Genomic DNA, 57,671 nt, shown 5'->3' with positions numbered 1-57,671 from the left:
TGGCGTTTGCAGTTACTTTTGTATCTTTACAACAACAACCCCAAGTATTAGCTTTTTCGCTCTTAGCTAATGCACCTAAAAATGATAGCGATCGCCAAACACTTGTAGCCAAATCAGAACAAATCCGTACAGGATTAGTTAACGCTTATTTAGCTTCTTACCGCTACCTTAGCAGCAAGCAAGAAAATAACCACATCAGTGCTATGTATCATCATGTCTTAGGATTAGATAAATCCGCTACTGATGGATTGCAAGCAACTTATAACTTTTTGATGTCACCATTTTTATATAATGGTTCTGACAAAGATTCTATCAAAGCAGAAAAACTTTACGCCGATTTTTTTGATACACCTCTACAAAAAGCAGAAAAAACAGCAGTAAGTCATGCAGTACAATCTACTTTTAACGAACAAGAAGTTAAAGCAGGTTTATTAAATATTAACGAACAAAAAGTTTTATTGACATCACAACAAGTCACAGTTAAAGAACATGGTGATTGGGCTGATGTAGAATTGTACGAAATTTATAAAAACCAAACACAAGAAGTTCAGGAAGTTTTTTACTCCTTTTCTTTGCCAGAAAGCGCTGTAATTACTGGCTTGTGGTTGGGAGATACTAATAAATTAGACCAACGTTTCCCTTTTGTTGTCTCTCCTCGCGGTGCTGCCCAGAAAGTTTATAATTCTCAAGTTAGACGTTCACGGCCAATAGATCCAGCTTTGTTGGAACAAGTAGGGCCGAGGCATTATCGCTTACGGGCTTTTCCTATTCCTCCTAAGAATGTACAACAAATACAAGGGCAACCATCACTCCCCACAGAAATGCACCTATGGTTAACTTACAAAGTGCTGGGACAAGACTTAGGTTGGGAAATGCCCGATTTAGGGGAAAGACGTAATATCTTCTGGACTAATCAAACTAAGCGTATCCGCAACGGTAAAGAAATCGGTTTGAAAGACGATGCTTGGTTAGAAAAATTCATCCCCGCAAGTGGAAAAATTCAGCCTGTATTACATGAAGTAAATTTAGAGTCTGGCTACAAAATATTAGCTAAACCTTTATCTAGTCAAGATTACACCTTACCCCAAAACCAGCGAGTTGCTGTAGTTCTCGATACATCTCGCAGTATGGGGAAACATATTAAAGAATTGCTACAAACATTATCATGGTTGAAAAAATACGGCTTTGCAGACAATGATTTGACAAACAACGATGCAGATTTGTATCTCAGTGTTTCTCCAGGTGCTGCACCTAAACGGTTAGATGATCTCCAGCAATTCCAACCGGAAAAAGTCGCCTTTTACGGTACAATTCAACCCCAAGAAATGCTGACACAGTTTAACAATTTGCGTGGAGATACAGCTTATGATGTCGTTTTGCTGTTGAGTGATGAAGGTAGTTATGAATTATCGAAGAACAATAAAAGCGTCCCCAATACGCCTGCACCTTTGTGGATGCTACATCTAGGTGAATTACCTGGGGCTTATAACGATGGCATCATTAAATTATTACAAGATAGTGGTGGTGGAGTTGCTGTTGATATTTCTGAGGTGCTACAACGAATTGCCACTAAATCAGTTTTAAGTGATGTTGTGAGTGTTATTAATGGTTATGCTTGGTATTTGCAAACATTAGACACAGCAATTGCAACTAGCAACCAACAAGATGATTTCTTGCCATTAGCAGCCAGACAATTAATTTTAGGGTTGAGTAAAAAAATTCAGTTAGACAACCTCAAAGGTTTAGATGCGATTCACGCTGTAGCTAAAAAGTACAAGATTGTCAGCCCTTATTCTTCGATGTTGGTATTAGTCAACGATGAACAAAGACAGTTACTTAAAGAAGCAGAAGCCCAAAGCGATCGCTTTGACCGTAAAGTTGAGAATGGTAAGGAAAATCTCTCTAAACCCGTTAATCCCTTGAAAGTTAGTGTACCTGAAGCATCAGGGGGATGGTTTTTAGGTGTGAGTGCGATCGCTCTATTCATCCTTGTGAAGCGTCGGCGTTAATTAATTACTCATGCTGTAGGGACACAGCAATGCTGTGCCCTTACGAAAGATATGTTTTTAACCTTTATGTATATTTGCTATTTCTTGTCAATGCGTAAGTCCTATAATTATATTTTCTAACTTTAGATATTTTTTTGAAAACATAAAATTATTGGCAGCTAAATCAACCAAAATTTGATACTTAATTTAACATTTATCATATTTCTAACTAGAAAAAATCACAACTTGGTCTAAAAATATTTCTTACAGCCATTCTGCAACAATATTTAATAATATTCCGACAGAGATTATAAATGATATTCATTTAGAAAATTAAGATTGAGTAAAGTAATTTACTAGTGATTTTATTTATGATAAATAAAAGTTACTAGTAACAGCTAAAACTAACTTATTAGCTGCCTAGGTAAACCTCTGAAATTACATCAATACTATTCGTTTTGAGCATTTTGAACTCAAAATTTGGTTTTGGGAACAGGTTAAAGGTTTTTTCTTTCCCTTTTCCCAAAACCAGACCAGTATTGGAAATTACATAGGCTTTAGAAAAAGGTAAACAATTAAAAAAGGACGCTTTCCATGAATCAAGTTCGGTCTCCCAAAGTTCGCGTTGCCCTGATTGGTTTGGTAGTAGCAAGCGTATTTCATGCTACTCCCGTGCTGGGAGCTATTCTAACTAGACAAGAATTTTCGGGTGATTTTGCCTTAGTCGATGCTACTAGCCCTCTATTGCAAAGCTTATTGCCAGAAGGGAGCGAATATTCAGGATTTGTGGTTTATTCAGAGGACGGGACTTTGAGTGATTGGGAGATGAACGTCAACGAACTAAACCTGAATTTGAACCTAGGCGCTACTTTAGATGTTAACTCCGGCCCAAATGTCAATTTTGAACTTTCTTCTGGGTCGAATTGGAATTTAGTGGTTGATTTTGGCATTGCTTTTGATGCTCCTAGATATACCTTAGAAAGAACATCAGGCTCGGAAATTACCTTGACGGGTCAAGTAGGACGAGCAGGAGTATACATTTATAACGATCCCGGTGCTAATATTACCCTGAGTTCTTCTAATAGATCGATACCCGAACCCGCTTCCCTGCTAGGTTTATTGTTTGGACTCGGTGGGATTGCCGTCTCTAGAAAAGCTAGTGGAACTAAAGCTTAAATTTAGCTGAAGAAACACAAACTTAAGAATCTTTATTTGGTCTTTATGATGGCGATCGCAAGCGAAAAACTGATCGCCCTTCCACCAAACAAATGCTACAGGCTTTTTGTAACCTCAGCTATCACAGAGAAAGGATAACAAAAATGCTTAGATGACTGGAATTGAAATAATTTTTAGTCTTCATATATATGCCTTACGATGTTACTATGTGCCCAGGGGAAAATTGCCCAATAAAACAAAATTGTTGCCGCTTTACAGATGAAATTCTCGGTCGTCAGGATTTCTTTGGAGAATTACCCTATAACTTTATTACTAATTCCTGTCAATATTTTATTAGTAACCACCCGAATGAAAATAAAATCCGTTTTAAGGCTTATGAAATCTGGCAACAAAGTGGGTATCCAGAGGATAAGTCTGTAGAACATTGGCTTCAGGCTGAAAACGATTTGATATAGTCAAAAATTTAAGTAGGTGGGTCTATAAGATAGTTCATCATTGCATTGGCGTAAGCCTTCCCGCAGAGTAACAAGTTAAGCAATCGCAAAGACTGAGATTGCCACGCTTCACTTCGTTCCGCTCGCAATGACATCTTATATTTAATTGCGTTTACTTACTAATAATTTCATCTAACTTTCCTTGCGAGTATAGACCTCGTACAGATAACGGCTCAAATCAGCACTACCGACTTTCGACCGTCCTCTACCGTGAATTGTTAGTTTGCTGGCAATTAGCCTTGCCTACAACCCTGATGTTTTCGGCTATGTGAACAAAGTTATTTTCAAAATCGTATTTATATAAGTGCTGCTATACCATAGGTAAATGCTGCAAATTACTCAAGTTGCATTCAGGCGTAGGCTGATTGGCGCGATCGCTCTGCCAATTATCCTGTTATTGTCCTTGTCAGGAGTTTCAATCTGGCAAATTAATCGTCTGCTTTCGGCTATGCACTGGGTTGAGCACACTGACCAAGTAATTGCCAGAGCAAATGGCTTACAAAAACTATTACTGGATCTAGAGACAGGAGTACGTGGATACCAGCTTACAAGTAAGCCACACTTTCTTGAACCTTATCAGCAAGCTAACTTTACCATTAATAATACTTTTGATGAGTTGGGTGATTTAGTTTCAGATAATCCCCAACAAAGTCAACGCTTAAGGCAAATCAAGGCAGAGCAAACAGGCTGGAATAAGTCTATTTCTCAAGCGATCGCCCGCAAACAAAAAGGTGAAACTGAATCCCTATCAGCAATTGAGCTTCGCAAACAGAGCATGGACGTGATGCGAAATCAAATTACTGATTTTATTGCTACTGAAGAGCAGCTACGGTATCGGCGCAACCAAACAGTCCAACAGACTACTGGGCGAGTCATCTTTACTAGCATAATTCTGTCGCTTGCTGCTGGTGGTGTCCTTGCCTTTTATATTCGGCGGCAAATTGCACATGTGTCTGACAATTATGAGAATGCTCTCAAAACTGCCCAAGTACAAACTGAAAATGTTCAGCTTTCTGCCCAAAGGCTTGCCGCTTTACATGACATAGACCGAGCAATTTTAGCAGCTGAGTCGATCAAATCTCTAGCCCGAACTGCGCTGACACAAATGCGTCAGTTAGTACCCTATGAGCAAGCATTTGTTGCCCTGTTTGATTTTCAGGCAGATACAGCTGAGATTGTGGCAGGCAGTAGCACTAAAGAATTGCAACCACTTGAAGGCACAAAGATGGCAGCATCAGACTTTGCGCCTGAGCAAATACAACAAGACTTTAATTATGTTAAAGACTTGACAAATGTTGAGCTTTACCCACCTGTTTTGGCACAGTTGCATTCGGCAGGAATGGGTTGTTGCTTGCGGATTCCGATGTTAGTTGAAGAAACGCTGTTAGGAGAACTCAACTTGGCGGCGACTCAGACAGCCGTTTTTGATGCTCAAGCACAAGATGTTGTGATTGAGGTGGCAGCTCAGTTAGCGATCGCTATTCAACAATCTCTGCTACGCGAACAACTTCAAAATTACGCTTTGGAACTAGAACAGCGTGTTGCCGAGCGCACTGCACAGTTGCAAGAAACAAATCAAGAGCTAGAAGCATTTACTTACACGATATCGCACGATTTACGGGCACCGTTACGTACTATGCAAGGCTTTGCTCAGGCATTGCAAGAAGATTACACAGACAAACTAGACTCGGTTGGACAAGAATACATCCAATATATTACAGAGGGTGCAGTCCAAATGGACACCCTAATTGCTGAACTTCTAGCATACAGCCGCCTCAGCCGTGCCCAAATTCAAATGCAAAAAGTTGATTTAACTAATGTTGTCGAAGAAGCTTTAAAACAACTCAGCAAAGAACTTCAGGAACAGCAAGCAGAAGTCACAGTCGCAAAACCCTTGCCGCCAGCGATGGCTCATCGCTCTACGCTTGTCCAGGTAGTAACCAATTTACTCAGCAATGCGATGAAATTTGTGCAGCCCGGAATAAAACCAAAACTACAAATCTACGCAGAGGATCAGCAAGATTCGATCCAATTATCGATTGTGGACAACGGCATCGGCATTGCGCCAGAACATCAAGAGCGCATTTTTCGGGTCTTTGAACGACTGCATGGCGTGGAAATCTATCCAGGTACTGGTATTGGTTTAGCAATTGTCCGCAAAGGGTTAGAGCGAATGAACGGTCGAGCCGGAGTAGAATCGCAATTAGGTACTGGTAGTCGTTTTTGGATTGCCCTGCCAAAAGCCGTTCTTCACAGCAACGATGCCAATGACGCAAGTACTCCGCATTCTGATAATTGATGACAATCCAGGCGATCGCGCTTTAGTAATCCGAGAACTGAGGCGAGAATTTCCGCAATTTCAACCTCAAGAAATTCGGGAAGCTTCTGGTTTTGCTAGTGCAGTAGCAGCAGGCGAATTCGATTTGGTCATTACCGATTACCAATTGGGCTGGAGTACCGGACTAGAAGTTTTACATACCATTAAGCAACAGTATCCAAACTGCCCAGTGATTATGTTTACTAACACAGGTAGCGAAGAAATTGCGGTAGAGGCAATGAAGTCTGGGCTAGATGATTATGTCCTCAAATTACCCAACCGCTACATTCGCATACCAGCTGCTGTGCGAGTTGCGCTAGAACGATTACAAATAAAACAACGAGCTACTTTACTTGAAATCCGTCTCCAAGGTTTGCTCAACCAATTAAAACTAGGTATATTTCGTACTTATCCAGATGGAAATTGTATTGAGTGTAACCCAGCGTTTCTGGAATTGTTGGGGCTGGATTCATTATCCCAAGCCTCAGCGATGAATTTATTGAACATCCACAAATACTACTCAATACTACAAGAACTGCCGCCACCTCAACAACAAGAGCAAGAGATTCAATTACAACGAGCAGATGGAAGATTTATCTGGGTAGGATTAAGCATAGCTCTGAATATTCTTGAGGGACAACAGGTAATAGATGGTTTAATTGAAGATATTACATCTCGTAAACAGGCTGAAATTGAAATTCAGCAACTCAACCAAACCTTGGAGGAGCGAGTCAGGAAGCGTACTGCTGAATTAGAAGTAGCAAATCGAGATTTAGCGCAGAAAAATCAGGAATTAGCAGAGGTTAATCAAGATTTAGAAGCATTTGCTTATTCAATTTCCCATGATCTGCGAGAACCATTACGTGCTATCCAAGCATTTGGTTCCATTCTCCTAGAGAACCAGGATAGGCAATCTAACCTAGAGAACCAAAAAAACTATTTGCAGCGCATTATTGCAAGTACACAGCAAGCAGACAAGCTTGTTCAAGACCTACTTGAATACAGTCGCCTCAGCCGGACTGAAATGCCATTACAAGCTATTAACTTATCTTTATTAATGATACAAATATTGAGACAGCTAGAACTAGAAATAACGCAGCAACAGGCAAGAGTTCAAGTTGAAGAGCCTTTAGCTGAAGTTACGGGAAACCCTACTATTTTGATTCAAGTAGTTACCAATTTGCTAACCAATGCGATTAAATTTGTTGCACCGGGAGTTCAACCTCAGTTACGGATATGGACTGAGAAACGTAATAAATTAGTTCGCTTTTGGGTGCAAGACAACGGCATTGGTATTAAGGAAACACATCAAAAACGCATTTTCAATGTTTTTGAGCGCCTACACAGTTATGAAGTTTATCCTGGTAGTGGTATCGGTTTAGCAATTGTCCGCAAAGGAGTCGAACGCATGGGTGGGGAAGTTGGTGTGGAATCCCAACCTGGACAGGGAAGCCGATTTTGGATAGATTTACCTATAGTTATAGATGTAAATCCCTAAAATCTTTCAATCGCCTTGATTACGGGCAAACATAAAGTTCTTTCTACACTCTTAAATATTTGATGCAAGATCCTTACCCTATGCCATCCCCTGAGGCGCACAGTAAAGGATGAAAAACTTTCTTTCCCCATGCCCCCTGCCTTTAAAGACAACAATTTCATGAGTAAAGAGCAAGACACTATTTTACTTGTAGAGGATAATCACAAAGATGTGCTTCTGCTGCAACGAGCGCTCCGCAAGGCTAACATTGTCAATCCAGTTCAGGTGGTAAATGATGGCGATGCAGCAGTGTTATATCTCTCTGGAGAGGAACCTTATGGCGATCGCACTCGTTATCCCTTGCCTGTACTAATCTTGCTCGATCTGAAACTACCCCGCAGATCCGGGGCTGAGGTTTTAATGTGGTTACGGCAGCAACCACAACTCAAGCGCTTACCTGTCGTAGTTCTCACCTCATCAAGGGAGTATGACGACATCAATCATATCTATGACATAGGTGTAAATGCTTACATAGTCAAGCCAGTTATTTTTAATGAATTAGTAGAAATTGTTATAACCCTTAATCTCCACTGGATTATTTTTAACGAAAGACCGCAATTTTGAACTGTTTGAACATTTTTTGGGCATTCTTGTCACTGTTCCCCTTACGTAAATGTAATGTAGTTAGATGTTACGCATTCTTCTAATTGATGATAATTTGAATGACCGCCTACTGGCGATTCATGTACTAAAGCAAGAGTTTTTTGACCTCCAGTTTCACGAAATTGTTCAAGCAAAAGACTTAGAACAAGCATTGGAGACAGGGCAGTTTGATTTAGTAATAACTGACTATCAATTACGCTGGAGCGATGGCTTAACCGTGATCCGGGCAATTAAAAACCGTTATCCTGATTGCCCAGTAGTAATGTTTACCAGTAGTGGAACCCAAGAAGTTGCTGTTGAGGCAATGAAATCAGGATTAGAAGATTACATCATCAAGTCTCCTAAGCACTATGTTCGGTTGCCCGCAGCAGTCCGCCGAGCAATAGAGCGGACTGAAGCTCAACGTAAAGTAGTCAGGCTAGAATCACGCCTTCAAACTTTGCTGAATAATTTAAATGTGGGAATTTATCGCTTAACGGCAGATGGCACTTTACTCGAAGGCAATCGGGCATTTCTGCGGCTGTTAGGTTTAAATTCTCTAATTGAAATTCCCGCGAATCATACCCTTGAGGCTTATTTCCAACCATTGGACTATGCCCAAGTTCTCAACCAATTAAAGCAAAATAGCGAAACCCACGATCGCGAGATTCAATTGCGACGAGCGAATGGTACTCTAATTTGGGTGCGAATTAGCACAACTTTGACCAAAGTAAATGGTATAACAACTGTTATTGACGGCTTAATAGAGGATATTAGCGAACGCAAACAAGCTGAGAAAGCTCTACACGAGAGTGAGGAACGCGCAAGGCTTGCTGTTAACGTCAGTCGCCTTGGGACTTGGCATTATGACCCCAGTACGAACCTCATTGAGTTGGACAAGCGGATGCGCGAGATTTGGGGCGAACCTGATGACACTGCGATTATCCCTCTGTCAATGGTGATAGAGCGCATCCACCCAGATGACCGGGAGCGTGTAGCAAACGCCGTCAGCAATGCGCTCGACCCGATGTCATTGGGTACTTATGAAATTGACTATCGGCTCGTGTGGAACGATGGAACTGAGCGGTGGATATTTGCTAATGGGCAGGTGCAATTTGAGGGAGAGGGGGTGTCTAAGCAAGCAGTGAGATTCCTCGGAACCGCACTCGACATCACCGAACGCAAACGAGCAGAAGAACGGCTGCATCTGCTGTATGAAACGACCAGCGATTTACTGGCCACGGAACATCCCATGCAGTTGATGAATAACTTATTTAACAAGCTCTCAGCCCAGCTAGAGTTACATTATTACTACAACTACATGGTTGAGGTAAAAGACAACCAGCAAATGCTGCATCTGAACAACTATGGGGGGATCTCTGAGGCAACGGCTCAGTCGTTCGAATGGATTGAATTTGGTGAATATCTTTGCGGACTGGTGGCACAAGAGCGACAGCAAATTGTCTTTGATCAAGCGCAAATCTCCAGCCATCCCAACGCGCAGCTTCTCAGCTCAATCGGCATCACGGCTTTTGCTGGACAACCGTTAATTGTGCAGGGACGGTTCCTGGGGACGCTCTCGTTTGCCAGCCGCACCCGCACCTGCTTTACTCCCGAAGAAATTGATCTGCTGCAATCCACCTGTGAGCAGATGGCGATCGCTATTGAGCGAGCAAACCTACTGGCTTCAATCCAGCAACAAGCTCAACAATTGCAACAAGCCAACCGGATTAAAGATGAGTTTCTGGCAGTGTTATCCCATGAGTTGCGATCGCCTCTTAATCCGATTTTGGGTTGGTCGAAACTGCTCCAAACCTCTAAGCTTGACGAAGCCAAAACCGCTTATGCCCTCAACGCGATCGAACGCAATGCCAAGTTACAGTCTGAACTGATTGAAGACTTGCTAGATGTCTCCCGAATTTTGCAAGGCAAACTTAGCCTGAATGTTTACCCAGTTAATTTAATCTCGATCATTCAAGCTGCAATGGAAACTGTGCAGCTGGCTGCTGAAAGCAAGTCGATTCAAATTCAGATGAGGCTTGAACCAAATGTAGGGCAAGTTTTGGGCGATGCGAACCGATTACAGCAAGTGATTTGGAATCTCCTCTCGAACGCGATTAAGTTCACTGACATCAGGGGACGAGTGGATATCCATCTGAAGCAAGTTAGCTCTTTTGCCGAAATCACTGTTATCGATACAGGTCAAGGAATTCACCCTGATTTTCTCCCCTATGTGTTTGAATACTTCCGCCAAGCAGATAGTGCTACAACCAGAAAGTTTGGTGGACTGGGGTTAGGGTTGGCGATCGTCCGTCACTTAGTCGAATTGCATGGCGGAACTGTTCAGGTAGAAAGTCCAGGTGAAGGTCAGGGGGCAACCTTTACTGTGAGACTTCCGCTTATGCCAACTCCACCCCAGAGGAACGCGGACAGTAAACCGTCTGAGCCATCCTTAAATTTACATGACATCAAAGTTTTGGTGGTAGATGATAATGCAGATACACGGGAGTTTATTGCTTTCATGCTAGAGATGTATGGGGCGAATGTAACAACTGTCACCTCAGCCGTGGAAGCTCTCGCCACTTTTACCCAGTATAGAGTAGACGTGCTACTCAGCGATATTGGGATGCCAGAAATGGATGGCTATATGCTGATGCGTCAACTAAGAGCCTTGCCGTGCCAACAGGGTGGGAAGATTCCAGCGATCGCCTTAACAGCCTACGCTGGAGAAATTAACTATCAAAAGGCTATAGAGGCAGGTTTTCAAGCCCATATTCCGAAGCCAATCGACCCAGCAAAGCTGGTTGAGACAATTGCCGACTTGGTTAGAAAGAGCCAGTAGTGATTTGGATTCTTCGGTTTAACGAATTCCTACTTATCGGCGCTCCACTTATGCAATGCCTTCTTTGCCGTTCATCAAAGTCAGGTAACTGCCCAGTACTTCACTAATTTGCTCTGCCAGTTTCAATGGACGGAAAGGCTTGGCAAAAATAGCAGCAACATCCAAATCAGTAAAACTCTCTCGATCCGATTGCTGAAATTTGGCTGTTAATAAAATTACTGGAATTTTTTTAGTGGCAGGGTTAGCTTTCAATTGTTGCAGAGTTGCACGCCCATCCATATCAGGCATCATCATATCTAGTAAAATGACATCTAGTTTATGGTTAACAGCTACGTTTAAGGCTTCTTGACCAGAACTAGCTGTCAAAACATTCCAGCCAGCACCCATTTCTAATCCCAACTTTGCGATCGCCCGCACATCTTCTTCATCATCAACAATCAAGATATTTTTGCTCATAATGACACTCTTGTACAATGTACGTGCTGATTTGCTTGATCGCTCTTGAGATATTCTAAAGCTAAATCGGGGAAAAGTAGGGGAAAATTAAACAGTTAGAAACCATTTATGAGAAAGCTGCCAAAGGTAACATTACATAAAACGTGCTACCTTCACCTAAAGTGCTTTGAACCCAGATTTTGCCATTATGTTGCTGGATGATATCTCGGCAAATAGCCAGTCCTAAACCTGTTCCTCCTTTGTTGCGGGAGTCGGATGCATCCACCTGCTGAAAGCGCTCGAAAATTATTTGTAATTTATCTTCAGGAATTCCTCGCCCTTGATCTTGGATAGTAATCAAAAGGTATTTGGGTAATAAAGGCTCATTTTCTTTAGACTCAACGCCTTTGGATTCTGAGAGAGTGGCACTTATATACACCGTGTCTCCTGGTTCAGAAAACTTGATAGCGTTGCTCAGTAAATTAGTCAGGGTTTGCAAAAGGCGATCGGGATCTGCCCAAAGTTCAACTTCTACAGGATTTATAATCAATTTAACTTGTAATTGATCTGCCATTGCTTGCATCGCTTCTGTGGCCATAGTTAGCAAGTCTGCGGCGTTGTACTTCATCTTCCGTGTGAAGATTTTGCCCGATTTCATCCGCTCTAAATCGAGAATATCGTTCACTAAACGAATTAGGCGTTCAGTATTAGTGGTGGCAATGCTTAGAACTTTTTGGCCTTGTTGATTTAGAGTTCCCAGTTGTTCTGAACCCAATAAATCTAATGCTCCCATTGTGGAAGTTAAAGGTGTACGCAATTCATGACTGACTAAAGAGATAAATTCGTTTTCTAGACGTTTGCGTTCGGTGATGTCATTGGCAATTAATAAAGCACACGGTACTCCAGCTAAGTCAATCAATTCGAGAGATATTAGTATGGTTTTAAGTTCTGCATACTTAGTTGAAAATTCAAATTCTAGATTGTACAGTGACCCACTTTCTGGCAGAAGTTGAATTGTTTGAGCGATCGCTACTGTATCCTTACCTAAATTAAGTTCAGCAACCGTATAACCAATCACTTCCTCTAGACAATAGCCGCTCATTTTCAAGAAACTGGGATTGACATCAATAAAACGAGCATCTGAGACTGTAGCGATCGCGATCGGATTGGGACTAGAGCGAAAAACTTTAGTAAACTTCTCTTCTGCTTTGGCGCGATCGTGAATTTCCTGCTGCAACCGCTCATTTTGAGCTTGGAGTTGTTGTTGCAGTTTCCAAATCGTCAAGTGATTTTCAATTCGTGCTAAAACCTCTTCGAGTTGAAAAGGCTTAGTTATATAGTCCACCCCACCAACTGCAAACGCTTTCACTTTATCCAGCACATCACCCAAAGCACTGATAAAAATTACTGGAATTTCGCGGGTGCGATCGCTTGCTTTCAGGTGTTGGCAGACTTCATAACCATTCATCTCCGGCATATTCACATCCAGTAAAATCAGGTCGGGGGGAACTGCATTTGCCCCCCGTAACCCCGTAGAACCTTTAGTTACACTCCGAACTTTGTATCCCTGTTCTGTCAACATGGCAGATAGGAGGTTCAAGTTCTCTGGTGTATCATCAATTACCAGTATATCTGCTTTGGGGAAGTTGAATGGCTCTTTAGGCATGGCAATATCGACTTTAGCCAGAATAGGCTACTAATTCTTTCTAGAGATTTTAACCTTAGTTCAATGTCTTAATAATCAGTTACAAAAAAATATTAATTACCCTTTTATCTCCCCTAGTTCTCCCCGATTAATTTCTAATGTTAAAAGCATCAAATCAAGTTTGTAGATTACACCTACCAAATAAGTGTCCCTACTAAGAACGGCTATATATAAACAGCACGCAGACTTCGCTTTCGCTAGTAAATAAACCTATTTCTAGAAAAATTATATGTACTCAAGAACAAACAACCAACTCTATTCCATACCAAAAGCTGTCCGCCTTTTCGCTTCTAGTGCCCTGAGTTTAGGTCTTACCGCCAGCCTTGTTTTTTACCCAAGCGCGAGTCAGGCGGGTAAAAACGACACTGGAGTGCCTGCCGAACTCCAAGGCGAGTGGCGGTATGGTCGAATCTCGTCTATCCAATACCAAGACAGCTATACAGGCCAATCAGCAGCCCCAAATGGTTCAAGCGATCAATTTCAACTCTCATCTAACGGTAATTACAAGCGAAATAGGCTGCTTCAAATCAACACGTACAACTGTGCATCTAACCTCTTCATAGAAGAAAAAGGCAAAGTTAAGATTGAGGCTCAACGCTTTACTTTCCAACCTAGCGACAGCACATCTAAAGGGCAAATCTGCAATAGCGGGCGCACCTACGAAAGCCGTAATACGGCAAAGGCTGAGACTTACGAGTGGTCAATTGAAACGAATGAGTATGGGCAGCAAGTTCTCGTACTTGCAACCCCCGATGGCAAGGGTCGATCTCATTATGGACGACCCCAGTAAGCTAATATAGCGGTTCCCATTCAGATGGGGTACAAGATTATATTGCAAGGTGTAGGGGCACGGCAGTGCCGTGCCCTTACGGGTGTACCTCACGTAAACGAGAACCGCTATAAGCATTCAAGTTGCATAGAACCCAATGGGCTTAGATTAAGCATTTTTTCTCTTTGCTGCTCTCCCTACCTCCCCTAGTTCTCCCCGATTGTTTCCTAATTTATAAAATATCAAACTGAGGTTATTCCATGATTCACCATATTTCAATTGCTGTTAGAAATCCTAGCCACGTTGCTCAAGTTCTGGCAGAAATCTTAAAAGCGCAAGCTGTTCCCTTTCCTCCTAACCCAGGAAGCTATATGGTTCTAACTTTTGATAAATACGGTACAGCTATTGAACTTTATCCTTTAGGCTCTCAAATTGAACCTGGGGAAGCTGATGAAGAATGTGTATTTGTTCGTACTGCAATTACCTCTATGTATACAGATATTCATGCAGCTATTTCTGTACCCATTAGCCAGGAAGAAATTGAAAAAATCGGTGTCCGTGAAGGTTGGCGTGTGGTGCGCTGTAACCGCGATTCTCTCTTTGATGTGATTGAGTTTTGGGTGGAAAACAGATTGATGATTGAATTGCTGACGCCAGAAATGGTATCTCAGTATTTAAAATTTGCCACTCAGCAAGAAAACCTGAACTATTTTTTGGCAGAACCAGCTTTAGCAACAAATTAATAAACTTTAAGCATTTAACTTGCATGGTTACAGTTCATAGAAATTAAATGCTTATTTTTTACTCTAATATTTGCTAAAAAAGTTCTATCATAAAAATTGCGATCGCTAATTAAATCTAACTTGATTAATTACAAGTTATTCTCTGTTAGCCCAATGATTTCATCGAAGCAGAAGCTGCGGACTAAATTTGCCAATTTTTCTGCCAAAGCAGAATGTGTTTGTGGAATTTGCTCAATTAATTGGAAAATCCTTTCAGCATCAACTTCAACGGCTGCTTGATTAAGTTCTGTTACCCATTGGACAGGCATAACGGTAATTGCAGAGCAAAGATCCAAGATGGAAAATTCAATATTTTCTAGGTGGTTGTCTGTTGCTTCTTCACGGCTTTCTTCTGCGTAAACATAACGCACCTGCAAATATTCAGCTATTTTTTCAAAAATCACCTGCTCCCGGAATGGCTTACGAACCAAGTCGTCGCAACCTGCGGCTAAGATACTTGCTTGTTGTTCTTCAAAAGCACTAGCAGTTAAGGCAATAATAACGGTGTGGAAATTTGCATTTGTACTTCTTTCCCTGGCTCTAATCTCTTTAGTTGCATCGTAACCGTTGATTACAGGCATCCGCATATCCATCCAAATTAGATGAGGTTGCCAGGTTTGCCAAATAGCGATCGCTTCTTGTCCATTATTCGCAGCCTTAATCTCAAAGCCAATACTACCAAGAAGTTGTACAATTAAATCGCGGTTTTCTTTGCGGTCATCCACTACCAGAACCCGGTAAGATGGTTGGTCTGCTGCCAGCTTGAGTACACGCCCCTTACTTAACTTTGGCAAAGCTTTCAAAGCTGCGGCTAAATTCACTTGGATGTCAAAACTAAAAGTAGATCCTTGCCCAACCCTACTCGTCAACTGAATATCGCCCCCCAGTAACCGCACAAATTGACGGCTGATAGTCAGCCCTAGTCCAGTTCCCTCCTTAGTTTGGATACCGCTTGTTGTCTGGACAAAAGGCTGAAACAGGTTATTCATTTCTTCTGGTGCTATTCCCCGTCCAGTGTCTTCGACTTCAAAGTGAAGGGATGGGGCATGGGGCATGGGGTATGAGGCAGGGATCAATAGTTCTTCCTCCCCTGCTCCCCCTGCTTCCCCTGCTCCTCTACTCTCACTTCCTGCTCCCTGCTTCCTGCTCCCTAAGCTCACTCGTAACGTTACTCCCCCTGTTTGAGTAAACTTGACGGCGTTACCTAAAAGGTTAATCAGGACTTGGCGGAGCTTACCTTCATCTGTTTGGATATAACGGGGGAGATTGGGAGCAATTTCAAATCTGAGGAACAATTGCTTTGTTTGTGCCCTTACCTGGAACATTTCTTGTAACGTTTGCAACAACAGATAAAGGTCGAAATCTTCAGCGTTGAAAATGATTTGTCCAGCCTCAATTTTGGACATTTCTAGGACATCGTTAATCAGATTGAGCAAGTGTTCGCCACTACGGTTAATGGTAGCCAAAGATTCACGTTGGTTTGAGTTAAGACTAGTGTCTCGTTCCATCAACTGAGAAAAACCCAGAATTGCATTCAAGGGCGTGCGGAGTTCGTGACTCATGTTAGCTAAGAAAGCACTTTTGGCGCGGTTGGCAGTTTCGGCGGCTTCTTTGGCAATTCTCAGCGCTTCTTCTGCTTGATGTCTGGCTCGACCGATCGCAATTATTTCACCTATCAGCTTTAATAGATTCACATCCTCTTGACTCCAGGTTTGACACAAGTGAATCATTGCTGTACCGACAAATCCGACTACTTTGCCAGAGTGAAGCATGGGTACAGCAACTACAGACTGAAACGACATCCCCTCAAATAGCTTTCTTTCTGCTGTATCAGGTGGCAATTCTGCCACACAAGGGATTTGTATATGGTTGCCACGCAGAATTGGAGCATAAAAATAGGGAAAACTTTCCACAGGCGATCCTTTGGCAAGAGTAATCAATGGCTCGACACCTTCGCCACACCATTCATGAATCAGGTCGAATCGGCTTTGATCTTCAGATAATTCAAAAATGCAGCTGTGTTCGGCACTAATAAACTCAGCGATCGCTCGCAGTGTAAAATTAATTGCTGTTTCTAAATTTTGGTCAATAAATTGGCGAGAAATGCTACTGAGTAAACTTTCTGCTTGAGTTCGACGTTGCAGGGCTGCTTCTGCTTGTTTGCGATCGCTAATATCACGAGCTACACCCACAATCTGAAAATTACCTTGGGCATCTTGTGTGCGGACTGCATTAGCAGTTAGCCAAACCCAGCCTTTAGTTCGATGTTTGGCGCGGTACTCAGTCCCCGAAATTCCCTCACCTGTTGCGAGGATACTTTGGGCTACTTCTAGACAGTTTTGCACATCGTCAGGATGAGTAAAGAATGCCAAGGAATTGCCCTCCATTTCGCTGGGGGCAAATCCGGTGGTATTCAAGATATTAGGGGAAATATAGTTAAATACCCCATCAGGATTGATGACAAACAGCATATCGTTGACCTTTTCAACGATAGTGCGAAACTTTAACTCACTTTGCTGTAGGGCTGCTTCTGCTTGTTTTCGTTCTAATTCAGCACCGGCACGGGCAGCAAAGATTTTAATAATCAGTTCTCGTCCGGGATCGGGCTTCATTGGTTTGACATCTATCACTGCTAGATGTCCGATAATTTCGCCGGCTGAACTGGTTAGAGGAACGCCAAAAAAACTCTCGGCATTCATCTTTACTAAATCTATATCTTTCGGGAAAGTAGCTTGCACTGCTTGAGGGTAGTGGCACATATTGCCTTGCAAGGTATGTTCACAAGGAGTTCCCTGCAATTCATACTCTAAGTTCTCGTTAATAGCCCCACTACACCAAAATGCCAAAGTGCGAACTCTAGTTTTTGGCTCATCACCAAACTCAGTGACTAGGGCATATTGAACTTGCAACACCTCGGCAAGGTAACGAACGCAGGAATTGAAAAATTCATCACCTGTTTTTGCTGCTGTGCCCTCAACAATTAAGTGTAAAGCCTGTTCTTGCTGTTTGCGAGCGCTAATATCTGTAAAGACAGAATCGAGACAAGATTCTTCGGCATTGAGACGGAGTGACAACAGTACCCAAACAAGCGAACCATCAAGCCGCCGCAGTGCTACTTCAAAATTACGAACTTCACCGTCCTTTTCTAACTCTGCTAACATTTGCACGCGATCGTCTGGATTAACATATAAGTCAGTTGTGAAATACTTGTCAATTAAGTCAGCAGCAGAGGTAAAGCCTAATATCTCAGCCCCACGTTGATTAGCATCGATAATCAATCCATCTTTTTGGCAGGTACGGAAAATCCCCACTTGGGAATTTTCAAAGATGTTACGGTATTTCATTTCACTACGACGCAAAGCTTCTTCTGCTTGCTTGCGTTCTGTAATGTCACGTCCCACGCCGATGATCGCAATTCCATCACTGGGAGTGTTGATTGTCGAAGTGTTAAAGTTGAACCATCGCCAGCTGCCGTCTCTGTGTCTTAATCGCACCTCAATATCAGTCAGCTTTTCTCCAGTCGCAGTCCTTTGTAAGGCTGACATACTAATTGTTGAATCTTCAGGCTCGACGAACTCCATCATAGAATGGCCTTCCACTTCTGCCAGGCTATATCCCAGAATTGGGGTAACATTAGGCGAATGATAGGTAAAGGTTCCGTTGGGGGTGAGGACAAATATCAGGTCATTGGCATTTTCGATGATAGTACGGAACTTTAACTCACTCTCCTGGAGGGCTTGTTGGGCGCGTTTGCGTTCTGTGGCATCAGTCCCGACTGAAAGTATTTCGATTAAGTTTCCTTGTGTATCTAAAATAGGTTTATTGGCCCAGACTATCCAGACGCGATCGCCATTTTGGCATAAGTTCTCATTTTCGTTGAATAGATAGTTTTCTGGATGCTGACAAATATCAACCATTAGTGTCTGTAAGTCGCGCCCAGAAGTTTCGGTTTCTGGAACAATTGTGCCGATGACATTACGTCCGATAATTTCATCTAAATCGAAACCAAAAAGTCTTTGACCATAATCATTTAAAAATATGATGTCGCCGTTACCGTCCCAACGCAGAATGACGCAGTTGGCTGTTTGCACCAAATCCCGATACTGGACTTCGCTTTGTCGCAAGGCTTCCTCAGTGCGTTTGCGAGCAGTAATATCGCGCACTATCGCCAAGAGGTGTGGCTTACCATTGTAAGTGCAAGTTGTTCCTTTAACTTCCACATCGATCAAAGTGCCATCTTTGCAGATATCAACTGCTGGCCCATAAAATTGCTCACCAGATCGGGTTTTTTCAAAAAACTCTAAAAAAACAGGATATGAGTCTGGGTGAATATAGGCAAATGGATGTAAAGTGATAAATTCTTCATAAGAGTAACCATGCATCTGACAGGCCGCAGGGTTAACTTCGGCGACTTTTTCAGTTTCTATATCAGTAATAAATAATCCATCATTGATAGCTTCAAAAATACTGCGGTATTGTAGCTCACTTTGTCGCAGTGCTTCTTCTGCCCTTTGGCGTTGGGTGATGTCGCGGAAACTCCACACTCTACCAATAATCTGTTCGCCGATACGCTGAGGACAGGAGTATCGCTCAAATATTCTGCCATCTTGCAGTTCTAAGCAGTCGTAACTAACTAGTTCCGGTTGTGAGTATAATTCTCGGACTCGTTGCAAAAACACATCCGGGTCTTTTAACTGGTTTGCCAGATATGCTAGCCGCTGAGGATGATCTGGTTCTGTTAAAAGTTCTGGTGGAATTGACCACATTTCTAAGAACTTTTGGTTGTAATTAGTGATATTACTTAAGCTATCGACTACTAAGATACCGTCTTGAATCGATTCAAAAATAGCGCTTAAAAGAGATAAAGAGTTTTCTAAAGCTACTTGAGTTTGTTTGCGTTCGCTCAAATCTCGCCCTAAAACCACCAGAGCTTTGCGTCTACCATCTTGGTGAAATAGGGGAGCTTTAATCATATCTACACTGCTCATTGTCCCATCAGGTCGGGGTATAACTTCTTCTACCCGATGCACACATCCCAGTTGCCAAGCTTGTTCATCTGTTTTGTCGCAGTTGAGCAAAGCATCGTGATAAAAATTGCTAAATTCTGCTAGTTCTGAGTCTTTTTTGCCTTGATAATCAACGCCTTGTAGCTGTAAAAATTCTAAGTTAGCCTGGTTTGATAGTAACCATTTTCCCTCGCCATCTTTTAAACAGATAATATCAGGTGTAGCGTTAATTAATGTCTGCAAACGCTCCTCAATCTCTTGCAAAGATTCTTGAGTTTGTTTTGCCAGAGTGATATCCCGAATCACCAGTATTGCACATTGATCATCACTCACTCCGGTACAGTTACCGGAGATGTCTAGTGTTAAAGTCTGCTCATACTGCTGGAACTGGTAATTTGCTGTTTCGTACTCACCATTGAGTATCCGCACATCAGGATAGCAGGGTAAAGCAACTGGTTGTCCTGCTTGTGCTAATGGTAGTAAGTCAGTTAACTTTGCGCCGCAGACAGTGTTATGGGGTCGATTCACCAAACGCTCAAAGCTAGGATTGCACCATTGAATGTGTCGATCTTCTCCTACCCAGACTACAGCATCAGCGATCGCACCTAATGTTACTTCCATCTTGGTGAGGGTAGCTTGCAATTGCTTTACCTGCTCCAATTGTTTAGCGCTCATCACCAACTCCTTAATATCTCCTAGATAAATCAATTTTGTATAGCGATTGTATCTTTAAGTTGATCATTAGCATATTTAACTACAGCAAAACTACATATTGGCTTTAAATATTACAGCAAATACGCATATATCAGCATTATAAAAAGGTAGAGAGCAAGGGTAGAAATACTAAATACCTAGTTTTCAATCCCCCAATTAATCCGTGCGGAAAAAATTTCCCGCTGTTGCAACTATCTCCCCTAGTTCTCCCCTATTTCTTTCTAAATTCAAATCAGAGAAGCAGAGAACACCGAGCAAAACAAGCGCAAATCTCTGCTGTGTCAATAAGTCAACAAAAACGGAGAACAAATCTATGTTACACCAAGTTAAAGAATTGCTTCAAAACGCACAACTACAACAGCAAATTAAAGCAGCAACTAACCAAGCAGAAGCCATCAAAGTGCTAGCGATCGCTAGTGCAGAGAAAGGTTATAACTTCACATCTGAAGCCATTTCTCAAATGCTGACAGAACTGACCTTTGTGGACTCCAATGAACTGAGTGAACAAGAATTACTCAGTGTTAGTGGTGGACTGATGGCTGATAGTGCGCCTAAGCTATGTCATACAGAAGGCTGTGGTGGCGGACACTGCTAAAAAAGGTATGTAGTTTCTCTTTCTCTTTGGTATTGTAGCCTCCAAAGTCAGGTTGTTTTTCTAAAAGAGCTTTTTAGATCCAACTGTTCCAATATTTTAATTTGGATAATTTCCATACTTGGTATTGAGGTTCAATGCAGAAAGAGATACTGCATAACAGATTCCCTCTTGACTTTTTTAATCAAGAAAAAGAGGGAATTTCATTGTTTTCATATTTCTAATCAATAAATTTGAAACTAATTTTTTGTATTTTTAACGATTACAGCAGTTTTCATGTATTTGAACTACACCTGTCGTAGGGGCGCAAGGTCTTGCGCCCCTACTGTATGGTCTATTTACCTGAAAATAGCTTACTACCCTTTTAACTTCCCATCATGAGAAATTCAGGTATGGTTCAACAAGTTGTTCGCTTATCCCCACAAAAAACATCAGACGATTTAAGAGCGATCGCTGCCAATGCTAGCTTTCTCTGGGAACGCCTTGATGAAAGCAGATTTGCAATTAATGGCGATCGAGTCAACGAACAAGAAATTAACCGTCGTAGACATCGCTGGTGCGAAGTTGCAGCAGAAGGTAAATGGGATACGTTACACAAACGCTTACAGTGGGAAGGGCTAAATCTCGATACTGTTAGTTCCAAATTGGGAACCATTGAGTTACTTGCCGATCAACCTTTGCCTAAGTGGGCAGAAACCTTGCAGCAAATCATCCAAACCGCTACAGGATTTAATTCTGCAACCGAAGTATTTTTACCAATCAATTCACAAAATCCGATTACCTTTGAAGATATCCTTTTGCCTGCTATCTTGGTAGCCAGACAGCAATTACTGACTCGCTGCGGCAGTCAATTCACCCAAGAGTGTCTTCCCTTATCGATTCTTTCCCAAGCTGCTTACACCTCTTTGGAACGTGGTCTACTGAAACGATTAGCAGGAATTTGCACAAAGACATTAGATTTTGAATTTTCTCAGGTGCGTCCTTTTGGTCAAAGCTTGCTCGGCTTACTAGGACTGGAGACAGAAAACAATAACACTCACTACACCAAGTTCGTCAATCAACTCTTGGAAGATGGAATGTTGACGTTCTTCCAAAAGTATCCAGTTCTCGGTCGGTTAGTGGCAACAGCAGTCAATTTTTGGGTTGAGTTCACTGCTGAATTTCTCGAACGTTTAGTTGCAGATAGGACAGATATTCAACGAACTTTTGATGAAAGAATTATCCCATTTTCTCAAAACAAAGTTGCCGAAATTCAAACATCCATTTCCGATGCACACAAACGCGGACGAACGGTGATTTTGCTCACCTTTGAGTCTGGACTTAAACTTGTTTATAAACCCAAAGATTTAGGATTAGAGGTTGTCTTTAACCAATTTTTGGATTGGTGCAATCAACACAGCGATCTTTTAGATTTTAAAGTCATTCAGGTGCTAGAGCGCAATGGTTATGGTTGGGTGGAACATGTTGAACAGTTGCCTTGTATGGATGAAGCAGCTGCGAAACGATTCTATCAGCGTTCTGGGATGTTGTTGTGTGTGCTTTACGCTTTGCGGGGAACAGATTGCCATTACGAAAACTTAATTGCCAATGGTGAGCATCTGGTGCTGATTGACATGGAAACGCTGCTGCACCATGAACCAAATCTCATTGAAGACTCACCGCTTACCCAAGATTTAGAAACAACCGCCACACGACAATTTTGGGATTCCGTACTCCGCACCGGACTTTTACCGCGTTGGGACTTTAGTGGCGATCGCAGTGTCGCTTATGATATTAGCGGGCTAGGCAGCACAGATCCCCGATTATCTCCCCGTAAAGTCCCGCGTTGGCAGAACATTAATACAGATAATATGCACCTGTTGTCTGAGCCTGTAACCTTGCCGATTGGGAAAAATGTGCCGTTCTTGGGTGAAGTTCCTCTGTCTCCAAACGATTATCAACTACAAATCACCACTGGGTTTGAGCAGATGTATCGCTTTTTGATGGCGCACAAAGATTTCTTAGTTTCACGCCAAAGTTTGCTATCTGCTATGCAAAATCAGCAGGTGCGCTTTATCTTCCGCAACACCCGCATTTATGGCATCATTCTCCAAAAAGCTTTAGCACCCGATTACCTCAAACACGGCGTAGATTACAGCATTCAACTCGATGTTCTCAGCCGTGCTTTTCTAGTTGCTCAAGATAAACCGAACGCTTTTCCCGTTTTGAGCGCGGAACTTCGAGCAATGGAACAATTAGATATTCCCTTCTTCACGGCTAGCGCGGTGGTTGATGAACTGAGTTTAAACGGTTCTTCTTCCATTCCCAACTACTTCAAGCAATCCAGTTACCAAGACCTGCTCAACCAGTTACAATCTCTAGATGAAACCGACTTAGCTCGACAAGTAGCGATTATTCAAGGCTCCTTCCATGCCAAGATTGCAACCACCTCCAGCCGCCAAGGTGGGCAATGGCAAGGCGAATCGTTACCGTTGCTGAGTTCAGAACAATTGATTGCCGAAGCCAAAGAAATCGCCACTCAACTGGAAACCAGAGCCATTTCTGACCCTGATGGCAGCGTTAACTGGATCGGCTTAGACTTTGTGCCTCGCGCCGAACGATATCAACTGCAAGTATTAAATAATTGTCTCTCTGACGGACGCTCTGGAGTTGCTTTGTTTTTAGCTGCACTAACTCAAGAAACTGGTGATTCCCGTTACCGTGATTTAGCATTGAGGACAGTGCAATCTCTGCGTCGCCAAATCCACACTATCGATCCCGAAACTTGGGAACGCATGGCTCGTTTCATGGGCGTTGGGGGTGCAACAGGTTTAGGGTCAATGATCTATAGCCTGGTAACAATTAGTCAATTCCTCAACGATGCAACGCTGTTGCACGACGCTCAAGTATTAGCCGATTTGATGACACCAGAACTAATTGCTGCCGATGAACACTTGGATATTATGAGCGGAGCAGCCGGGGCAATTTTAGGGTTATTGTCCCTGCATCAAGCCACAGGAGAAGCAACCGTTTTAGAAAAAGCGATCGCCTGTGGACAACATTTAATCAACCGTCAAGTTAGCCACAACGGTGCGCCCAAAGCTTGGCATACTTATTGGGACAAGCCCTTAACTGGCTTTTCTCATGGAGCCGCAGGCATCTCCTATGCCTTGCTCAGACTTTATGCCGCCACCTCAGAAGGCAAGTACTTAGAAGCAGGTTTAGCAGGAATTGAGTATGAGCGTAGCGTCTTTTGCCAGTCTACTGCCAACTGGCCAGACTTCCGCAGAATGGGACAATCAGGACAACCTGACTTTGCAAATAAGTGGTGTCATGGTGCAGCCGGCATTGGTTTGGGACGCTTAGGCAGTTTGAGAATCGTGGAAACGCCGGAAATTCAACAAGAAATTGAAATTGCTCTCCAAACTACTCAGAATTTTGGCTTACAAGCGATCGATCACTTGTGCTGTGGCAACTTCGGTCGGGCGGAAGTGCTGTTAGTCGGTGCAAAAATCTGTTCCCGTCCTGATTGGCATCAAATTGCTCACCAGAATGTAACAAATGTTGTGGCTAGAGCCAAGCGAACTGGAGCTTATCAATTGTTCCCCAACTTACCCAATTCTGTATTTAATCCTGGCTTTTTACCCGGTATATCTGGAATTGGTTATCAATTGCTACGTCTGGCTAACAATGACTTGCCTTCAATATTATTGTGGGATTGAGCTTGCTGTTCATGCTCAAAAATAGCTTTTGACCACACCCTATTAGTTTACCCTAATAGGGTCATAACTAGCCCTTTCAAGGTGTTAGCTGCTGATAAGGGCTACGACTCGAAACAAAAAATTTAAATTCTTATTCACCATATTTTACAAAGTTATAAAAACATAACATATACACGCAATTTAACAAATCTTTTTTATCGTGAACGAATATAAGAAAAATTTCTAGTGTCCTGATAACTATGTAATGGATTGACAGTAAAGGTAATTTAGTAAAACTGCCCGATCCTCAAAAGTTTGAGAAAGCTTTTGCTGATATTTTATGGCAATTACCTTTTGGTAATTTTGAAAGTTCCACAGATGGGATTAAAAATACCACTCAGATTCCCAACAATTTCACCTTTAAAACTGCTCCTTACGTTGCCTCTGGAGAAGCTGCCATTGGCCCGTTTGCTGGATTGAGTGCTTTCAACAGTGCTGTTCACTCTTCAGAAACAAACATCCTTGCATCATACGAACTAATTGCCAAAACTCTCAATATTGACCCAGAAGTATATCTTGGTACTGCTCTTCAAAATGCTGCTGACGAAAGAATACGTTTACCAGAAGGTGTTAAACCCTCAGTATGGTTGCGGACAATTGTACCGGATGCTAGTCTAGCAGAGTTACAAGATCAAGTTGTTGCTCCTGGTGTAGGTAACTATCCAGATTTAAAACCCAACTTGTTAACAGCTAATGGATTAATTTTTAGTCCCCCGACTGGCAATCCTTTAGATAATGCCAGTGGCAAGTTCATGTTTGCTAATAACGCCATATCTGCTTATCAAAATAGCTTAGTACCACCTGCTAACAAGACTCCTGAAAACTGGCAGGCACTGAATAATAATTCAGTCAAACGTGGGGCGAAAGTATTTGAAAAGGCTAATTGTGCAACTTGCCATATTCCCCCCTTCTTCACTGACAACAAAGTTTACCCAGTCGAGAAAATTGGTACTAATCCAGCCCGTGCCCAGGGCAAACGCATCTAAATTACTCTTGATCACAATCAAGCTTAAAAACCAACGAAAAAATCAGGATTTCTCGTTTGGTTTAGTTTCCCAAACTCAAAGCGATGTCTACGACGGGCGGCACCTACGGTAAACCTATATCAGTAAGCTGCTACTAATGCGACTATTTTTTGAGCTTATTGAGAATAAAATCCTTTTGTTGATATGATGCGTTTGCCCTGATCTTTTTGTCCTTTTTGTCAATACTCCACCACTGAATTCTTAGGACTTCTCTTTTTGTGAATGCGTAAGTCTTATAACCTTAAATTAATCAATTTTTAACTTTTTTGGATCAGCATTTATAGTAAAAATGCGTGTACAAGTCAGAGCAATAAGATATTTGAATGTAACAGTTTTTGTTAAGCAGAACACATGACTTTCATGAAGAAAAATGTAGCAATTGCAAGGAGTAGCTGTGTTTTTTTTGAAAAAACTTAATAATAAGTTTCTGAAATTTTTAAGTGTTGCTTTCTTCGTGCTGACGTTAGTTTTCTACCCTTCTCTTTTGGGACGTGTACCGTTAGTCAGCTCACTTTCATCAGAGGTTAGCATTATCCAGGCGTTGGCAAAGCCACTCCAAGGGAGTATCGCTCCTGAAAATGCACCAGCAACCATTCAATTTGATACTAGTCAAGCTGCCTTTGCATCTGAAGGTTCAGATGCAAAAGCCGGCAAGAAAGATCCTGTCCTTGACTTTTTCAAAATGGCGATGGGTGCGTTAGCAGGTTTAGTGCTGTTTATCTTTGGTGTCACCCGTCTTTCTGAAGGGCTAGAAAACCTGGGGACAGAGCGGATGAAAAATTTCTTAAGTAAATGTACTACCAATCGCTTTGCTGGTGTACTTACTGGAGCGGTAGCAACGACGCTATTAGAGTCCTCCTCAGTGACAATCATCATGGTGATTGCAATGGTGAGTGCTGGTGTATTGACCTTCGTGCAATCCCTCGGTGTGGTACTCGGATCTAACATTGGTACAGCAGTCGGGGCACAGATCATCTCTCTCGACATTAAACTGTATGTTCCCCTATTAATGTTTGCCGGGTTATTGCTGTTATTTCTGGGAAAAACAGATCGGCAGAAAACCATCGGCATTATCATACTGGGATTTGGCTTAATGTTCTATGGGCTAGAAGCAATTGACGAAGCGATGAAGCCCTTCCGCACATACAAACCATTCATCACTTGGATGGAAACCTTAGGCAGTAATCCTTTCTTGGGTGCTGTAGTCGGAGCCATTTTTACCGTGATCATTCAATCTTCTTCTGCAACGGTGGCGATCGTGATTACTTTGGCAAGTTCTGGCATAATTGCTCTGCCTGCGGGAATCGCAATTATGTTAGGTGCAGAGGTTGGTACTTGCGCTGATACACTATTGTCTACCATTGGTCGGGGTAGTGCGGCTCTAAGAACAGGCGTTTTTCATTTCCTGTTTAACCTGGTCAGTGCCACTGTGGGGATTATTTTTGCACCTCAACTCGTCCAACTAGCTCAAGTAATCTCCGGTGGAGGTGGCGTAGGGCGACAAGTTGCTAATGCTCAGATGATCTTTAACATCTTAGGTGTTGTGCTTTTAATTGGCTTTTTGCCTATAGTCACTCGCCTGTTAGAAAGGCTCGTTCCTGATAGTCAAGCTGATTTAGAACGGCAACGTCGCCAACAAGAGAAGCAGAAAACGTCTGAACAAGTCGGTGCTAATGCTTAAAGTAGGTAAAACGATCATGGTTTCTCAAACTCGATTGGCATTTTTAATCTCGTTGGCAACTTTGGGATTGGCAGCTTGCGGTAATAATCAAACAGAGGATACAACAGTTTCCTTTCCTCAAGCTGTAACTCAAGCAGAGGAAGTGAGCCCTTCGGGAAATTTATCAGGGTCGATTAAGATTGACGGCTCTAGTACAGTATTTCCGATTTCAAAGGTGATGACAGAAGCATTCCAGAAGTCAAATCCTGGTGTGCAATTCACAGTAGGAGTGTCAGGAACAGGCGGAGGATTTAAAAAATTCTGTGCCAATGAAACTGATATTAGTGGCGCATCTCGCCCGATCAATGCTGAAGAAATGCAGCTTTGTAAGCAAAATAATGTAGAGTTTGTTGAGCTACCCATTGCTTTTGATGGGCTAGCAGTTGTGGTCAACTCCCAAAACAATTTTGCCAGCTGCTTGAAATTGGATGAATTGAAAAAGATGTGGGAGCCAGCCGCCCAAGGCAAAGTAACGAATTGGAACCAAATTCGTTCTAACTTTCCCAATCAACCCTTAAGTCTTTATGGGCCTGATACTGAGTCTGGTACTTATGACTATTTCACACTTGCAGTTGTAGGCGAGGAAGGAAAAAGCCGCAGTGACTATTCTAAGAGCAAAACTGATACAGCTTTGGTGGAAGGGATTGCGGCTAATCCTAATGGATTAGGCTATTTTGGCTATGCCTACTACTTAGCAAATCGAGACAAACTGAAACTTGTGGCTGTTGATAGCGGTAGTGGTTGTCTACAGCCCAGTCCCCAAACGATCGCCGATTCTCGTTACCAACCGCTTGCTCGCCCCGTATTTATTTACGTCAAGAAATCGGCTGCAAAACGTCCTGAAGTTAAAGCTTTCAGCAATTTCTATCTCTCACCACAGAACGCCAATTTAATCCTCCAAGTTGGTGATGTACCCCTACCCAGCATCGCCTTACAAGCAGCCAGCGCTCGCTTGGATAGGGGTGAGACGGGGACTAAATTTGGCGGTAGAGGTTCTGTGATTGGCGTGAAACAAGAAGCTCTCAATTAGAGTGGAATGGGCAATTTAGCTATGTTTAATACCAATTCTCCAAAAACAGATTTAAACCTGAAAACCCAGATGAAATCTGACGCTTCTTAATTACAAATTACGTAGCTTGCTTCTCGCCGGAGGCAAGTACTACGAATTACGTTAGCGTTAGCGAGTCATCAAGCGTCGGAACGAGCGTCTGTAGGAGCGTTATTACGAATTACGAATTGGTATAACACTCTCCATTCAATTGAGAACAAGATGTCAATAAAAACCTTTGTTTCTCTTGGTTTGCTGGTATTCATTCTGATTTCCATTGCCGCAGAGCATTTGGAATGGGGATCGCTCACTGTTTTCATTACATCTGCGATCGCGATCGCTCCCTTAGCCCCAGAGGGGGCCAGGGGCTTGAGCTTCACGCTTTTTCAGGGGCTTTCTTCTACTTCTAAAATGACTTTATCATCAAAGCCTCATTGCTCAACTTTCATCCCATCAGCGATCGCTCCTCAATGTCTGATTAAGTGCAATACTGGTGTTGAACCTTCTTCCAGAGTCTAATAAAGTGCAGGGAGATGAACAAGTATGGCTGAACACGTATTTCATGACCAACTGAGTTTAGAAGAACAAACTGAAAAACTTGGAAAGCAAGCATTAAGCTTGGGTTTGATTCCCAGCTTTGTGGTGCATTACTTTCTTGATAGCTGGGTATTTTATATACCTAATGAAAGTCAATCCGAACCGCTGACACCAGAAGAGGCATACTTTCGTTTAAAACAACTGGTTAAACAGTAGATATCTTGACGACAGATTTTTGAAAATAACGGCTAGGCACTGCAATTATTGAGTAACAGTAATTATGGCGAAACCAGCAATTTTAACCGTCGATGATGATCCAGAGGTACTGCAAGCAGTGTCACGAGACTTACGGCATCAGTATGGCGATCGCTTCCGTATTCTTCGGGCAGATTCGGGTATTACTGCTCTGGATGTGGTGCAGCAACTTAAATTACGGAATGAAGCAGTTGCTCTATTTTTGGTAGATCAACGTATGCCCCAGATGGGAGGTGTAGAGTTTCTGGAACAGGCAAAAGGCATTTTTCCAGATGCAAAACGTGCCTTGTTGACGGCGTATGCAGATACGAATGCCGCGATTAAATCAATTAATAGTGCCAGACTTGATTATTACTTACTCAAGCCCTGGAATCCACCAGAAGAGAAGCTATATCCTGTTTTAGATGATTTGCTGGATGACTGGCTAGCTGGATTCCGCCCACCCTTTGAAGGCATTCGAGTCATTGGTAATCGCTGGTCGCCTTTTTCACATCAGGTGAAAGATTTTTTAGCACGTAACCAGATTCCATTTAAGTGGTTAGATATTGAACTGGAACCGGAGGCGGCAAAATTGGTGGAATACGCCCAAGCTGATTGTAGACAACAATTGCCCTTGGTGCTGTTTCCTGATGGTTCTCAGTTAATTCAACCATCTAATTTTGAGATTGCTGCCAAAATTGGACTGCAAACTCAGGCAGAGCGTCCCTTTTATGACTTGGCGATCGTCGGTGCTGGCCCTGCCGGACTGGCCGCCGCAGTCTATGGCGCTTCCGAAGGATTGAGTACTGTCTTAATTGAGCGTGAAGCGCCAGGAGGACAAGCAGGCACGAGTTCGCGGATTGAGAACTATTTGGGGTTTCCTATTGGCTTGAGCGGTAGTGATTTGGCAAGGCGGGGAGTCACCCAAGCGCGGCGATTTGGGGTAGAGATTCTCACACCTCAAGTAGTAACTGGGGTTAGGCTGCAAGATACTTATCGGGTTTTGCAATTAGCAGATGGTAGCGAGATTAGTTGCCATGCACTTTTAGTTGCAACCGGCGTTTCCTATCGCTGGCTAAATGTACCAGGAGCCGAAAAGCTGGCAGGAGCAGGAATTTACTATGGTGCTGCCATGACTGAGGCGATCGCCTGTAGCAACGAAAAGGTTTACTTGGTAGGCGGGGCAAACTCTGCCGGACAAGCAGCAATGCACTTTTCTAAGTATGCCAGCAAAGTGATTATGTTGGTGCGGGGTGAATCATTATCATTGAGTATGTCTCAATATTTGATTGACCAAATTGCCGCGACTGAAAATATCCAAGTTTGCACAGGTTGCAGCGTCGTGGAAGTGAAGGGAGAGAAACATTTAGAAGCAATTGTGATTGCTCATGCCAAGACTGGACAAACTGAAACCGTGCCAGCGCGATCGCTGTTTATTTTCATCGGTGCTAGCCCCAAAACTGATTGGCTCGATGGTGTTATCCAACGCGATGCTCAGGGGTTTATCATCACAGGGCCAGACTTAATGGATAATGGCAAATCTCCTCGTGGGTGGAATTTGGAACGCTCTCCTTTTTTGCTAGAAACCAACATTCCAGGCATCTTCGCAGCCGGAGATGTCCGCTATGGCTCAATTAAACGGGTGGCATCCGGTGTGGGAGAAGGTTCGATCGCCATTCAATTTGTTCACCGCTACCTGAGTAATGTTTAGCTAAAGCGGCGAATACTAAGCTACAAGCTGTTTAAGTAAAATCTGCTCCCCTGCCCCCTGCCCTCTCAAGGAGGTTCATTGATGTTATGTGTTGAAGAATTAATCAACTTAGACCCGTTTCAACAGCTTCCTCAAGAGCGATTGCAATGGGTTTGCGATCGCGCTCAAACAGTTGAACTTTCCGTCGGAGAAGTGTTGTCTTATGAGGGAGATCCTGTATGTCGCTTATTTATCTTAGTTAAAGGTAAAATCAACATTACCCGCCGCAGTCAAGGAGTTGAAATTCCCATCGGGCAACACGAAGCCCCATCCTTTTTTGGTGAAATTCCAATACTCACAGATGAACCTGCACCTGTGACAATGCGGGCATTCACAAATTGCCACCTCTATGAAATGAAGGGAGAGGACTTCCGTAAACTGCTGCATGAATGTCGTGATTTTGAGCGGATGGTCTTCCGAATTATGCAAAGTCGTGTCCGGGGGCTAGAGTCTTTCATTCGTGGGCGGGAAAAGATGGCAGCTTTAGGGACACTTGCCGCAGGTTTAGCTCATGAACTCAACAACCCAGCCGCAGCCCTCGTTCGGACTTTAAGAGAGATGCCACCCGCCATCCTAGAGTTACAACGAATGAACTTAGTTTATGGGCAACGCAATGCTGACGAAGCCCATACTCAACACTGGTTGAGAGTACGCGATCAAGGCTATGATGCGATTTTGAATAATCGCCTAGATCCGGTGACACTAAGCGATCGCGAAGCCATATTGCTGGAATGGTTAGAAGACTATGGTGTAAACCAAGCATGGAAATTGGCAGAACCTTTAGCTGAAGGTGGTGTTGAGGTTGAAACCCTAGAGCAACTAATGGAACGTTGGCGCAACGACGACACGGAATTGCGAGAAATGGGATTGCACTGGCTATCGCTTTCCTTTGAAGTCATGTCAATGATTAAACATGGTTTGCGAGGATCTGAAAGGATTTCCGAACTTGTGCAAGCAATGAAGTCTTATTCTTACCTCGATCAAGGCACTCAGCAAGAAGTAAATATACATCAAGGTTTAGAAGATACCTTGCGATTGTTTACTCATAAACTCAAGTGCGGTGTCCAAGTGCAACGCAATTACGATCAAAGTCTTCCGAAAATTCTTGCCTATGGCAGTGAACTGAATCAGGTGTGGACAAACTTAATCGACAACGCCATTGATGCAATGGATGGTAAGGGACTGCTAGAAATTACAACACATCATTGCGATCGCTTTGCCCATATTGACATCATCGACTCAGGCAGTGGAATTCCACTTGAAATTAAAACACGCATTTTTGAACCCTTCTTCACCACCAAATCAGTGGGACAGGGATCGGGATTGGGTTTAGAAACTACTCGCCGGATTGTAGAGAATCGCCATCACGGTACGCTTTCATTTGAGTCGCAGCCAGGTAGAACTTGTTTCACCATCTGCTTGCCTTTGACCGCAAATTAATGGGATTCAAGCCCCGCATTTTCAGGACGGCTTTGATTTGAAGTAGTAGAAGCGATCGCTTCCCTTATTTCTCCCCTAGTTCTCCCCGATCGCACCTTAATCTTAAAAGTCTAGAAGTCTTAAGGTTCTAGGTGCTGTCAGCCAGAAGGAGAACAATGCAACTAAAACATAGCCACATCTTCCGTCAAGAAGCCCTAGATCGCTTATCTTCACCAGAACAACTCGATCAAGCGATAAATGTGGTTAAGCCTCAAGCTTGGTTGACTTTATCTGCCATGAGTTTTGTAGTTGCTGTGGCTGGCGTTTGGAGTGTGTTTGGTAGAATTCCTCTGACTGTCACAGGTCAAGGTATCTTGATTAAACCGCACCATGTTGTGGAATTTCAAGCACCTAGTTCTGGCCCATTACTAACTCTCAAGGTCAAGCCGGGGGATATTATTAAACAAGGTGATGTGCTGGGTATTATCGACCAATCGGCGCTAAAACAGCAGTTGCAGCAAGAGCAGATAAAGTTGCAACAACTGCAAACCCAGAATCAAGAAACTGACAGGCTAGAAAAGCTGCTGATTGACCAACAAATCATGACGCTTGGGCAGCAAAAAATGGATCTGGAAAATAGTCTGCGCCGAGAGCAAGGTGCGCCAAAGTTACGCGATCAAACATTGAGAATGATCGCCCAAAAACGTCAAAGCATTAATTCTCGCAAACAACAAATTAATTACTTACTCAAAACTCTAAAAGGACGGCTTGATAACCGTCGTCAGCTTTTTAAGGAGCATGTTATCAGTCAAGATATGCTGGTACAAGCTGAACAAGAATATTTTAATACTCAAAGTGAACTGTCGAATATTGACGTACAACTCAAGGATCTCGAAATCCAAGAAACCACCACCCAACGAGAATATCTGGAAAATCTCAACAGAATTGACGGAATTAAAACCAAAATTAAAGATATTAATACTCAAAATACTAAACTACGCGAACAAAACTTAAAGCAATCAATTGATAAAACCAATCAAATTAGGGAAGTAAAGCGGCGAATTGCCCAATTAGAACTGCAATTATCTCAAGAAAGTAGAATTATTAGCAAATATAATGGTCACATTCTCGAACTGAGCGCTGTTCCTGGTCAAATGATGAATCCGGGTAGTCGCTTGGGGTCAATTGAGGCTGAACAGCCAAATTCAAAACTTATGAGTCTTGTTTACTTTGCTAATAAAGATGGTAAGCAAATCAAGCCTGGAATGGCTGTACAAGTGACTCCCAGCTTTGCCACACGCGAACGCGAAGGTGGCATTTTGGGAACCGTTGCAGATATCTCTTTCTTTCCGGTAACAACAGAAGATATTACAGCGATCGTTGGTAACAAAGAAATTGCCGCTAGTCTTGCAGGTAAAGGTGAAGGCAAGGTGCAAGCTTTTGTCAAACTTCAAGAAAACCCTACATCAGTCAGTGGCTATAACTGGTCATCCTCTGATGGCCCAGCCTTAAAAATATCTTCTGGCACAACTACATCAGTTCAAGTGAAAGTTGGAGAAAAAGCACCAATTTCTTATATTATTCCTATGCTGCGCTCTTGGACGGGAATTTATTAATTTAAGCCTTCTCTCATACCTAACCCCCAACCCCTTCCCTACAAGGGAATGGGAGCAAGAATCAAAGCCTCTCTCCCTGTGGGGGAGAGGAATGGAAGCGGGGTTCTAAGGATAAGTTGCACATAGCGTTAATTTGAGCATTGGGGTTAAAACTTGAAGGTTCACCCTCAGAGGCTCAATTTCCACCCTCAGAAGCTCAACTTCCACCTTCAGAGGCTCAATTTCCACCCTCAGAAGCTCAACGCTCACCTTCAGAAGCTCAACGCTCACCTTCAAAAGCTCAACGTTCACCTTCAGAGGCTCAACTTCCACCCTCAGAAGCTCAACTTCCACCCTCAGAAGCTCAACTTTCAAGTTCTAATACTAATGCCCAATCCCCCATGCCCCATGCCCCATTCCCAATTCCAAAATTTAAACCAAAACGTGTCCGCACTTCTACACTTTTGCAAATGGAGGCGGTCGAATGTGGTGCGGCTGCTTTAGGAATAATTCTTAGCTATTACGGGCGAATTGTGCCACTGGCTAAACTGCGTGAAGAATGCGGTGTTTCGCGGGATGGGAGTAAAGCTTTGAATATCATCAAAGCTGCCAAAAACTATGGACTCAATGCTAAAGGTTTAAAACTGTCTCTGGAAAACGTCAAAACTACCCGTCTTCCCTACATTGCCTTTTGGAATTTTAACCATTTTCTCGTAGTAGAAGGATATAGCAAAAAACGCGTCTACCTCAACGATCCAGCCAATGGTCGGAGAACAGTGAGTTGGGAAGAGTTCGATCGCGCATACACGGGTGTTGTGCTGACAATGGAACCAGGGGCGGATTTTCAGAAGGGAGGCAAAAAAAATCACATTGTCTCAGCCTTGAGTAGCCGCTTACAAAACTCACGAGTTACTATCTTATTTTGCTTGCTAGCTGGGTTATTGCTAACACTGCCTCGGTTAGCTGTGCCAGCCTTTTCTCAAGTATTTATCGATGAAATTTTAATTCAAGATCGGCAAGATTGGTTACGACCTTTGCTGTTAGGAATGCTCTTAACTACTTTATTACGGGCATTCCTTGCTAGACTGCGGCTTACCTACCTGCGGCGATTGATGGTTAAGTTATCAGTCAGCACATCAGGACAGTTTCTCTGGCATATCCTGCGATTGCCCATTGGGTTTTATGACCAACGGTTTGCTGGGGAAATCAGCAGCCGAGTGCAACTGAATGACCGGGTGGCAGAAGTACTCTCAGGGTCTTTGGCAACCACAGTAATTGACACAGTGATGATGGTCTTTTACCTGCTGATTATGATTCAGTATGACCAATTGCTGAGTGCGATCGCAGTTGGTTTTGCTTTAATCAACATTCTCGCTCTTTTATTTTTATCGCAAACTCGTGTAGAGACGAATATGCGCCTAGCTCAGGAATATGGCAAGGTGGGTGGAGTAACAATTAGCGGCATCCAAACGATAGAAACCATCAAAGCTTCTGGGCTAGAGTCAGATTTATTTGCTCGGTTTGCGGGTTATTATGCTAAAGCGCTCAACGCCCAACAAGAATTAGGTTTACAAACTCAAATTTTCACCACATTACCCACAATTTTGACAGCCTTAACCACAGCTTCTATTCTGCTAGTTGGTGGTTTACAGGTAATGAATGGCAATCTCAGTATTGGAATGCTCGTTGCCTACCAAAGTTTAACACTGAGCTTCTTAGAGCCAGTTAATAGCCTCGTTAATTTCGGCAGTACACTCCAAGATTTAGAAGCTGATTTAAACCGCCTTGATGATGTATTGCAAAATCCTGTTGATTTGGAAGTGGAGGGGGACAGGAGAGCAGGGGAGGCAGGGGAAGCAGGGGAAGCAGGGGGAGAAATTACTTTCTCGTCTCTTTGGCAATTACAGGGTCATGTTGAGTTACGAAATGTCACTTTTGGCTATAGTCGTGTAGAACCTCCGTTGATTGAGAATTTGAGCTTGACTGTCAAGCCAGGGCAAAGAATAGCGCTTGTGGGGGGAAGTGGTTCTGGTAAATCTACAGTTGCTAAATTAATTTGCGGTCTTTATCAGCCTTGGGATGGGGAAATCTGCTTTGATGGTGTAGAGCGATCGCAAATTAAGCGTTCTGTTCTGGCTAACTGGTTGGCAATGGTTGAACAGGATATCTTTTTATTTGCTGGCACTGTGCGAGAAAACATCACTCTTTGGGATTCAACTTTGCCAGAAGCTGATTTGGTGCAGGCTTGCCAAGATGCAGCAATTCATGATGCGATCGCATCTATGCCTGGAAAATATGACTTTGAGTTGATTGAAGGCGGTATGAATATTAGTGGTGGACAACGCCAGCGTTTAGAAATTGCCCGCGCTTTGGTGAGAAATCCTACAGTCTTAGTACTGGATGAAGCAACCAGCGCCCTCGATGCAGAAACAGAGTTGATTATTAACCGTAACTTGCAACAGCGTGGTTGTTCATGTATTGTAGTAGCCCATCGCCTCAGCACAATCCGCGATTGCCATGAAATTATTGTGCTAGAGCAAGGTAAAATCGTACAGCGTGGCACCCATGAGGAATTATGGCAGCAAGGCGGAACTTATCTTCGCTTACTTCACGCGGCAGAGGCATAGGTAATGAGTAGCGCACAGGTGAATCCTTCTTCTAAACTGTACTCCTTTCAAGCAAACGAACCATTACTATTGAATGACTCAAAAACATTCTGGATAGTGCAGTCTGGAACATTGGCGGTGTTTGCCACTAGAGTTAAGAACAGCTTACCAAAGGAGCATCGCCGCTATCTGTTTCATGTCAACGCTGGTGAAGCATTGTTTAGTGCAGCGTTGTTACCGGAAGTAATAGCACAAAGCCAATGGAGTTTTGTCGCGATCGCAGTTGAACCCACCCAATTATGCCAGATGTCAATGGTTGATTTGGTTAAGGGAATCGCGGCGGCGGACTCTCAAGCCATAGAATTTTTAGAAGGTTGGGTAAATCATTTAGGACAATCTCTTAGTGCCCAGCAAACAGTTTTGACAACGCCATTAAACCTTGTGCAGACATTAGGGCGGGATTTTTCATTATCCCCTGGTGAAACGCTACAGTGGAGGCAACAAACACTTCTATGGGTGAAGTTGCAGCAAGGCAATACTCACTGGATGGGAGTTGAGGAATTAACCTTGAATTCTACCTCACCAGCGTTTCCGCTCACGAATACTATGTGGCTGGAAGCAGAAAATGCGGTTATCGGACAGATGTTGCCAACGGTAAATGTAGAAAATTACGAGGAACTTCTGGCAGGTTTAGCCAGTTTGCATACTTATTTCTTTCACTACTTCAGTTTGCTGACAAATAAAGAAGCAGAAGCAGAATTTCGGCAATTTCAAGAACGTGAGCAATTTAATCAGCAAGTAATAGAGGGCGCACTCTCTGACTTAGCAACAGTATTGCAGCCGCAGCAGGAGGCGGTTTTTTCTCACGAAGGGCCGCCCTTACTGGTAGCATTTGGTGCAGTTGGGCGATCGCTGGGAATAGAGATTCGTCCACCAGCAGAGGATTTAAATTCTATTAAAGACCCTGTAGCTGCGATCGCACAAGCATCACAAATTCGGATTCGGCGTATAACTTTAGCAGATGGCTGGTGGCATCAAGACCAAGGAGCAATGTTAGCTTATACTCAGTTGGAAAAGCGCCCAGTGGCGTTGTTACCTAGAGATAATCGAGATTATGTCATCTTTGACCCCGTGGCGCGGACTCGGACACCTGTAAATGAATCAGTAGCAAAAACACTGTCACCATTAGCCTACGTTCTGTATCGACCATTACCCCAAGTTGCGCTCAAGGCCATCGACCTGCTGCGGTTTGGGGTCAAGGGTTATGAAAAAGACATCGCCAGTATATTAGTGGTAGGGCTACTGGGCACAATATTGGGGATGGTTGCACCGCAAGCAACAGCAATTTTAATCAATCATGCCATTCCCGATAGCGATCGCGCTCTACTGTGGCAGATAGGATTGGTCATGTTTGCAGTCGCCTTTGGACAGTTAGCTTTTCAAGTTGCCCAAAGTATTATTACCCTACGAGTCGAAAGCGCCACTGATAGCATATTACAGCCAGCCATCTGGGATCGCCTGCTGAGATTAAGCCCTAGCTTTTTTCGCCAGTACACTTCTGGAGATTTGCTTAACCGCGCTATGGCAGTGAGGGAAATTCATCAAAAAATCAGCGGTGCTACGCAACGGACGTTATTGAGTGGAGTCTTTGCCTTATTCAACTTAGTGCTGATGTTTATTTACAGTTGGCAACTAGCGCTTGTGGGCGTAGGTTTAGCAATATTTGCCGCTGTGGTTACGACTGTTGCGAGTTTCTTCTTGGTGAAGAAATCGCAAAAACAGCAAGAACTGAATGGTGCAATTCAAGGACTCACGATACAACTAATCAACGGTGTCGCCAAACTGCGAGTGACAATGGCAGAAGAACGCGCATTTGCAGCTTGGGCAAAAAAGTACAGCCAGCAGATCCGACTGAAGGCGAGTTGGCAAGAGATTAAAGATGGTATTTCTGTATTTAACGAAGCACTCCCTTTGGTAAGTTCTATACTGCTGTTTGGGTTTGCCATGCTGTTGATGCAGACACGCCTGACACTGGGTACATTCGTTGCTTTCAACTATGCTTTGACGATTTTTATCAAAGGAGTAATTGACCTGAGCAATACTGTATCGGAAATTTGGAGTATTGTACCAATATGGGAACGAGCAAAACCGATTTGGCGATCGCAACCTGAATATGACCCAACCAAGGTTAACCCCGGTCAATTAAACGGTCGTATTGCCCTAAATCGTGTCAGCTTTCGCTACTCGGAGAATGGCAGCTTAATCCTCAATGATGTTAGCCTCCATGCCGAACCAGGAGAATTTATCGCGATCGTTGGGTCTTCTGGAAGTGGAAAATCAACGATATTGCGGTTGTTATTAGGCTTTGAAACTCCATTGACAGGTAGCATTTATTATGATGGCAAAGATTTAGCAGACATGGAACTCCAGGCTGTGCGAAGACAGTTAGGAGTAGTACTACAAAATGGTAAAATCGGCACAGGATCGATTTTTGATAGCATCACCGCCGGGGCTTTGGTTTCCCTAGAAGAAGCTTGGTCAGCGGCACAAATGGCAGGCTTTGCTGATGATATCAAGCAAATGCCAATGGGGATGCATACGATCGTCGCTGAGGGTGGTAGTAATCTTTCCGGTGGACAACGGCAAAGATTATTGATTGCGCGATCGCTTGTTTCCAAGCCTAAAATTATCTTGATGGATGAGGCAACCAGCGCCCTAGATAACCGCACCCAGGCAATTGTAACTGAAAGTTTAGCCAAGTTAAATGCTACCAGAGTGGTAATTGCCCATCGCCTCAGCACGATTCGTAACGCCGATCGCATCTATGTTATCGACGCTGGTCATGTCGTGCAGGTAGGTAATTTTTCAGAATTGATTGCCCGATCAGGGTTATTTGCCAGATTAGTAGCCCAACAGTTAGAAGGGGAGCTTTAATGAACTCTAAAAAATAAATTATCCAATTTATTCAGACTCTATTATTAGAAGATAAAACTTTCATCTCTAGCGTAAAAATACTACTTTTTCCCACCTGACCCCTAGCTATCTAGTATTTCAAGACTTGAGACTCAAGCACAGTAAGAAGTTCCGTATGTTGATCGACTAAAGCTTGTATTGTGTTAACTGGATGACGATGAAGGCGATGTTTTTGTTGGCGAGGAGCTTCAGAAACAGCTAATCTACGATGTTGAGCTTTATACTCAGCTATAGGTACTTGCTGAATTTGTTCAAGTAGCTGTTTCTCATTCTCAGCAAGGAATAGAACCTGATATTGCCCAAAATCACGCAATTCAACAGTTGATTTCCGCCCACTAATACGCCGCTGGTGACGACGTAAATTGCTGCAACATTGACTCAATTTTGAGATTATCAGGCGGCAAACCAGGGAGCCCATTCATATCAACGAAAGACTCAACAAAATAAAGAAAATACAGCGTGAATTATCCCAGTCCTTGGGTCGGAACCCAACTGTGGTAGAAATTGCTGAATCCCTGAAGGTAAGACCAGAGCAGGTTCAAGAATATATTCAAGCAGATCGAAAGCTAGTTTCTTTAGAAATGCGAGTGGGGAATGAGCAGGATACCGAATTAAGTGAACTTTTAGCTGACGAAAATGTTTCCCCTTTGGAAGAATTAAATTCTTCATTGATGCACCAGAATATTAAAGAGTTGCTAGCGTCCTTAGCCCCAATACAACGAGAAGTACTAACCCTACGTTTCGGGCTAGAAAATGGCCATCAACTGAGCTTAACTCAAATTGGAGAACGCCTTAACTTAAGCCGAGAAAGAATTTGCCAGCTTGAACAGAAAGCGCTCTCTATTCTTCGCCGTCAAAAAAGTGATATTAAGGAGTATCTTAATTAATTAGAATGATTTCCACCTCTACTACCATCGCGGACGTAAAGGTAATATTTACCCAGGGCAATTATCCTTGTTTTAATCATGAAGATGATGCTCTGGCTATACTATTAATCAAAAACAAGAAACTATATTTATAAATAGCAACTTAAAAAACTAATCAATGCCCAGCAAAACAATCGATGTCCGAGAGTACACTGTTAGAGCGCACAAGCGGGAAATTCACACTCGTGTTTTCAACTTCGTATGTAAGCAGTGCGAACAACCCACACAACGAGAAACCTTTGGTGTCCGACCTCTATATTGCGAGAAATGCCGTCCGCCACAACCTCCCAAGCAATCGAAAGTAGTCCCTATAGGTAAGAGGAAACCCAGAGCGATGAACTACAAGAGTGGCAAAGGCATTGAGGGGTGATTTTTTGTTTTGAGGTAAGGGCGATAAGCTCTCGCTTAAGTATAAAGGCGATCGCTCTTTTGTTTAATTGAAGCATCAGAGCGAGTGTTCTTTTTTTATTCCTACTTTTATAAAAATATTCTACTGATTTTGGCCCAATTTGTACTCCAGTTCTCCAAGCTCCCAACAGTCCTTAGTTTGCAACCAACTCAACACCTCTTCTCGCTGTTGTAGTGGAATTGGTGCTGCGATCGCTAAAGCTTTAGCTAAAGAAGGTGCGATCGTTGTCATACACGGACGAAGGGAAGAACAAGCTAATAGAGTGGCTCAAGAGGTTAGTAAAGATGGTGGGCAAGCTTTTGTTGCTATTGGAGATTTAGCAACCAATGAAGGCGCAAATCAAGTGGCTGAAAAAATACTATCAACTCTTGATGGTGTGGAAATTTTGGTCAATAATGCTGGCTCATACGAAGACCGGGACTGGATTAATAGCCAACCAGAGGAATGGGCTGAAGTTTATAACACTAATGTGATTTCTATGGTGCGGGTGATTCAGCTTCTTGTACCCCGAATGAAACAGCTAGGTTGGGGACGTATCATCCAGATTGCTAGCGGATTAGCCACTCAGCCTAATGCTTCCTTACCTAACTATCAAGTTACAAAAGCTGCAACTTTAAATCTGACTGTGAGTCTTGCAAAGGAGTTATTCCAAACAGGCATTACCGTCAACACGGTGAGTCCTGGGCTTATTGCAACCGAAGGAGCAAAAAATATTTTTCATCAAATTGCTCTTCACAAAGGATGGGGTAAAGAGTGGGCAGACATTGAAAAGCACGCTATGCAAGAGTATTGGTCTAACCCAACAGGTCGTCTGGGACGACCTGACGAAATAGCAAACATGATTGCATACTTAGCCAGTCCACTTGCAGATTACATTAACGGTGCAAATATTCGGGTGGACGGCGGAGGTGTAGGAGCAATCAACTAATTTGCTCACCTATATTTCTGACACAAGCCTAGAAGTGACAATGGTTGATACAATCCAATCAAAAAACTTAGGAAGCTTCAAAAGGTGTGATCACAGTTTTGTTCACAAGATATCAACGCACTCTTATACAAAGGTACAAACATGACAAGTTATTTAGCAGATATCAAAACGACTCTCGAAGCGAAATTTACCCATCAATATGCTTTTGTGAACGGGATACGTCTGCACTACGTAATAGGTGGCAAAGGCGATCCAATAGTTTTGTTGCATGGTTGGCCACATACTTGGTATCAGTGGCATAAAGTTATGCCAGCCTTAGCTGAACACTATACTGTGATTGCAGTTGACATTCGTGGCTTTGGTGACTCTTCCAAGCCAGCAACTGGTTACGATAGCCGTACCGAAGCTGAAGATATTTACCAATTAGTCCATTCTCTCGGTTTTGAGCGGATTTTTTTAGCTGGGTCTGATTGGGGTGTCCCAGTAAACTACGCCTATGCATCTGCTCATCCAGAAGATGTACGTAGATTTGTAAACCTTGATGCAACGCTTCCAGGGTTCGGCTGGGAAGACCTAGCCGGGTATTCCTCAGAAACCTCCCGACAAGGTGGCGGAATTTGGCATTTTAACTTTAATGCTGTACCTGATCTCCCAGAGGCACTTATTGCAGGCAGAGAACGGATATTCATTTCCTACTTTTTCAATAAGTTTTCTTATAACCCGTCTGGAATCTCTGAGGCTGAAATCGACGAGTATGTTCGTTGGTATTCTGCACCAGGAGCAGTACGCAGTTCTCTTGGACTTTACCGCGCTATTTATGAGTCAGTGCAACAAAATAAAGAAAATGCCAAGACAAAACTCAAAATGCCAGTACTAGTTCTAGGAGCTTCCCACGGTTTAGGCGATCGCCCAATTAAGGCAATGCAGGCAGTTGCTGAGGATGTTCGCGGTACAGTTATTGAAGGCTGCGGACATTTTATTCCTGAAGAACGTCCAGAGTACCTGATTGAACAGCTGCTCCAGTTCTTTGGCGAGGATTACAAATCTTAATTCTAGGTTTGTGACCCCTGCACAAAGTATTGATAATTTAGCTTGCAGTCAAGGTTCATAAACTACTTGTGAACAGGTACTGCCAAGTATGTATAGCACTTGCGAACAATTTACATTTTGAAAAAATTTAGTATAAAGGAGAAGTACATTGGAAAGCAATACTAACCCAGTAGTGTCACCAGCAGGCGAAAGTCTTGTTTACTCAGTCGTGGGAGACACATACACTTTTAAAGCAGTTAGCGAAGATACTGGCGGAGCCTATTCAACATTTGAGTTTTTCATTCCGCCCCAACATGGATCTCCACCTCACATTCATCATCGGGAAGACGAGACATTCTATATCTTAGAGGGGGAGTTATTGTTCCAGGTTGGAGATCAAAATATAGTTTTGTCAGCTGGTAGCTTTGTTCATGCACCCAAAGGTATTCCTCATTCCTTTAAAAATGTAGGCACGACACCGGCAAGAACTTTCACAACAGCTATTCCTGCGGGGTTGGAGAACTTTTTTGAGGAAGTAGGCTATTTAGTGAAAGACAAAGATACGCCCGTACCTATCCCGCTCGAAGAGCAAATTAAAAAGATGCGTGAAGTAGGTCCAAAATATGGTGTTGAAATACTATAATCTTCACACTTGATATAGCACTCCTAGATCATTTGTGAAAGCTTCTCTTCCTTTTATTGGCGCTCTTGGCGTCTTCTCTACGAGCCACTGTGCGTTGGCGGAAGCCTCTCGCAGAGAAGGCGGTTAGAGCTTGTCACGAAACAACCTTCCTTCTTTTTAGTTAGAAATGCTTTCTCTGTAAGCTTTTTAGGTGGCAAATTGTAAAAGTTGTTTCTTGACAGTGGCAAAGGTATTGAGTAAAGGTTAGATTTACTTTATAAATAGCCTCTAACTTGAGTTTATTCTCAATCCACTGACCTATGGAGTTTGGTAAACCCAATTTAATAGTTGAGAGATTGCTTCTTTGCTACCAGAATCCACTAGGCTCAAGTTTAAGGGTGCTTGACTGATAAATTGAGCATAAGAAGCGCTCAGGTGAAGACGATATTCTTCTTGATTGCAAAGATGCGTTTTGAAAAAGGCAACTCCTAAGGCATTCATATAAGAATAAACACTTTTTCTATCGGGACCCAACAATTCTTGCGGTACAGGGATAGCTCTTGGGCTGAGTGATAAGTCTGATTCTACAGAGAAGTGAGTAGCGTTCTCAATGATAGCCAAGTATTTGTCTTTGCTAGATAATTTGGTAAAAGGTCGAATTTGTTCGGGAACTGCGGGGGTAAATATATCATGACTTCCAGCCACCATAATCACTGGCACTAATATTTTACTGATTCCTTTTTCACCCAACAAAGTGCTATTCAAGGGATTCATGACCATAATCGCTTTAATGCGATCGTCTTTGATGGGATAGTTGTCAGGTTTGAGGTCGTTAGCACGACATTGTAGAAAAGTTGACAAATTTAAAGAACGATTTGGATTGCAGTCTTTATGAATGTTCTCAAAATCAAAGGTTCCTCCAGCTAATGCTAGAGATGTATAACCGCCAAGCGAATGTCCAATTAAACCGACTTGTTGCAGATTTAACTTATTTTGAAATCTGGGGTCAGTCTTGGAAAGATGTTGGAGTTGATCTAAGAGGTATTTGACATCCAAAGAACGGTCAATTAATTCTGTGGCTTTGGGAGGCCCATCAAACCCTGCTAAAAATTGTTGAAATTGTTTGGAGTTAGCAACGGGATGGTCAAGAGCAGCGACGACAAAGCCGTATGACGCTAAATGTTTAGCTATATAAACAAAACTATTACGGTCTTCTGCCAAACCGTGAGAAATCACAATTACCGGGTAAGGTTCTGATGTTGTTCCTGATTTCGGTTTGGGTAAGTAAACATCAACATCATATTTCCGTTCTAAAACACTTCCTGAGTGCCCATCACGAGAATAATTTTGTAAGGTTAAGATAATTTTTTCGATGTTAAATTCACCAGATTTGCGAATATCTGGTTTTTGAGCAAAATCTATTGGTAGCAAATTAGCAGCTTCTTTATCTGCTATCTGCTGTATTTTAGAAATAACTAAATCTCTTTTTTGCAACAGATCTGATAACTGTCCCATTATCTGCATACTTTCTGAAAAATCCAGGCGAATGCTGGAAGTAGAATAGTTTTTTATGATATTAACTAAAGTCAATCCATCAGGACTGGCGGCAGATAATATTAAGGCAGAACGGAGGGCATAAAAACCATTTTGTCTGCTTGGTGTTTGCAATAATTCACCAAAGCGTTGCAGTATTTTTACACCAATAGGAGAATAGGTAAATTGCGATACAAAAACGGGAGAAAATTGGAATTTAGTTCTGAGCATCTTCCGTATTTGAGCTAATTGCTCTGGGTTAGTACGATTGGCATAAAAGGCAAAGTCTTTGGTAATTTCGCCTTCGTTGACAAACACTTCTAAATCTTTTGTGGCAATATTAAAGTCACCAAAGGGCGGATAATTGAATTCAATGCGGTCTGCTCCTAATACAGGGGTACTGATGGCAATACTGGAGATAATGCCAAAGAAGTAGGCGAGAGTTTTTTTTAACATAAGGATTTACGGGATGGGATTTATAAGATTGTAGATATAGCACGTTGGTTGCCAAGCATAAGATTGAGTATCTTGTCTTGCGTTTGATTGGTTGCACCCAGATTTGTGATAAGTTCCGCTACTGTAGAAGTTCTTTGTCCAGCTAGAGTTAACTCACCGTTATTGACAAAGGTGTAAGTACCCTGTTCTAAAAAAGTTGCAGATTGCTTTATATACTTTCTGTAGTCTTTTACTATAGAAGTATATGCTTCTGAATTAAGGAAACTTTCCATGTCCATCGAATTTTTAAAGGCAATTTCAAATGCTGCTTGATATTGCTTTTCTAATGGTTCGTGATGAGAAACTCCAGGTGCTGGTGGAAGTGAATTGTCATGCTCCTCAAGTAGATGCAATTTAAACTTAAGAACTAAATCACTTTTCCAAAAAGATTCAGCAAATGTATCATTCACCAGATATTTACGAAACTCATCAACAGTGATATCATTTGCCTTTTTGAGCATAACATGAAATTTAATTGCATTTATCTTGCCGATTGGAGAACTATTTTCTATGTTGTTAACATATGTTTTAGAATTACCATGAGTTGTTAGATACATAACAGCTTTACTAACAAAGTTCTGCTGATCAGAATCAAGAATAGCAGCAGTATTAATCCAGGTTTGAAAGTTCTCTTGTGATACAAACGTCAATTCTGCTATTCCATCCAACTGTTCTTGCTCTGAAATTTTGTATTCTACCCCATCAATGCTTGGCCAAATATTACCTCGATTATTACTCAAGTGGTACTGCCAATATTGGTATTGACCTGGTAGCCTTGCACTTACTGGACCATGCACATTTTTCCAATAGCTATAGAATGTTTGCCAATCTATTTCTTCTCTCTTTTTAAGAAGTATATATAGTGTTGTCACATCTTTATCATTTGCTGAGTAATTAACCTTTGTCATAGTTCATCTCCTAGTAATACAAACGTAGTTAAAGTCACATCTAATGCTGGTGTTTATGTTAGCAGTGGTAACAAGTTAGACTGCAAATTAGGTAGTGATCGCTAGATATAACCTGAAGTTTTGCCTGACTTTTCACCGCATGTGGAAAAGGTCATTTTGATGGTTTCTCAAGCCCTGATTTCTCCGTTGGGTATTCTCATTAACTCAAAATTATTGATAATCAGCCTGTGGAAAAAGCCACGCTTTTTAGGGGCTTGAGGACTTCCCGTGAAAAGTCAGGCAAGCAGATGGATGAGAATTTAGTATTTTTAGCCTGCCTGTTTTGCCCCCTTTGTGATCCCGAACTCACGTTAGATATAGGACTCCTGTCTAATTTCTGAACAGGATTTCAGATAAAATCTCGATCAAGCGGACATTCTATTCTCTATACGCTTTAAAAATCAAATCGGAGCCCAATAGCACATTACAATGTTGAAATAAAACTTCTACTCTTGAGCGGAAACTTTTGCAGTATGAACCGCTAGGCAAGGACTGGAGTCGGAATTTGAGCGAATTCATCACGGTAAATATCCATAATTGCAGCCAGTAGCCGTAATGCATCTGGTTGAGAACGTTGAAATGAATTGCGTCCGATGATAGAGCCAAATCCGCCACCCTTGTGAATAGCACGAATCTCATCAAGTAAAACATCATCACTTTCAGTAGGTCCACCCGAAAAAATTACGATTCGCCGACGATTGAACGTACATTGGACAATATGCCAAACTCGTTCGTTGAGAGTGGCAATTGGAATTTGCTCTTTTTCATAGACTTTACGGGCTGCTTCTTGCTCAATATGAGCAGTTGGTAGCTTCACCTTAATAATGTGGGCACCAAGTTGGGCAGCAATGTGAGCAGCATAGCTCGTCACGTCAATTGCAGTTTCTCCCGCTTTGCTCAGACCAGAGCCACGTGGGTAAGACCAGATAATTACTACTAAGCCATGACGTTTTGCCTCTTCAGCATAGCCGCGAATTTGTTCATACAACTCCAATCGATAAGTTGAGCCAGGATAGATAGTAAAACCAATCCCTACACAACCCAGTCTTAAAGCATCTTGAACACTCGCAGTCAAAGCTTGATTGGGGTCTTTTTCATCTATCAGCACATCATGGTCGTTAACTTTCAAAATAAGAGGAATATTACCCGCAAACTCTCTTGCACCCGCCTCTAGAAATCCTAAAGGAGCCGCATAAGCGTTGCAGCCTGATTCAATTGCTAACTCAAAATGATAATGAGGGTCGTAGGCAAGTGGGTTAGCGGCAAAACTACGGGCTGGTCCATGTTCAAACCCTTGATCAACAGGTAGGATAACAAGTTTACCAGTACCTGCTAACTTACCATGATTGAGTAGTCGTGCCAAGTTGGTTAGTGTTCCTGGGTTATCGCTGCCGTACCAACTCAGAATTTCTTTTACTTGTTGGGTCATTTTAATTCTCCAAAATAAATCAGCGAAACGGGCGGTTAGAAACCGCGTCTACACAAACAAAACCCACCTCCGTGGGTTTCAAACCCTTAATTTGGACTTAATCCGCGGAGGCGCACTTTGCCTCTATAGCCACTAATTCTATTCACCAGGGCTTAAGTTGACACTAGTGACAGCTACCCGACGGATGTGGTTCCTATAGATGAAAACTGCTGTAATGACCTGCTGACAAGAGAAGTTGAGAATAAATTATGGGTTTCTACATTCAGTAATGGCATTTTCTGCCAACATCTGCGGCAGAACCAATACATCTTCTTATTGCAAATATGTTGCAGCATTCGATGAGAGCAGTAAGGACAATTTTTCATCTCAAGGGCTGGTTTAGATTTGACCGCTTACTGTTGATTCCCTTGAGTCTTCATCAAGTACTGACTTTGAGCGGTTGTTACCCAAAATGAATCGTTCCACTGCATTAGCAAATCCTTCCTCTTCATAGGAAGTTGTTACATATTTGGCCTGATGCTGCACTTGGACACTGGCGTTGCCCATAGCAATACTTAGACCACTTTGTTCAAACATTGGTACATCGTTAGGCATATCGCCAATGGTGGCAATCTCTTGAGCCGGAATTGCCAGGAGTTCAGCGAGACGTTGCACCACTGCCCCCTTGTTGGCGCGAGGGTAGGTGACATCTAAATAGTAGGGCTGGGAGCGGGCAGCAGAAACTTGCTCCCCATTACCGGAACTTGCGCCTATCTGACAGCAGATTTGTCCACTGAACTCTCGTTGCATATCAACCTCACATCGTGCCACTGCTTCCAAGTCATCGCTGACACCAACGATTTTGGCAACGTTGTTTAGCAGTCCATCAAAGTTGGATACAACCGTTGGTGAGAATTTGACCGTTTTTTCTTCACGGTCAACGTGAGAGCCGTGGCGCTCTGGTACAAACCAATCCTTGCCTTGATAGACCCAAACATCCAGTCTGTGAGCAATAATGATTTCAATGACCTGCTTGGCGATCGCTTGAGTCAGTACATTCTGATCAATAATGGAGAGGTCAGAATTAAAGAATACCGCTCCATTGAAGCCCGCCATCGGGGCAGTCAAATTAAGTGCATCCACAATCATCTTCATGCCTAAGGGTGGGCGACCACTAGTAATGGTGAAGATAATACCAGCCTGCTTCAGATTTTGGACTGCTGTATAGGTGCGATTTGTCAATATCTTCTCACGATTAACCAAAGTGCCGTCTATATCGGCAACCAACAAAGAAATTTGAGATGGTTTGAACTGAATCGTTTGATTCATAAATTTTGTCACTTATATTCTTTGGGCGATCGCATTCATTCAATGCTTAACTGGAGCAATAAAATCGGTACTTGTTCTCCATTGCCGACCATCACGTTGCAACAACTCATCTGCATCTTTTGGACCCCAAGTACCTGCGGCATAGTTGGGAAAGTCACGTGGTGGCAAAGCTTTCCATACATCCAGAATTGGACTGACCACTTTCCAGCCTAATTCAACATTGTCCGATCGCTGAAACAAAGTAGCGTCACCAATCATGCAGTCGTAAAGCAAGGTTTCATACCCCGTGCTGGGCGTACTATTAAAGTAGTCAGTGTAAGCAAAGTCCATATCCACCGCCCCCATTCGTACTGTCGGGCCAGGAACTTTTGCTCCAAATTGTAAACTAATTCCCTCGTTGGGTTGGATACGAATCACCAGAAAGTTGGGAACTAGTTGGTCAACGGAGGTTTCATGAAAAAGCAAGGATGGTACTCGCTTGAATTGGATGGCAATTTCAGTGACTCGCTGTGGTAGACACTTCCCTGTACGTAGATAAAAAGGTACATCTGCCCAACGCCAGTTATCAATCATCAGTTTCAGGGCAGCAAAGGTTTCTGTCCCAGAGTCAGGAGCAACGCGAGGCTCCAAACGGTAATTAGGTATATGCTCTCCTTTGACTATCCCTTCGCCGTACTGCCCGCGAATGGTATGAGTTAGCACATCTTGAGGAGTTAGGGGTTGAATTGCCTTGAGTAGTTTCGACTTTTCATCTCGCACTGCGTCTGCTTCAAAAGAAACAGGCGGTTCCATTGCCATCATCGCCAGCAGTTGGAATATATGATTTTGAACCATATCGCGGATTGCCCCGGCTCCTTCATAGTAGCCGCCTCTGCGTTCTACTCCAACAGTCTCACCAACTGTAATCTGTACATGATCAATATAGCGGTGATTCCAAATCGGCTCAAATAGCCCGTTGCCGAAGCGGAAGACCAAAATATTCTGCACCGTCTCCTTACCGAGGTAGTGGTCAATCCGATATATTTGACTTTCTTTGAGAATTGTGCTGATATTTTTATTGAGGGCGCGAGCAGATTCTAAATCGTGTCCAAAAGGTTTTTCAATAATCACACGTCGCCAGGAACCATCTTCTTGGGTAAGTCCAACAGAGCCTAGTTGCCAGATGATGTCGCAAAAGAAATTAGGCGCAGTTGCTAAATAGTAAAGATAGTTACCTTGAGTGCTACATTCTCGATCAACCTGCATGAGCAATTCTTTGAGCTGACTGTAAGTTTGGGTGTCTTGGAAATCACCTGCCAGATAATACAGCCGTTTCTCAAACCACTGCCAAAGTTGGGGGTCAATGTCGTTAGTGGAGAATTCTTCGATATCCCGACTCATTTGAATCCGAAAATCTTCGTTACTCATGGGGGCACGGATGACACCGACAATGGCAAACTCATTAGGCAGCAAGTTACTGCGTGCCAAGTTATAGAGAGCAGGAATAAGCTTGCGCTTAGTTAAGTCTCCAGCTGCACCGAAAATAACTATTACACAGGGATTTGCTGGTCGGTCTGGCAATTTAGTCAGGTTATTTGCTTTTGCAAAAGTCATGATTTTACAAGTAATATCCCTTATACGATTTCACTAAATAGCTGATACAGATACATGGGTGAGGGCGTACAGCTCTACGCCTGTACAGCCGATTCATTTATTACAAAGATTTTTGGAAATCCTTTAGCTGTGTTGCTCAACGTGTCCGCCAAACTTGTAGCGCATGGCAGACAGCATTTTCTCTGCAAAAGTATGCTCCTGTCGGGAGCGGAAACGAGTATAGAGGGCAGCCGATAGTACATCGGTAGGGACGGCTTCTTCGATCGCAGCCATAATTGTCCAACGCCCTTCACCTGAGTCCTGCACATACCCACTGTAATTAGAAAGTGTGGGATTCTCTGCGAGCGCCATTGCGGTCAAGTCTAACAGCCAAGACCCAACTACACTACCGCGCCGCCAGACTTCGGAAATATCTGCCACATTTAGGTCATAACGGTAATCTTCAGCTAGTTCTTGAGAGTTGGCATTGCGGAAAATGTCAAACCCCTCAGCGTATGCTTGCATTAACGCATACTCAATGCCATTATGCACCATTTTGACGAAGTGTCCTGCTCCATAAGCACCACAGTGTAAGTAACCGATTTCAGCAGTGCTTCTCAGATTTTCTCTTCCAGGTGTCTTGGGAATATCTCCTGTTCCCGGAGCAAGGGACTTAAAAATCGGGTCGAGGCAACTGACAACCTCTGCTTTGCCACCAATCATCAGACAGTAACCCCGCTCTAATCCCCATACACCGCCGCTTGTGCCGACATCAATATAGTTAATACCTTTTTCGTTCAGTAATTTGGCACGACGGACATCATCTTTATAGTAGGAATTGCCGCCATCGATAATTATGTCACTTGGTTCCAGGTGTTGGGCTAAATCAGTAACTGTTTGTTCAGTTGCATCACCAGCAGGTACCATCGCCCAAACGACTCTGGGCTTTGTAAGTAGATGTACAAATTCATTAAGTGAGGTTGCCGCTGTGGCACCTTCGCCTTCTAGCTGCCGAACTTTGTCGGGCGTGCGGTTGAAGACTACGCACTCATGCCCATAGTGCATTAACCGTCTAACGATATTCGCGCCCATGCGCCCAAGACCTATTACACCAATTTGCATGATTTTTTTCCTCTTTAGAATGAAAGCCCTTTAGACCAAAACTTGCTTAATAACCGTCTGTAATAGCTCTAAACTTGCTTGCACATCTTTACCAAAATGTAATCTGAGAGCTCGACGGTTTCGGTCTGACAATACTTGAAAATCACCCCTTGCTTGCGCTGCTTTTACAACTCCAAAGCTGTATCGTTGACCAGTTACAGGCAAATTAACAGCATCATCACAAGTGATTTGCAGAAAAACGCCAGTGTTTGGGCCACCTTTGTATGCTTGTCCTGTGGAATGTAAAAAGCGAGGCCCGAAGCCCAAACAGGTTGCAACTTGCTTTGAGTCTCGAACTAATTGCCGGATAACTTGCAGTTGCGCTTGGTGGGATTCGTTCATTTCGATATAAGCTAGCAATGCAAAGTAGTCTCCACCTTGGAGTTGATTTAGATGGACGCGTAAATAACTAACTAGAGATTGGTCATGCCCCACTACTTCAGACAGGAATACAGCATTTTTGGGGTCAGTGAATAATTTAATCCCTGCTTCTGTGAAAATTGGCGTTTCCGGTGGTAATGCCCCAGTTATTTCATATTCAGTTGTCAATTGCCGAGTAGCGATTTTGCTAGCTTCTACATCAGGTTGGTTAAAGGCATTAATGCCGATAATTGACCCAGCAACCGCAGTGGCAATTTCCCAACGGAAAAACTCTTGTCCTAGCTGGTATGGATTTGCAACAGAAATACGGACGGTTGGCTGTCCTGCTTGTTCTAGTGCTGCTACAGCAGCATCTTGATTTGGGTCAGGAGCAGATTCTAGACGAATATACACGAACAAGCGATCGCTACCGTATACTTTTGGATCTCCTAATGGTTCGCGGTCAATTGGAATTAATCCCAAGTTATCTTTACCCGTAGACTCCGCCAGCAATTGCTCTAGCCAGCCACCTAAATCTGCAATCAATGGCGAGGTAATCAGCGTTACTTTATCTCGTCCTTGGTTTGCCAATGCCCCCAAAATGATGCCGAGAACAACACCAGGATTATCCTTGGCTGGAACTGAAGGAGCACAGGAATGCACCATCTCTTCAGCCGAGTCTAGCAGCTTGGCAACATCTACACCCATTGCCGCAGCTGGCACCATCCCAAAGTTAGATAAGGCAGAATAGCGGCCACCAATACTAGGCACACCAAAGAAGATATGACGGAAGTTGTCATCTTCTGCAATGTGTTGCAGCTGAGAACCAGGGTCTGTAATCGCAATGAAATGGTTTCCTGCTGATTCTGCCCCCAGAATTTGCTGCACCCGATCAAAGAAATATTGCTTAAAGATATTTGGCTCTAAGGTGCTACCAGACTTACTAGACACAATGAACAGGGTTTTGGTGAAGTTAATTTGATTTAAAAGCGTCTGAATCTGAGCAGGGTCAGTTGAATCTAGCACCAATAATTCTGGGTATCCTGCAACTTTGCCAAAAGTTAGCTTCATTACCTCTGGACAAAGTGACGATCCACCCATACCCAGCAACACAACGTGAGAAAAGCCCGAATCTTTAACTTCTTGTGCCAACTGTTTGAGGTAATCGATTTGCGCTAACTGATCTTCAGTAATACCGAGCCAACCCAACCAGCGATTTTCATCTGCGCCTGTCCACAACGAAGCATCATGCGACCACAGTCTACGAATTTTGCCCTGAACTCGCCAGGTTTCTAAGTGTGCTTGAACGCTAGCAGTAAGGTCTTCTGATAGTTTGTATGATAAAGAATCTAGTTTTGCTCCCAAAACTATTTCTCGCTTTTTCTCTACTGAACCCAACAATTGGTCAAAGGCATCGGAAAATAAATCCAATCCTTCAAACAGCAATTGATCTGTGACGCTTTTAAAGGAAATACCTGCTCTTTCCAGTTTCAGCATCATCTCAGAAGCAATGTCAAGGTTCTCGGTCAAACTAGAGCGAGGCTGTCCGTGGTCGGCAAAAGCTGCCAAAGTTGTAGGAGGAATTGTATTGACAGTGTTTATACCAATTAATTCTTCCACATATAAAACATCACTGTATTGTGGATTTTTAGTAGCTGTGCTTGCCCATAGAAGTCGTTGGGCTTTAGCACCCAACCCTGCAAGTTTTTGCCAGCGATCACTCTGGTAAATCTCTTGGTAGCGCTGATAAGTTAATTTGGCATTGGCGATCGCAATTCTCCCCAGCATCACTTCAAGTAATCGCCGCTCATCCTTATTGCTCGTTATTTTGAGTCGAGTCGCAATCAGATTATCAACGGCAGTATCAATCCGGCTAATGAAGAAGCTGGCAACACTGTTCACTTGACTGACATCTCCACCTCTAGCAGCAAGTGTCTCTAACCCGGCGATGTAGGCATTGGCAACTTGCTCATAGACTTCTTGGGCGAACAGTAGCGTCACATTGACATTAATGCCATCGCTGATCAGTTGTTGCATGGCAGGGATACCAGCAGGTGTAGCAGGAACTTTAATCATCAGGTTAGGCCTTTTTACAGCCAGCCAAAGCCGATGCGCTTCTAAAATCGTTCCCTGAGTATCGTGAGCTAAATAGGGTGAGACTTCCAGGCTGACGTAACCATCTTCTCTGTTGGTTTGTTGATAAATAGGTTGCAGGATATCAGCTGCTGCTTGGATATCTTCAATTGCTAACTGTTCATACAGCGAAATAGCATTTCGATCTTCACTATCCTCAATTATCTTGATGGTCTGATCGTAGTCAGTACTACCCGTGATGGCTTTCTGAAAAATTACTGGGTTAGATGTAACCCCTCGTACTCCATCATCATCAATTAGGCGTTGCAGTTCGCCACTAGTAATCAGGCTACGCCGGATATAGTCTAGCCAAATGGACTGTCCATAATTTTGTAATGCTTGCAAAGGGTTTGTTCTAGTTTCTGAAACAGTCATGATTTGGTCTCCTTAAGCTTTTGCTAATTGTGCCTTGGCTGCAAACGAAGATGTTCTCAGGAATGAAGCCAGATTTCTTTTGCAATTTTATTAGACAACAGATGTTAAGTAGCGATCGCGAGCCAGATGTTCCGATGTCGTTAACACAATGCTTATGAGCGTTACCTAAAAGGGCTGTTCGATAAATTAAGCTTTTTGGCGATTTTTGCCTTAGTCCTGATAAACTGATATCCATTTAAATTGCATCTGAGAAATCTCAAAAAAGCTTGGTATAAGCGGGATATTAAATTTTTGAGTACAGCTTTGCGTAAAATCGTAGCGATTTTAAACGCAGAGTTACATAGAATCTTGCCAAATTTACTTAGCTATGAATTTATGATATGAAAAAGGCAACAAGAGAATAAAAAGTTAACTTTTCGTCTCTGTGCCTTTGGATGTGGCATTAAAAGGTATAAATGGTATGTGATCATTATTTCGTTTCAAGCCTATCTTCACCAGCAAAGTTCTACACGTTATTAGTCAAGTTAAGCCTGTTAATGAAGTCCTACAAAAAATCGGACTTTTCACGGGAATGTTGAGACTATCTGGATATGCTTGAGAAAATTCATTCAAGAACTGTTGATAGCACTGGGTATCAACATGAGAAAATTCTAAAAAGAAGGATTCTCCGGTTGCAGGTTCAACCGCACCATAGAGCCAAAAGGCTTTGAATAACCACTGCCATTGTCCTATCGGTTTGACTCCACAGGCAGTAATCAAGCGTCCGAGCAGCGTGTGAAGTCCAAAACGGCTCTCATCTTGAGCGAAGTAGCGAATCGGGCGTTGTTGTTGACGAACTTGCCGATCATACTGACTTAACAACTCCAGGTCGTCTGCAAGTTTTTTTTAAAGGACTCTCGCTGTTGCGGCTTCTGCTTTTTGTGTTGCGGTCGCGGAACTTTCAGCTTGGCCTTGAGTCGATTATGGGTCATCTGATACACCGTATGATATTCTGCTTCCACTCCCAAAGTCTGGGCCAACCATTGCTGCACTGCTTTGTAGCTTTCAAACCCTTGATGCGGCTCCTCTAATCGCTTTGCCAACGCCCCTTCTGCCCATTGCGGAATTACCCGTACTCCTCCTGGCGAGCGCTTGAGGTAGCAGCATCTCATCCACTCCACCATTACGGTATTTCAATAACCAGGTTTGCACCGTGTTGCGATGTTTCCCCAGTGCTTTGGCGATCGCACTGACCGTCGGTGGATTCTCCTGTTTGAGCCAGTACAGCACTTGCAAGCGTTCTTTGGCTGTTGCTGTTTCGGCTTGACCCAACCTTTCTACTAAATTATCCAAACTTTCCTTTACTTCAATTGATGTCACGCCAACCATCGATAGAAACATCTAAAATCAACGTTTCTCAGTTTACCTCATCTGCCTTGTCTCCAATTTAAATTGGTATAAGATGTAGTGCAGCGCATAATTGAAAGGACGAAAGTAGTACCAAACACCTACCAAATCGGGGAAGTCTGCCAAATCATTGCGAAGGACAATCCAGAACTTAGGGGCAAAGGTGGCTGTTGGGCAATTGTCAGCGCAGTGAATGACTTTAGTTGCACCGTGAGAATGTGGGATGGCGAATCGCTGTTGGGTTACAGCACCTGAAGTCCTTCAACTACCTGCCCCAGGAGTGTGAGCAGATGCAGTCCTTGAGCAATCGTCTTACACAAATATATTTAGATTCGCTGGAGGAGACAGTTAAAAGTCTGTTTCAGTCGTTGGGTAAGGTGAATCGTCCCTATCTTACTGCTGTGGAAGAGAAATTGTTGAGTGTTGTGGAGTTGGAATATGGGAACGAGATTACCCAGATTTATTAGCATCTTCGTGAGTAGCAATTCTTTAGATTACTGCTTTTTGCCTGCTAGCTTGAGAGCAGCCTATGATTCTGTTAACTATGAATAGATGAAACTAATTCTATTTTCTGGTATTCCTGGCACTGGCAAAAGTACCCTATCAGAAGAAATTACACGGATATTGCATCTCCCTGTATTCTCTCGCTTACTGGATACTAGGGGCAATGCTGCTATCACAGTTGCGTGTTCAACAGGAGGGATTTTACGTTACGACTGCTGAAGCACTACTCACAATGCTAATCCAACGACAACTAATATTAGGACAATAGATGCAGTTCATACTTTAAATGAAAATGTTCAGACAATTCGGAAATATGTTAAATCCTGAAAATGATAACTAGAACTAGCTCATACCAAATTATTGTGAAGCTGCATGAAACTACAGAAAGCTGGAATGATTGCCAAGCATACTTTCTAGCCTTTTCATTCTATGCAACTTCATACAAAATTGGTATCAGGAAGAATGATTACTTGCTGTAGCAGTGTCAGCAGGTTCAGGAGATTAGCGATGTCTACGGCTAAAAAAATAAAAGTGAGGGATACAGTTACCCGTTAGAGAAGAAAAACTTAAAATTCAGAAATATACAATGTAGCAGGTGTTTTTAGCTGAAATTCAAATTAAATTTTTAACTAGTAAATTAGATAAAAAGCGATATCTTAAAGGGTTTGGATACAAGGATTTGTAATATTAATTAAGAAAAGGGTTAATTGAAGGACAAGACAGATAGAACCTTTTTTTATCCTTCAGTTAATCCTTTCTCTAGCTTTTGCAAAGCACCTTTCGTAAAAGTTCTACTGAAAGGGTATTCTAACGGCTGTTATTCGTTAACAATCGTAAAGCCTTCATAATCAATGACTCCAGTTGAAGCACTAGGTAAATTGACTGTACCAAGCAAGGTGGCGGTTGCAAAACCAGCACCGTTAGTACCTGTAGCACTACCTAAACTTAGACCTGATGCACTAAGCTCG

The 57,671-nt window shown here is 42.8% G+C and carries 42 protein-coding genes (1 of these 42 running past the window's edge); 28 read left to right on the top strand and 14 right to left on the bottom strand.

All coding sequences use genetic code 11. From position 1 onward, the window contains the following. The 7 genes from H6G97_RS20075 to H6G97_RS20045 all read left to right on the top strand — a co-directional run. Positions 1-2,009, top strand: the 3' portion of a protein-coding gene (locus tag H6G97_RS20075; RefSeq protein WP_242055011.1) for a TIGR02921 family PEP-CTERM protein. 343 nt of this gene lie to the left of the window's left edge; the window shows 2,009 of its 2,352 coding nt (coding positions 344-2,352); its start codon lies off the left edge, out of view; the stop codon is at positions 2,007-2,009. Between the two features lie 573 nt (positions 2,010-2,582). Next, complete coding sequence (locus H6G97_RS20070) at positions 2,583-3,164, top strand: PEP-CTERM sorting domain-containing protein (RefSeq protein WP_190942469.1); 582 nt, start codon at positions 2,583-2,585, stop codon at positions 3,162-3,164. 188 nt (positions 3,165-3,352) lie between these two features. Beyond that, positions 3,353-3,619 (top strand): DUF2934 domain-containing protein, encoded by a 267-nt coding sequence (locus tag H6G97_RS20065; protein WP_190942468.1) that lies wholly within the window; start codon positions 3,353-3,355, stop codon positions 3,617-3,619. 364 nt (positions 3,620-3,983) lie between these two features. Next, the gene (locus H6G97_RS20060; protein WP_190942467.1) at positions 3,984-5,957 is read left to right on the top strand and encodes a CHASE3 domain-containing protein; all 1,974 of its coding nucleotides are present in this window, start codon (positions 3,984-3,986) and stop codon (positions 5,955-5,957) included. Continuing rightward, entirely contained in the window at positions 5,926-7,473 is a 1,548-nt protein-coding gene (locus tag H6G97_RS20055; RefSeq protein WP_190942466.1) for a sensor histidine kinase, read from the top strand. Before H6G97_RS20060 ends, H6G97_RS20055 begins: the two co-directional genes overlap by 32 nt. Positions 7,474-7,632: 159 nt before the next feature. Beyond that, the gene (locus H6G97_RS20050; protein ID WP_190942465.1) at positions 7,633-8,076 is read left to right on the top strand and encodes a response regulator; all 444 of its coding nucleotides are present in this window, start codon (positions 7,633-7,635) and stop codon (positions 8,074-8,076) included. 64 nt (positions 8,077-8,140) lie between these two features. Next, positions 8,141-10,936: a response regulator gene (locus H6G97_RS20045; protein ID WP_190942464.1), complete on the top strand. Its 2,796-nt coding sequence runs from the start codon at positions 8,141-8,143 to the stop codon at positions 10,934-10,936. 48 nt (positions 10,937-10,984) lie between these two features. Here the strand turns inward: H6G97_RS20045 and H6G97_RS20040 are convergent, their stop codons facing one another. Both H6G97_RS20040 and H6G97_RS20035 read right to left on the bottom strand, forming a co-directional pair. Further along, a complete protein-coding gene (locus H6G97_RS20040; protein WP_190942463.1) occupies positions 10,985-11,392 on the bottom strand; it encodes a response regulator in 408 nt (135 codons plus the stop codon). A gap of 106 nt (positions 11,393-11,498) precedes the next feature. Beyond that, positions 11,499-13,037, bottom strand: coding sequence for an ATP-binding response regulator (locus H6G97_RS20035; protein ID WP_190942462.1), 1,539 nt, complete (start codon positions 13,035-13,037; stop codon positions 11,499-11,501). 268 nt (positions 13,038-13,305) lie between these two features. Between H6G97_RS20035 and H6G97_RS20030 the strand changes: the two genes are divergently transcribed. Both H6G97_RS20030 and H6G97_RS20025 read left to right on the top strand, forming a co-directional pair. After that, a complete protein-coding gene (locus tag H6G97_RS20030) occupies positions 13,306-13,866 on the top strand; it encodes a hypothetical protein (protein WP_190942461.1) in 561 nt (186 codons plus the stop codon). Between the two features lie 239 nt (positions 13,867-14,105). Continuing rightward, positions 14,106-14,588, top strand: a complete 483-nt coding sequence (locus tag H6G97_RS20025) for a hypothetical protein (RefSeq protein ID WP_190942460.1) — start codon at positions 14,106-14,108, stop codon at positions 14,586-14,588. A gap of 128 nt (positions 14,589-14,716) precedes the next feature. Here H6G97_RS20025 and H6G97_RS20020 read toward each other — a convergent pair whose 3' ends face one another. Beyond that, positions 14,717-20,308, bottom strand: coding sequence for a PAS domain S-box protein (locus tag H6G97_RS20020; protein WP_190942459.1), 5,592 nt, complete (start codon positions 20,306-20,308; stop codon positions 14,717-14,719). A 352-nt stretch (positions 20,309-20,660) separates the two neighbouring features. On the opposite strand from H6G97_RS20020, the gene H6G97_RS20015 reads away from it, so the two are divergent. The 12 genes from H6G97_RS20015 to H6G97_RS19960 all read left to right on the top strand — a co-directional run bounded on the left by H6G97_RS20015 (position 20,661) and on the right by H6G97_RS19960 (position 39,547). Then, complete coding sequence (locus tag H6G97_RS20015) at positions 20,661-20,942, top strand: Nif11-like leader peptide family natural product precursor (RefSeq protein WP_190942458.1); 282 nt, start codon at positions 20,661-20,663, stop codon at positions 20,940-20,942. 389 nt (positions 20,943-21,331) lie between these two features. Beyond that, positions 21,332-24,640: a type 2 lanthipeptide synthetase LanM family protein gene (locus tag H6G97_RS20010; RefSeq protein WP_242055010.1), complete on the top strand. Its 3,309-nt coding sequence runs from the start codon at positions 21,332-21,334 to the stop codon at positions 24,638-24,640. Positions 24,641-25,095: 455 nt separating this feature from the next. Beyond that, positions 25,096-25,665: a di-heme oxidoredictase family protein gene (locus H6G97_RS20005; protein ID WP_242055009.1), complete on the top strand. Its 570-nt coding sequence runs from the start codon at positions 25,096-25,098 to the stop codon at positions 25,663-25,665. Positions 25,666-26,098: 433 nt separating this feature from the next. Continuing rightward, positions 26,099-27,385 carry a Na/Pi symporter gene (locus H6G97_RS20000; RefSeq protein ID WP_190942456.1) on the top strand — a complete coding sequence of 429 codons (1,287 nt, stop codon included), beginning with the start codon at positions 26,099-26,101 and terminating at the stop codon, positions 27,383-27,385. A gap of 16 nt (positions 27,386-27,401) precedes the next feature. Then, positions 27,402-28,454 carry a PstS family phosphate ABC transporter substrate-binding protein gene (locus tag H6G97_RS19995; protein WP_190942455.1) on the top strand — a complete coding sequence of 351 codons (1,053 nt, stop codon included), beginning with the start codon at positions 27,402-27,404 and terminating at the stop codon, positions 28,452-28,454. Positions 28,455-28,694: 240 nt separating this feature from the next. After that, on the top strand, positions 28,695-28,991 hold the full coding sequence (locus H6G97_RS55425; RefSeq protein WP_199349488.1) for a hypothetical protein: 297 nt from the start codon (positions 28,695-28,697) through the stop codon (positions 28,989-28,991). Positions 28,992-29,015: 24 nt separating this feature from the next. Further along, positions 29,016-29,225 carry a hypothetical protein gene (locus H6G97_RS19985; RefSeq protein ID WP_190942454.1) on the top strand — a complete coding sequence of 70 codons (210 nt, stop codon included), beginning with the start codon at positions 29,016-29,018 and terminating at the stop codon, positions 29,223-29,225. Between the two features lie 64 nt (positions 29,226-29,289). Further along, positions 29,290-30,954, top strand: coding sequence for an FAD-dependent oxidoreductase (locus tag H6G97_RS19980; protein WP_190942453.1), 1,665 nt, complete (start codon positions 29,290-29,292; stop codon positions 30,952-30,954). A gap of 81 nt (positions 30,955-31,035) precedes the next feature. After that, positions 31,036-32,433 (top strand): ATP-binding protein, encoded by a 1,398-nt coding sequence (locus H6G97_RS19975; protein WP_190942452.1) that lies wholly within the window; start codon positions 31,036-31,038, stop codon positions 32,431-32,433. A 155-nt stretch (positions 32,434-32,588) separates the two neighbouring features. After that, entirely contained in the window at positions 32,589-34,028 is a 1,440-nt protein-coding gene (locus H6G97_RS19970; RefSeq protein ID WP_190942451.1) for an NHLP bacteriocin system secretion protein, read from the top strand. 380 nt (positions 34,029-34,408) lie between these two features. Then, positions 34,409-36,634 carry an NHLP family bacteriocin export ABC transporter peptidase/permease/ATPase subunit gene (locus H6G97_RS19965; protein ID WP_190942471.1) on the top strand — a complete coding sequence of 742 codons (2,226 nt, stop codon included), beginning with the start codon at positions 34,409-34,411 and terminating at the stop codon, positions 36,632-36,634. A 3-nt stretch (positions 36,635-36,637) separates the two neighbouring features. After that, positions 36,638-39,547 carry an NHLP bacteriocin export ABC transporter permease/ATPase subunit gene (locus H6G97_RS19960; protein ID WP_190942450.1) on the top strand — a complete coding sequence of 970 codons (2,910 nt, stop codon included), beginning with the start codon at positions 36,638-36,640 and terminating at the stop codon, positions 39,545-39,547. A gap of 109 nt (positions 39,548-39,656) precedes the next feature. On the opposite strand, the gene H6G97_RS19955 is transcribed toward H6G97_RS19960, so the two are convergent. Further along, positions 39,657-39,968, bottom strand: coding sequence for a hypothetical protein (locus H6G97_RS19955; protein ID WP_190942449.1), 312 nt, complete (start codon positions 39,966-39,968; stop codon positions 39,657-39,659). Positions 39,969-39,975: 7 nt separating this feature from the next. On the opposite strand from H6G97_RS19955, the gene H6G97_RS55420 reads away from it, so the two are divergent. The 5 genes from H6G97_RS55420 (at position 39,976) to H6G97_RS19930 (ending at position 43,521) form a co-directional block, all read left to right on the top strand. Further along, on the top strand, positions 39,976-40,473 hold the full coding sequence (locus H6G97_RS55420; protein WP_338421781.1) for a sigma-70 domain-containing protein: 498 nt from the start codon (positions 39,976-39,978) through the stop codon (positions 40,471-40,473). A gap of 157 nt (positions 40,474-40,630) precedes the next feature. Next, the gene (locus H6G97_RS19945) at positions 40,631-40,882 is read left to right on the top strand and encodes a hypothetical protein (RefSeq protein ID WP_190942447.1); all 252 of its coding nucleotides are present in this window, start codon (positions 40,631-40,633) and stop codon (positions 40,880-40,882) included. Between the two features lie 217 nt (positions 40,883-41,099). Then, complete coding sequence (locus H6G97_RS19940; RefSeq protein ID WP_338421780.1) at positions 41,100-41,849, top strand: SDR family NAD(P)-dependent oxidoreductase; 750 nt, start codon at positions 41,100-41,102, stop codon at positions 41,847-41,849. Between the two features lie 141 nt (positions 41,850-41,990). Continuing rightward, complete coding sequence (locus tag H6G97_RS19935; RefSeq protein WP_190942445.1) at positions 41,991-42,899, top strand: alpha/beta fold hydrolase; 909 nt, start codon at positions 41,991-41,993, stop codon at positions 42,897-42,899. 148 nt (positions 42,900-43,047) lie between these two features. Continuing rightward, positions 43,048-43,521, top strand: a complete 474-nt coding sequence (locus H6G97_RS19930) for a cupin domain-containing protein (protein WP_190942444.1) — start codon at positions 43,048-43,050, stop codon at positions 43,519-43,521. Positions 43,522-43,818: 297 nt separating this feature from the next. Here the strand turns inward: H6G97_RS19930 and H6G97_RS19925 are convergent, their stop codons facing one another. From H6G97_RS19925 to H6G97_RS19880, 10 genes are all read right to left on the bottom strand, one after another. After that, the gene (locus H6G97_RS19925; protein ID WP_190942443.1) at positions 43,819-45,489 is read right to left on the bottom strand and encodes an alpha/beta hydrolase; all 1,671 of its coding nucleotides are present in this window, start codon (positions 45,487-45,489) and stop codon (positions 43,819-43,821) included. Between the two features lie 20 nt (positions 45,490-45,509). After that, positions 45,510-46,436: an EthD domain-containing protein gene (locus tag H6G97_RS19920; protein ID WP_190942442.1), complete on the bottom strand. Its 927-nt coding sequence runs from the start codon at positions 46,434-46,436 to the stop codon at positions 45,510-45,512. A gap of 520 nt (positions 46,437-46,956) precedes the next feature. Next, on the bottom strand, positions 46,957-47,904 hold the full coding sequence (locus tag H6G97_RS19915; protein ID WP_190942441.1) for a class I fructose-bisphosphate aldolase: 948 nt from the start codon (positions 47,902-47,904) through the stop codon (positions 46,957-46,959). 378 nt (positions 47,905-48,282) lie between these two features. Continuing rightward, positions 48,283-49,212: a Cof-type HAD-IIB family hydrolase gene (locus H6G97_RS19910; protein ID WP_190942440.1), complete on the bottom strand. Its 930-nt coding sequence runs from the start codon at positions 49,210-49,212 to the stop codon at positions 48,283-48,285. A gap of 39 nt (positions 49,213-49,251) precedes the next feature. Further along, positions 49,252-50,805: a glucose-6-phosphate dehydrogenase gene (zwf, locus tag H6G97_RS19905; protein ID WP_190942439.1), complete on the bottom strand. Its 1,554-nt coding sequence runs from the start codon at positions 50,803-50,805 to the stop codon at positions 49,252-49,254. Between the two features lie 123 nt (positions 50,806-50,928). Continuing rightward, on the bottom strand, positions 50,929-51,906 hold the full coding sequence (gene gnd / locus H6G97_RS19900; RefSeq protein WP_190942438.1) for a phosphogluconate dehydrogenase (NAD(+)-dependent, decarboxylating): 978 nt from the start codon (positions 51,904-51,906) through the stop codon (positions 50,929-50,931). A 30-nt stretch (positions 51,907-51,936) separates the two neighbouring features. Then, positions 51,937-54,813 (bottom strand): bifunctional transaldolase/phosoglucose isomerase, encoded by a 2,877-nt coding sequence (locus tag H6G97_RS19895; protein ID WP_190942437.1) that lies wholly within the window; start codon positions 54,811-54,813, stop codon positions 51,937-51,939. Between the two features lie 519 nt (positions 54,814-55,332). Next, positions 55,333-55,674, bottom strand: a complete 342-nt coding sequence (locus H6G97_RS19890; RefSeq protein WP_190942436.1) for a hypothetical protein — start codon at positions 55,672-55,674, stop codon at positions 55,333-55,335. Further along, positions 55,668-55,964 carry a winged helix-turn-helix domain-containing protein gene (locus H6G97_RS55980; RefSeq protein WP_422394196.1) on the bottom strand — a complete coding sequence of 99 codons (297 nt, stop codon included), beginning with the start codon at positions 55,962-55,964 and terminating at the stop codon, positions 55,668-55,670. The genes H6G97_RS19890 and H6G97_RS55980 overlap by 7 nt, the downstream gene beginning before the upstream one ends. Next, complete coding sequence (locus tag H6G97_RS19880) at positions 55,858-56,193, bottom strand: helix-turn-helix domain-containing protein (RefSeq protein WP_190942434.1); 336 nt, start codon at positions 56,191-56,193, stop codon at positions 55,858-55,860. The genes H6G97_RS55980 and H6G97_RS19880 overlap by 107 nt, the downstream gene beginning before the upstream one ends. A 66-nt stretch (positions 56,194-56,259) precedes the next feature. Here H6G97_RS19880 and H6G97_RS52640 point away from each other — a divergent pair, with 66 nt between their 5' ends. Both H6G97_RS52640 and H6G97_RS19875 read left to right on the top strand, forming a co-directional pair. Beyond that, entirely contained in the window at positions 56,260-56,454 is a 195-nt protein-coding gene (locus tag H6G97_RS52640; RefSeq protein WP_242055006.1) for a hypothetical protein, read from the top strand. Next, positions 56,418-56,666, top strand: coding sequence for a hypothetical protein (locus H6G97_RS19875; protein ID WP_242055005.1), 249 nt, complete (start codon positions 56,418-56,420; stop codon positions 56,664-56,666). The genes H6G97_RS52640 and H6G97_RS19875 overlap by 37 nt, the downstream gene beginning before the upstream one ends. Positions 56,667-57,671: the final 1,005 nt, after the last annotated feature.

It is taken from the genome of Nostoc flagelliforme FACHB-838 (assembly GCF_014698065.1).
Classification (GTDB): Bacteria; Cyanobacteriota; Cyanobacteriia; order Cyanobacteriales; family Nostocaceae; genus Nostoc; species Nostoc flagelliforme_B.
This window is presented reverse-complemented; position numbering and strand designations above follow the sequence as displayed.

Excerpts from the sequence above, each read along its gene's own strand:
- H6G97_RS20070 (WP_190942469.1), top strand. The coding sequence starts at position 2,583 with ATGAATCAAGTTCGGTCTCCCAAAGTTCGCGTTGCCCTGATTGGTTTG.
- H6G97_RS20065 (WP_190942468.1), top strand. The coding sequence starts at position 3,353 with ATGCCTTACGATGTTACTATGTGCCCAGGGGAAAATTGCCCAATAAAA.
- H6G97_RS20060 (WP_190942467.1), top strand. The coding sequence starts at position 3,984 with ATGCTGCAAATTACTCAAGTTGCATTCAGGCGTAGGCTGATTGGCGCG.
- H6G97_RS20055 (WP_190942466.1), top strand. The coding sequence starts at position 5,926 with ATGACGCAAGTACTCCGCATTCTGATAATTGATGACAATCCAGGCGAT.
- H6G97_RS20050 (WP_190942465.1), top strand. The coding sequence starts at position 7,633 with ATGAGTAAAGAGCAAGACACTATTTTACTTGTAGAGGATAATCACAAA.
- H6G97_RS20045 (WP_190942464.1), top strand. The coding sequence starts at position 8,141 with ATGTTACGCATTCTTCTAATTGATGATAATTTGAATGACCGCCTACTG.
- H6G97_RS20040 (WP_190942463.1), bottom strand. The coding sequence starts at position 11,392 with ATGAGCAAAAATATCTTGATTGTTGATGATGAAGAAGATGTGCGGGCG.
- H6G97_RS20035 (WP_190942462.1), bottom strand. The coding sequence starts at position 13,037 with ATGCCTAAAGAGCCATTCAACTTCCCCAAAGCAGATATACTGGTAATT.
- H6G97_RS20030 (WP_190942461.1), top strand. The coding sequence starts at position 13,306 with ATGTACTCAAGAACAAACAACCAACTCTATTCCATACCAAAAGCTGTC.
- H6G97_RS20025 (WP_190942460.1), top strand. The coding sequence starts at position 14,106 with ATGATTCACCATATTTCAATTGCTGTTAGAAATCCTAGCCACGTTGCT.
- H6G97_RS20020 (WP_190942459.1), bottom strand. The coding sequence starts at position 20,308 with ATGAGCGCTAAACAATTGGAGCAGGTAAAGCAATTGCAAGCTACCCTC.
- H6G97_RS20015 (WP_190942458.1), top strand. The coding sequence starts at position 20,661 with ATGTTACACCAAGTTAAAGAATTGCTTCAAAACGCACAACTACAACAG.
- H6G97_RS20010 (WP_242055010.1), top strand. The coding sequence starts at position 21,332 with ATGGTTCAACAAGTTGTTCGCTTATCCCCACAAAAAACATCAGACGAT.
- H6G97_RS19995 (WP_190942455.1), top strand. The coding sequence starts at position 27,402 with ATGGTTTCTCAAACTCGATTGGCATTTTTAATCTCGTTGGCAACTTTG.
- H6G97_RS55425 (WP_199349488.1), top strand. The coding sequence starts at position 28,695 with ATGTCAATAAAAACCTTTGTTTCTCTTGGTTTGCTGGTATTCATTCTG.
- H6G97_RS19985 (WP_190942454.1), top strand. The coding sequence starts at position 29,016 with ATGGCTGAACACGTATTTCATGACCAACTGAGTTTAGAAGAACAAACT.
- H6G97_RS19980 (WP_190942453.1), top strand. The coding sequence starts at position 29,290 with ATGGCGAAACCAGCAATTTTAACCGTCGATGATGATCCAGAGGTACTG.
- H6G97_RS19975 (WP_190942452.1), top strand. The coding sequence starts at position 31,036 with ATGTTATGTGTTGAAGAATTAATCAACTTAGACCCGTTTCAACAGCTT.
- H6G97_RS19970 (WP_190942451.1), top strand. The coding sequence starts at position 32,589 with ATGCAACTAAAACATAGCCACATCTTCCGTCAAGAAGCCCTAGATCGC.
- H6G97_RS19965 (WP_190942471.1), top strand. The coding sequence starts at position 34,409 with ATGCCCCATGCCCCATTCCCAATTCCAAAATTTAAACCAAAACGTGTC.
- H6G97_RS19960 (WP_190942450.1), top strand. The coding sequence starts at position 36,638 with ATGAGTAGCGCACAGGTGAATCCTTCTTCTAAACTGTACTCCTTTCAA.
- H6G97_RS19945 (WP_190942447.1), top strand. The coding sequence starts at position 40,631 with ATGCCCAGCAAAACAATCGATGTCCGAGAGTACACTGTTAGAGCGCAC.
- H6G97_RS19935 (WP_190942445.1), top strand. The coding sequence starts at position 41,991 with ATGACAAGTTATTTAGCAGATATCAAAACGACTCTCGAAGCGAAATTT.
- H6G97_RS19925 (WP_190942443.1), bottom strand. The coding sequence starts at position 45,489 with ATGTTAAAAAAAACTCTCGCCTACTTCTTTGGCATTATCTCCAGTATT.
- H6G97_RS19920 (WP_190942442.1), bottom strand. The coding sequence starts at position 46,436 with ATGACAAAGGTTAATTACTCAGCAAATGATAAAGATGTGACAACACTA.
- H6G97_RS19915 (WP_190942441.1), bottom strand. The coding sequence starts at position 47,904 with ATGACCCAACAAGTAAAAGAAATTCTGAGTTGGTACGGCAGCGATAAC.
- H6G97_RS19910 (WP_190942440.1), bottom strand. The coding sequence starts at position 49,212 with ATGAATCAAACGATTCAGTTCAAACCATCTCAAATTTCTTTGTTGGTT.
- zwf (WP_190942439.1), bottom strand. The coding sequence starts at position 50,805 with ATGACTTTTGCAAAAGCAAATAACCTGACTAAATTGCCAGACCGACCA.
- gnd (WP_190942438.1), bottom strand. The coding sequence starts at position 51,906 with ATGCAAATTGGTGTAATAGGTCTTGGGCGCATGGGCGCGAATATCGTT.
- H6G97_RS19895 (WP_190942437.1), bottom strand. The coding sequence starts at position 54,813 with ATGACTGTTTCAGAAACTAGAACAAACCCTTTGCAAGCATTACAAAAT.
- H6G97_RS55980 (WP_422394196.1), bottom strand. The coding sequence starts at position 55,964 with ATGAGATGCTGCTACCTCAAGCGCTCGCCAGGAGGAGTACGGGTAATT.
- H6G97_RS19880 (WP_190942434.1), bottom strand. The coding sequence starts at position 56,193 with ATGTTTCTATCGATGGTTGGCGTGACATCAATTGAAGTAAAGGAAAGT.